The 57671-nt window shown below is 36.8% G+C and carries 46 protein-coding genes (2 of these 46 only partly in view); 34 read left to right on the forward strand and 12 right to left on the reverse strand.

The features are described 5' to 3' along the window. Positions 1 to 430, reverse strand: the 5' portion of a protein-coding gene (locus AC6R0T_RS02065) for a GIY-YIG nuclease family protein (RefSeq protein ID WP_303753768.1). Its footprint begins 461 nt before the window's first position; 430 of the gene's 891 nt are visible here — the first part of the coding sequence; it begins with the start codon at positions 428 to 430; the stop codon falls past the left edge of the window. Positions 431 to 551: 121 nt separating this feature from the next. On the opposite strand from AC6R0T_RS02065, the gene AC6R0T_RS02070 reads away from it, so the two are divergent. From AC6R0T_RS02070 to AC6R0T_RS02110, 9 genes are all read left to right on the forward strand, one after another. Then, positions 552 to 1055 carry a methylated-DNA--[protein]-cysteine S-methyltransferase gene (locus AC6R0T_RS02070; RefSeq protein WP_303753769.1) on the forward strand — a complete coding sequence of 168 codons (504 nt, stop codon included), beginning with the start codon at positions 552 to 554 and terminating at the stop codon, positions 1053 to 1055. A 105-nt stretch (positions 1056 to 1160) separates the two neighbouring features. After that, positions 1161 to 2816, forward strand: coding sequence for a phosphoenolpyruvate carboxykinase (ATP) (locus AC6R0T_RS02075; RefSeq protein WP_206902222.1), 1656 nt, complete (start codon positions 1161 to 1163; stop codon positions 2814 to 2816). A 275-nt stretch (positions 2817 to 3091) separates the two neighbouring features. Beyond that, positions 3092 to 4486, forward strand: coding sequence for a glutamate decarboxylase (gene gad, locus AC6R0T_RS02080; RefSeq protein WP_303753770.1), 1395 nt, complete (start codon positions 3092 to 3094; stop codon positions 4484 to 4486). A gap of 113 nt (positions 4487 to 4599) precedes the next feature. Continuing rightward, a complete protein-coding gene (locus AC6R0T_RS02085; RefSeq protein ID WP_303753771.1) occupies positions 4600 to 6105 on the forward strand; it encodes a phosphohexomutase domain-containing protein in 1506 nt (501 codons plus the stop codon). Positions 6106 to 6189: 84 nt separating this feature from the next. Beyond that, the gene (locus AC6R0T_RS02090; protein WP_206902225.1) at positions 6190 to 6393 is read left to right on the forward strand and encodes a hypothetical protein; all 204 of its coding nucleotides are present in this window, start codon (positions 6190 to 6192) and stop codon (positions 6391 to 6393) included. 219 nt (positions 6394 to 6612) lie between these two features. Beyond that, a complete protein-coding gene (gene sapR, locus AC6R0T_RS02095; RefSeq protein ID WP_206902226.1) occupies positions 6613 to 7287 on the forward strand; it encodes a two-component system response regulator SapR in 675 nt (224 codons plus the stop codon). A gap of 51 nt (positions 7288 to 7338) precedes the next feature. After that, positions 7339 to 8364 carry a two-component system sensor histidine kinase SapS gene (gene sapS, locus AC6R0T_RS02100; RefSeq protein ID WP_303753772.1) on the forward strand — a complete coding sequence of 342 codons (1026 nt, stop codon included), beginning with the start codon at positions 7339 to 7341 and terminating at the stop codon, positions 8362 to 8364. 99 nt (positions 8365 to 8463) lie between these two features. Continuing rightward, positions 8464 to 9339, forward strand: coding sequence for a GRP family sugar transporter (locus AC6R0T_RS02105; RefSeq protein ID WP_303753773.1), 876 nt, complete (start codon positions 8464 to 8466; stop codon positions 9337 to 9339). 44 nt (positions 9340 to 9383) lie between these two features. Further along, positions 9384 to 10757: an amino acid permease gene (locus AC6R0T_RS02110; RefSeq protein ID WP_206902229.1), complete on the forward strand. Its 1374-nt coding sequence runs from the start codon at positions 9384 to 9386 to the stop codon at positions 10755 to 10757. A gap of 73 nt (positions 10758 to 10830) precedes the next feature. Here AC6R0T_RS02110 and AC6R0T_RS02115 read toward each other — a convergent pair whose 3' ends face one another. From AC6R0T_RS02115 to AC6R0T_RS02125, 3 genes are all read right to left on the reverse strand, one after another. Then, a complete protein-coding gene (locus AC6R0T_RS02115) occupies positions 10831 to 11613 on the reverse strand; it encodes an ABC transporter ATP-binding protein (RefSeq protein ID WP_303753774.1) in 783 nt (260 codons plus the stop codon). Between the two features lie 234 nt (positions 11614 to 11847). Next, a complete protein-coding gene (locus tag AC6R0T_RS02120) occupies positions 11848 to 13044 on the reverse strand; it encodes a toxic anion resistance protein (RefSeq protein WP_206902231.1) in 1197 nt (398 codons plus the stop codon). Positions 13045 to 13133: 89 nt separating this feature from the next. Further along, entirely contained in the window at positions 13134 to 13790 is a 657-nt protein-coding gene (locus tag AC6R0T_RS02125; RefSeq protein WP_303753775.1) for a 5-bromo-4-chloroindolyl phosphate hydrolysis family protein, read from the reverse strand. 290 nt (positions 13791 to 14080) lie between these two features. Between AC6R0T_RS02125 and AC6R0T_RS02130 the strand changes: the two genes are divergently transcribed. The 5 genes from AC6R0T_RS02130 to AC6R0T_RS02150 all read left to right on the forward strand — a co-directional run bounded on the left by AC6R0T_RS02130 (position 14081) and on the right by AC6R0T_RS02150 (position 17100). Continuing rightward, entirely contained in the window at positions 14081 to 14638 is a 558-nt protein-coding gene (locus AC6R0T_RS02130; RefSeq protein ID WP_303753776.1) for an NUDIX hydrolase, read from the forward strand. 9 nt (positions 14639 to 14647) lie between these two features. Continuing rightward, positions 14648 to 14953, forward strand: coding sequence for a cell wall synthase accessory phosphoprotein MacP (gene macP, locus AC6R0T_RS02135; RefSeq protein WP_206902234.1), 306 nt, complete (start codon positions 14648 to 14650; stop codon positions 14951 to 14953). Between the two features lie 544 nt (positions 14954 to 15497). Then, positions 15498 to 16193, forward strand: coding sequence for a 5'-methylthioadenosine/adenosylhomocysteine nucleosidase (locus AC6R0T_RS02140; RefSeq protein ID WP_230710311.1), 696 nt, complete (start codon positions 15498 to 15500; stop codon positions 16191 to 16193). Positions 16194 to 16229: 36 nt separating this feature from the next. Further along, positions 16230 to 16778: a cysteine hydrolase family protein gene (locus AC6R0T_RS02145; RefSeq protein ID WP_303753777.1), complete on the forward strand. Its 549-nt coding sequence runs from the start codon at positions 16230 to 16232 to the stop codon at positions 16776 to 16778. Between the two features lie 19 nt (positions 16779 to 16797). Next, positions 16798 to 17100: a hypothetical protein gene (locus AC6R0T_RS02150; RefSeq protein ID WP_303753778.1), complete on the forward strand. Its 303-nt coding sequence runs from the start codon at positions 16798 to 16800 to the stop codon at positions 17098 to 17100. A gap of 250 nt (positions 17101 to 17350) precedes the next feature. Here AC6R0T_RS02150 and AC6R0T_RS02155 read toward each other — a convergent pair whose 3' ends face one another. Beyond that, entirely contained in the window at positions 17351 to 18508 is a 1158-nt protein-coding gene (locus AC6R0T_RS02155) for an alanyl-tRNA editing protein (RefSeq protein WP_303753779.1), read from the reverse strand. Between the two features lie 86 nt (positions 18509 to 18594). Further along, on the reverse strand, positions 18595 to 20499 hold the full coding sequence (locus tag AC6R0T_RS02160) for a M13 family metallopeptidase (RefSeq protein WP_303753780.1): 1905 nt from the start codon (positions 20497 to 20499) through the stop codon (positions 18595 to 18597). Positions 20500 to 20701: 202 nt separating this feature from the next. Here AC6R0T_RS02160 and AC6R0T_RS02165 point away from each other — a divergent pair, with 202 nt between their 5' ends. The 13 genes from AC6R0T_RS02165 to AC6R0T_RS02225 all read left to right on the forward strand — a co-directional run bounded on the left by AC6R0T_RS02165 (position 20702) and on the right by AC6R0T_RS02225 (position 41835). Next, positions 20702 to 21244, forward strand: coding sequence for a C39 family peptidase (locus AC6R0T_RS02165; RefSeq protein WP_303753781.1), 543 nt, complete (start codon positions 20702 to 20704; stop codon positions 21242 to 21244). Positions 21245 to 21366: 122 nt separating this feature from the next. Next, positions 21367 to 22338 (forward strand): ribose-phosphate diphosphokinase, encoded by a 972-nt coding sequence (locus AC6R0T_RS02170; RefSeq protein ID WP_206902241.1) that lies wholly within the window; start codon positions 21367 to 21369, stop codon positions 22336 to 22338. Positions 22339 to 22480: 142 nt separating this feature from the next. Continuing rightward, positions 22481 to 23614 carry a cysteine desulfurase family protein gene (locus tag AC6R0T_RS02175; RefSeq protein ID WP_303753782.1) on the forward strand — a complete coding sequence of 378 codons (1134 nt, stop codon included), beginning with the start codon at positions 22481 to 22483 and terminating at the stop codon, positions 23612 to 23614. Positions 23615 to 23784: 170 nt separating this feature from the next. Next, positions 23785 to 24129 (forward strand): DUF1831 domain-containing protein, encoded by a 345-nt coding sequence (locus AC6R0T_RS02180; protein ID WP_206902243.1) that lies wholly within the window; start codon positions 23785 to 23787, stop codon positions 24127 to 24129. A 269-nt stretch (positions 24130 to 24398) separates the two neighbouring features. Then, complete coding sequence (locus AC6R0T_RS02185; RefSeq protein WP_303753783.1) at positions 24399 to 25250, forward strand: aldo/keto reductase; 852 nt, start codon at positions 24399 to 24401, stop codon at positions 25248 to 25250. Between the two features lie 9 nt (positions 25251 to 25259). Further along, on the forward strand, positions 25260 to 25865 hold the full coding sequence (locus AC6R0T_RS02190; protein WP_303753784.1) for a metallophosphoesterase family protein: 606 nt from the start codon (positions 25260 to 25262) through the stop codon (positions 25863 to 25865). Between the two features lie 332 nt (positions 25866 to 26197). Continuing rightward, on the forward strand, positions 26198 to 30694 hold the full coding sequence (locus AC6R0T_RS02195; protein WP_303753785.1) for a SpaA isopeptide-forming pilin-related protein: 4497 nt from the start codon (positions 26198 to 26200) through the stop codon (positions 30692 to 30694). Between the two features lie 233 nt (positions 30695 to 30927). Beyond that, complete coding sequence (gene mnmA / locus AC6R0T_RS02200) at positions 30928 to 32049, forward strand: tRNA 2-thiouridine(34) synthase MnmA (RefSeq protein ID WP_230710294.1); 1122 nt, start codon at positions 30928 to 30930, stop codon at positions 32047 to 32049. A 160-nt stretch (positions 32050 to 32209) separates the two neighbouring features. Further along, complete coding sequence (gene pbp4, locus AC6R0T_RS02205; protein WP_303753786.1) at positions 32210 to 34252, forward strand: penicillin-binding protein PBP4(5); 2043 nt, start codon at positions 32210 to 32212, stop codon at positions 34250 to 34252. Between the two features lie 461 nt (positions 34253 to 34713). Next, positions 34714 to 35082, forward strand: coding sequence for a DUF1033 family protein (locus AC6R0T_RS02210; RefSeq protein WP_303753787.1), 369 nt, complete (start codon positions 34714 to 34716; stop codon positions 35080 to 35082). Positions 35083 to 35340: 258 nt separating this feature from the next. Then, positions 35341 to 37422, forward strand: a complete 2082-nt coding sequence (locus AC6R0T_RS02215) for a DNA topoisomerase 3 (protein WP_303753788.1) — start codon at positions 35341 to 35343, stop codon at positions 37420 to 37422. Between the two features lie 600 nt (positions 37423 to 38022). Further along, on the forward strand, positions 38023 to 40269 hold the full coding sequence (locus AC6R0T_RS02220; protein WP_303753789.1) for a glycosyltransferase family 2 protein: 2247 nt from the start codon (positions 38023 to 38025) through the stop codon (positions 40267 to 40269). A gap of 3 nt (positions 40270 to 40272) precedes the next feature. Beyond that, positions 40273 to 41835, forward strand: a complete 1563-nt coding sequence (locus AC6R0T_RS02225; RefSeq protein ID WP_282461655.1) for a chitinase — start codon at positions 40273 to 40275, stop codon at positions 41833 to 41835. A 194-nt stretch (positions 41836 to 42029) separates the two neighbouring features. Here AC6R0T_RS02225 and AC6R0T_RS02230 read toward each other — a convergent pair whose 3' ends face one another. Continuing rightward, positions 42030 to 43304, reverse strand: a complete 1275-nt coding sequence (locus AC6R0T_RS02230; protein WP_206902253.1) for a solute carrier family 23 protein — start codon at positions 43302 to 43304, stop codon at positions 42030 to 42032. A gap of 342 nt (positions 43305 to 43646) precedes the next feature. Beyond that, the gene (locus tag AC6R0T_RS02235) at positions 43647 to 44405 is read right to left on the reverse strand and encodes a MurR/RpiR family transcriptional regulator (protein ID WP_230710281.1); all 759 of its coding nucleotides are present in this window, start codon (positions 44403 to 44405) and stop codon (positions 43647 to 43649) included. Between the two features lie 153 nt (positions 44406 to 44558). Between AC6R0T_RS02235 and AC6R0T_RS02240 the strand changes: the two genes are divergently transcribed. The 3 genes from AC6R0T_RS02240 to AC6R0T_RS02250 are packed head-to-tail and all read left to right on the forward strand — an operon-like array spanning position 44559 to position 48400. Then, the gene (locus AC6R0T_RS02240) at positions 44559 to 45893 is read left to right on the forward strand and encodes a family 4 glycosyl hydrolase (protein WP_500559746.1); all 1335 of its coding nucleotides are present in this window, start codon (positions 44559 to 44561) and stop codon (positions 45891 to 45893) included. A gap of 19 nt (positions 45894 to 45912) precedes the next feature. Beyond that, entirely contained in the window at positions 45913 to 47475 is a 1563-nt protein-coding gene (locus tag AC6R0T_RS02245; RefSeq protein ID WP_173102229.1) for an alpha-glucoside-specific PTS transporter subunit IIBC, read from the forward strand. A 55-nt stretch (positions 47476 to 47530) separates the two neighbouring features. Further along, positions 47531 to 48400, forward strand: coding sequence for a GRP family sugar transporter (locus AC6R0T_RS02250; RefSeq protein ID WP_303753790.1), 870 nt, complete (start codon positions 47531 to 47533; stop codon positions 48398 to 48400). A gap of 44 nt (positions 48401 to 48444) precedes the next feature. Here AC6R0T_RS02250 and AC6R0T_RS02255 read toward each other — a convergent pair whose 3' ends face one another. Then, positions 48445 to 49278, reverse strand: coding sequence for a helix-turn-helix domain-containing protein (locus tag AC6R0T_RS02255; protein WP_206902254.1), 834 nt, complete (start codon positions 49276 to 49278; stop codon positions 48445 to 48447). A gap of 223 nt (positions 49279 to 49501) precedes the next feature. On the opposite strand from AC6R0T_RS02255, the gene AC6R0T_RS02260 reads away from it, so the two are divergent. Then, entirely contained in the window at positions 49502 to 51250 is a 1749-nt protein-coding gene (locus AC6R0T_RS02260) for an ABC transporter ATP-binding protein (RefSeq protein WP_282461652.1), read from the forward strand. After that, on the forward strand, positions 51240 to 53021 hold the full coding sequence (locus AC6R0T_RS02265) for an ABC transporter ATP-binding protein (RefSeq protein ID WP_206902256.1): 1782 nt from the start codon (positions 51240 to 51242) through the stop codon (positions 53019 to 53021). Before AC6R0T_RS02260 ends, AC6R0T_RS02265 begins: the two co-directional genes overlap by 11 nt. Positions 53022 to 53073: 52 nt before the next feature. Here the strand turns inward: AC6R0T_RS02265 and AC6R0T_RS02270 are convergent, their stop codons facing one another. Then, positions 53074 to 55065 carry a KUP/HAK/KT family potassium transporter gene (locus tag AC6R0T_RS02270; RefSeq protein WP_303753791.1) on the reverse strand — a complete coding sequence of 664 codons (1992 nt, stop codon included), beginning with the start codon at positions 55063 to 55065 and terminating at the stop codon, positions 53074 to 53076. A 276-nt stretch (positions 55066 to 55341) separates the two neighbouring features. Here AC6R0T_RS02270 and AC6R0T_RS02275 point away from each other — a divergent pair, with 276 nt between their 5' ends. Both AC6R0T_RS02275 and AC6R0T_RS02280 read left to right on the forward strand, forming a co-directional pair. Next, a complete protein-coding gene (locus AC6R0T_RS02275) occupies positions 55342 to 55791 on the forward strand; it encodes a DUF3290 domain-containing protein (RefSeq protein WP_206902258.1) in 450 nt (149 codons plus the stop codon). Positions 55792 to 55802: 11 nt separating this feature from the next. Continuing rightward, a complete protein-coding gene (locus AC6R0T_RS02280; protein ID WP_206902259.1) occupies positions 55803 to 56441 on the forward strand; it encodes a DUF421 domain-containing protein in 639 nt (212 codons plus the stop codon). A 790-nt stretch (positions 56442 to 57231) separates the two neighbouring features. Here AC6R0T_RS02280 and AC6R0T_RS02285 read toward each other — a convergent pair. Both AC6R0T_RS02285 and AC6R0T_RS02290 read right to left on the reverse strand, forming a co-directional pair. Further along, the gene (locus tag AC6R0T_RS02285; RefSeq protein WP_206902260.1) at positions 57232 to 57402 is read right to left on the reverse strand and encodes a hypothetical protein; all 171 of its coding nucleotides are present in this window, start codon (positions 57400 to 57402) and stop codon (positions 57232 to 57234) included. A 26-nt stretch (positions 57403 to 57428) separates the two neighbouring features. Beyond that, on the reverse strand, positions 57429 to 57671 hold the 3' portion of the coding sequence (locus AC6R0T_RS02290; protein WP_303753792.1) for a prolyl-tRNA synthetase associated domain-containing protein. Its footprint extends 240 nt past the window's final position; the window shows 243 of its 483 coding nt (coding positions 241–483); its start codon lies beyond the right edge, outside the window; its stop codon occupies positions 57429 to 57431.

A 57671-nucleotide genomic window follows, 5' to 3' on the forward strand; every position in this document is an offset into this window, starting at 1 on the left:
TTGGCAGCAGATAGGTTTCCGTTAATAGTGCTAAAATTTGAGGCAGTTTTTTATATTGACGAAAAGGGCCCAAGCTGGTTTTAGTGGGAATATCAGTTAAGATAGGCCCCGTTTTAGTAAAGTCAACGTAACAATAATTTTGATAATAGTTCATAATGCGATTGTAATGAGGATGAATTTCTTGGATTAGGCGACATTCCAATAATAGTGCATCTAATTCTGTATCAACTGGACGAATTTCTAAATCAGCAATATTGAAAATCATACGTTGGACTTTTTTGGTATGTTGCTGATTTTTTTGAAAATAAGAGCGAACGCGTCGCTTTAAATTTTTCGCTTTACCGACATAAATAATAGCGCCATGGGTATCTTTCATTAAGTATATTCCGGGTGTTGCTGGTAAATTTTTTAGTTTATCTTGTAAAGTCATTATTTCGTCTCTTTTTCTTATTTTTAGTGGGTTTAGTATAACGTAAAAATGAAATTTAGCCAAAAACATAAGAAGAGTAATTCTTCAACATTCAAGGTACAATAACAATGAGGTGAAAAAGATGGAAACTATTGTGATGGATCGTTTTACTTGTAGCGGCCATGATTTTGTCGTTGGTCGCATTAAAGCCGGCGTTTGTTATATTGGTACGGCAGCGGTGGCAAAAAAAGAGTTGACGAAGTTTTTTAAAGGCTGGCCGATAACAGAAGATATTGGGAGCAGTCAGGACGTAAAAGAACAATTAACAGCATATTTTAATGGTCAATTAGAAGAATTTAATTTTCCTTTGGCTTTTGTGGGAACCAATTTTCAAAAGCAAGTGTGGCAAAAATTAGTAACGGTCCCTTATGGTAAGACCATTGCCTACAGTGAATTAGCGCAACAAGTCGGTAATGAAAAAGGCGTGCGGGCAGTAGCCAATGCCGTCGGTCGTAATCCGATTATGATTGTTGTACCTTGTCACCGCATTATTGGAAAGAACGGGCGCTTAACGGGCTATCGTGGCGGAATAGAGATGAAAGTTGCGCTATTGCGGCAAGAAGGAATATCTGAATTTGCATATTAAAATTTTTTTAAGGAAATGAAAAGACAAGAAACCAACGTTGTATTATAATTAATTTATTATCATGTAAACACTTTAATTTTAATATAGACGATGGGAGGAGAACAAATGGCAACTGTTGGCACTTATTCACATCAGGCTATTAACCCTGATAATCATTTATTCTCAAGCTTTAAAACAATGGTGGAGTCTGTTTTTTATGGAAACAATGTTACGCTGGTAAAAGATTTAGCCACCGCTTATGACTTAGCAAAAAATGTTCCTGGCGCAGTCATCACGGATATGCCAGTCATTCACACTAAAGAGTTAGGATTACCACAAGATGCAAAGGTGATTGTTTTTAATGACGGCAAAATCACTGGGCGTACCGCTGCTGCAAGACGTGTGATTGGGCAACCTGGAATTGATCGCACTTTTTATGAAGGCGTTTTGCGTCAAGCCTTGTATGACGGGCAACATCACAACTTTTACCGCGGTGAAGTTTCAGTTGGCTTAGATCCGGAGTTTATGGTCAAGGGACATTTGTTATTGCCTGAAGGCTATGAAACCAACTTTTATTCTTATCTACTAAATTTTCAAATTTTAACCAATGAATTTCAAGAGTTGTACGCAACTTCAATTGAGTATCCGGAAAATGATATTTATTTGTACGCAGATCCTACATGGACACATCCGGATTTCCCACATGGATTAGCGTTATTTGATCCAGAACATAACGTCGCTGCTGTTTTGGGTTTGAATTATTTCGGAGAACTAAAAAAAGCTACGTTAACGCTGGCTTGGGCAACAGCACACCGCAATGGTTTTGTCGCATGTCACGGTGGTATGAAACAATATCATAAAGATGACAGCAAGTTTACAATGGCTGCTTTTGGTCTTTCTGGTTCAGGTAAATCAACAATCACTCTAGCCAAACACGGGGATAAATATCAGGTGGATGTCTTACATGATGATGCTTTTGTCATCAACAAAGAACACGGGTCGACAACGGCATTAGAGCCGGCTTATTTCGACAAAACGCAAGACTATCCACTGGAAGATGAGGCAGTAAAATATTTTCTGACTTGCCAAAATGTAGGGGTAACATTAGACGATGAAGAAAAGAAAGTAATTGTTACACAAGATATTCGCAATGGTAACGGCCGTACGGTTAAGTCGCGTTATGTCACACCAAATCGCGTCGATCATTTAAAAGAAGCAGTCGATGCAATTTTTTGGATTATGAAAGACGATAGTTTACCACCGATTGTTAAAATCGATGATCCAACATTAGCGGCAGTTTTTGGCTTAACGCTTGCAACAAAGCGGACGACAGCAGAAAATGTCGTTGGCAATGTTGATTTGGACAAATTGGTAATTGAACCTTTTGCCAATCCGTTCCGCTGCTATCCATTAGGTCAAGATTATGCTGATTTTCGAGAAATTTTTGCAAACGAAAAGACAGACACTGCTTGTTATATTTTAAATACCGGATTTTATAAAGGCAAAAAAGTTAAACCTCAAGATACATTAGGGGCGATTGAAAAAATTGTAGAGGCAACTGCCGATTTTATACCATTTGGTCCTTTGGAAAATATGAGCTATTTGCCAATTGAAGGCTTTGAGGTGGACTTTACAGATCCAACCTATCTCACACAATTGAAAGTGCGGATGCAAGGACGCCTTGATTTTATCTTGGCGCAAACTAAAGAAAATGAAGGTTATAATGCTTTACCAGAGGAAGTTGCAAAAGTTATGGAGAAATTAATGGAGCAAATAGTCTAAGTAAAAATGAAAATCCGCTAAAGATCGTTTTCTTTGCGGATTTTTTTTGCGGTTGCATTATCAAGAGGTTACAGATTTTTACCGATAAAAATTCATTTTACCAATGTCAGTGTAAAGGAACTTTTTTGGATAAATTTGCAAATTGGCTTTTGGTAAAGAGTACCAGTAGAGAGATTACTAAGATTTAGTCAAAGGATTAAATTAGGCTTACCGTCTTTTACTCGTCAATAGATAGCTATTTTTACAATCATTATAAGGGAAATGGAGTGAAAAAAATGCTTTATGAAAAAAAGAATCGCCGTGAAGCGGAATATTTAGAACCAATCTTTGGAACTAGAGATGAAGATGAAATGTTACCTTCTTATAAACTAGGAGAACAATCAGTGGAACCGCGGGTGGCCTACCAAATGATTAAAGATGATTTGTTAGATGAAGGGAAATCACGCTTAAATTTAGCCACTTTTTGCCAAACCTATATGGAGCCAGAAGCGGTCAAATTAATGAGTGAGACGCTAGATCGTAATGCCATTGACAAGTCCGAATATCCTCGGACTGCCGAAATTGAAAATCGCTGTGTCAATATAATTGCAGATTTATGGCATGGACAAGAAGATTTTATCGGGACTTCTACGATCGGTTCTTCCGAGGCGTGTATGTTAGCGGGGATGGCGATGAAGTTTTCATGGCGTAAACGGGCTGCAAAACTAGGCGTGGCGCTTGAAAAAAGAAAACCCAATTTAATTATTTCGTCAGGTTATCAAGTTTGTTGGGAGAAATTTTGTGTCTATTGGGACATTGAGCTTCGGGAAATACCATTGACAGCTGATTGTCTTTCTTTAGATATTGAAAAAGCAATGGCTGAAATTGATGAATATACCATTGGCGTCGTGGGAATTTTAGGCATCACCTACACAGGTCAATACGATGATATAGAAAAACTCGATGCAAAATTAACAGAATATAACAAACAGACAGAACACAAGGTTTATATCCACGTAGATGCAGCTTCAGGGGGATTGTATGCACCTTTTGTAGAACCAGATTTAAAATGGGACTTTCAATTAGAAAATGTTATCTCAATTAATGCATCAGGTCATAAGTATGGATTAGTTTATCCTGGTGTTGGTTGGGTGGTATGGAAGAATAAGTCATTTTTACCAGAAGAATTAATTTTTAAGGTGAGCTACTTAGGTGGTGAGTTGCCAACAATGGCAATCAATTTTTCCCATAGCGCTGCACAGTTGATTGGACAATACTATAATTTTGTACGCTTTGGCTTTAACGGCTATCAAAGTATTCACAAGCGCACCCATGATGTTGCCATGTATCTAGCAGAAAAATTAAAAGAGTCGCATCAATTTGAATTGATTAATGACGGTAAGCAATTACCGCTTGTGTGTTATCAGTTACATCCCGACGAAAAACGGCAGTGGACACTTTATGATTTGTCTGATCGCCTATTAATGAAAGGCTGGCAAGTTCCTACCTATCCTTTGCCGAAGTCTTTAGATAATCAAGTAATTCAGCGGATTGTAGTTCGGAGTGATTTTGGGATGAATATGGCGCATGATTTTATTGAAGATTTAAAGGCGGCCATCACAGAGTTAGAGCAGAGTCATTTGGTTTTTCACGAAAAAACTGAACGGAAAAATTATGGCTTTACTCATTAAAGATGCGCAAATTTATTTGAAAAGCATAAAAGTATTTTTTACCAAAAAAGTAATGCGAGTTAAAAAAGAATCTGTTATACTAAGGAAAAGCGTTTTCAGAAAGGGTGCTTATTTTGGCAAAGAAATTACCATTGGCATTAAGTTCAGATATTCGTGGAATTGCAGTAGCAACAACAAATTTTATAGCAAATTTGACACCAGTAGAAATGGAAGAAATTGCAGCAGGGCTGATTCAATTTTTGCAAAATAAAGGCTTAGCGCAAAAATATAAGAGCGGAAAATTACGGGTAGGAATTGGACGAGATAGCCGGATTAGTGGTCCAGAATTGAAAAAAGCTTTTGTTGCCGCTTTACAAAAGCAAGGTGTAAATGTGATTGATTTTGATCTTGCAACGACCCCAGCAATGTTTATGAGTACGCAATTTGCACAATTTAACTGTGATGCGGGCATTATGCTGACTGCAAGTCACTTACCTTATTATTATAATGGTGTAAAAATCTTTACCAAAGCCGGCGGTGTAGAAGAAGAGGATATTCGCTACATCATGGCCCATCCTGAAATTCATGAAAATAATTTTGAAGGAACCTATCAAACTGCGGACTTGATTTCTATATATAGTGCTGATTTGGTTGCAAAAATAAAAGCTGCAACCAAAGACTTTGGTGAAAAACCATTAACAGGCTGGCATATTGTTGTAGATGCCGGCAATGGGGCGGGTGGCTTTTTTGCAGAAAAAGTCTTGCAAGTTCTAGGTGCCGATACAAGTGGTTCGCAATTTTTAAACCCTGATGGGAATTTTCCCAACCATATCCCAAACCCGGATAATAAGGAAGCAATGGCTAGCATCAAAGCTGCTGTTTTAACACAAAAAGCTGATTTAGGAGTAATTTTTGATACGGATGTAGATCGAGCGGCTTTAGTAGGGTCAAATGGCGCTGTCTTAAATCGGAATAATCTAATTGCGGTATTAAGTAAAATTATTTTGACCCAACATCCTGGAGCGACAATTGTGACGAATTCTCCGACGAGTGACCACCTAAAAGATTTCATCGTTTTACAAGGAGGGCAACAGGTTCGCTACATTTCGGGATATAAAAATGTGATTAATAAAATGATTGCTTTAAATGCAGAGGGGATTGATACACAGTTAGCTATTGAAACGAGTGGACATGCCGCCTTTAAAGAAAACTACAATTTAGATGACGGTGCGTATGTTGTTGCTAAAATTTTGATGATGTTACCTCAATTAAAAGCACAAGGTCAAACAATCACCGATTTGATTGACCAGTTAAACCAACCAGCGGAAACTTTAGAAATTCGGCTAAAAATTAATGAAAGCAATTTTAAAGTTTATGGTCAAGAAGTGATTGACGCGTTAAGAGCAGCCGATTTTGTCGGATTTAAAGAAGATGAGGAAAACGAAGAAGGGGTGCGCTTGACCCTGAGTGAACCTTATGGTGCAGGCTGGCTTTTATTACGACTAAGTTTGCATGAACCATTGTTGGTTTTACAAGTAGAAAACGATGAAGTGGGCATGATTGAAAAAGTTTTGCCGGTTTTACGCGAGTTTTTTGCTACATTTACTGAATTGGACTTGGCACCTTTTGACAAAAAATAACTTCTGTCTGGATAACGCTTGCAAAATTTGACAAACTTGGGTAAAACTAAAGATGAAAAGGTTTTAGTCAAAGGGGTAAGAAAAATGATAGGTTGGGTTTTAGTTGGTGCAACAGTAATCACGTATGGGAGTAATTTTTTAGCATATCGTTATTTGAAAAATCGGCCCAGTGATTGGTTTGAAAAAATAGCGTTATACTTTGGCGTTAATATGAGTGTCTTATTTGCTGATGGAATATTTTTATTTATAGCCAAATTAGTGGAAGAGGGCATTTTATTAATTGAATAAATTATAATAGACATAATAAATGACTGTGCCAATATTTTTGGCACAGTCATTTATTTTAGCTAGACGGCGTTTTATAAGTAACTTCAATCGTGACCTTGTATCAGTCTAAATTAGCTAAGTTATTTTTAAATCAGCAGTCAGAACTTGCGACAAAAACTAAAATGCGCTAACGTGATACTAGCGAGTAATTTAAACGAATGTGTCTGATAGGAGGATATCATGGCAAAAATTATGGTAGTAGAAGACGAAGGAGTCATTCGTCAGTTAATTATGGAAGAGTTAAAAAAGTGGCAATTTGATGTCTTTGGCACCACCAATTTTGAAAATGTTTTTAGTGATTTTAGTGAAGAAGAACCACAATTGGTTTTATTAGATATTAATTTGCCAGTTTTTGATGGCTATTACTGGTGTCAAAAAATTCGTGAAGTTTCCAAGGTGCCGATTATTTTTATTTCGAGTCGCAATACGAATATGGATATGATTATGGCCATGAACATGGGGGCAGATGACTTTGTCACAAAACCTTTTGAATTGGATGTCTTGGTCGCAAAAATTAATGCTTTGTTACGCCGTTCCTACAATTATTCCGAAGCAAATGCTGAAACGTTGGTCCACAATGGTTTAACGTTGAATGTGGACAACAGTACCATGATGATTCACGATGAAGTAATTGACTTGAGTAAAAATGAATACCGGTTGTTGTACATCTTAATGAAGAATAATGGCAAAATTTTATCCCGTGAAAAATTGCTGCGGGCGTTGTGGGATGATGAACGTTATGTTGATGATAATACGTTAACCGTGAATATTAATCGCCTGCGTCGAAAAATTGAACAGGCTGGTGTGAAAGACTACATTGAAACTAAAGTAGGACAAGGTTATATTGTTCCGTAAGTTATTTTTTCACCGGTACAACAGGTCAGAATTTCAAATTTAGGAGCGAACATGAATTTTTTTAAATATTTAAAAGATCAATGGTTATTAGTTTTTGGTTGGGTCGGTTTTGTCTTTTTAACAGCATTTGTGATGTGGTTAACACCAGGATTTCAGATGAGTTGGCGCAATGTTGGCTATTTGGCCTTAATCGAAGGGGTATTTTTTGCGGTAATTCTAATTTATCATTATTATTATAAGCGTCGCTGGTGGCAAAAATTACAGTCTGCTGAAGAAGAAAGTCCCATTCAAAATTATTTAACTGGGGCAAGAACTTATGAAGAACAAGTACAACAAGACTTCATTAACCAAATTATTCGGGAACATCAAGTCCATATGCAAAAAATAATAGCGGCCCAAGAAGAGCAAAAAGACTATATCGACTCTTGGGTTCATGAAATTAAAGTCCCATTAGCAGCTAGTCGTCTTTTGCTGCATGCAGTAGAATTTGATATTTCTGATGAAAAATATATGCAATTAGAAAATGAATTAGGCAAAATTGATGGCTATGTTGAACAAGTTTTATACGTTGCTCGCTTGGATAATTTTTCAAAAGATTATTTAATTGAGGAAACGAAGTTAAAGAGTGTGATACAGCCAATTATGCGGAGCAATGCCAACTATTTTATTCAAAAGAAATTGCGGTATCAAGTTATTGGTGAAAATCACAGTGTGCTAACTGATGCGAAGTGGATTGGTTTTATTTTTCAACAGCTGTTAAGTAACGCGATTAAATATACGCCGGAAAATGGTGAAATTTTCATTTTACTCGATAAATCTGATAAAGGGGTAACTTTGACAGTAAAAGACAGTGGAATTGGGATTCCCAAAGAAGATTTACGCCGTATTTTTGATAAAGGTTTTACTGGCCAAAACGGTCGCTTTTCTGAAATGCATGCAACAGGCTTGGGGCTTTATTTAGCGCAAAATTTGGCAAATCAGTTGGGCGTAGAATTAACAGCGGAATCAACCGTAGGAGTTGGCACAGCCATGACATTGTTCTTTCCGTATGTCTCTTATTATCAAGAACAGCGCTAAACTCGTAGGAAACTGCGAGTTTTTTCTTGTTTGCAAAACGTTTTCACTGCTACACTGATTGGGTGTCTTTTTAGATTATATAGATTGAGGAGAATGTCAATGGCTTTATTAGTAGCTTTAGTACCAATGTTTGCTTGGGGCAGCATTGGATTAGTAAGTGGAAAATTAGGTGGCGATGCCAATCAACAAACCCTTGGAATGACGATGGGAGCGTTTATTTTTTCACTGGGAATCTTTTTTGTTATGCGACCAAGCATTGATATGTTAACAATTATGATTGGTTTTATTTCAGGCTTGTTTTGGTTTGTGGGACAAAATGGCCAGTTTCATGCCATGAAGGCCATGGGCGTTTCAGTTGGCTTACCACTTTCAACAGGGATGCAATTGATGCTAAATACAATTGCTGGGGCTATTTTCTTTCATGAATGGCGTCATGGGCGAGATTTTATTTTAGGATTTTTAGCTTTGGCATTATTAGTAGCGGGAGCTTACTTAACTTCCCGTAAAGATCCCAATGGTAAAAGTAAACCAGAAGTCGGTATGAAAATGTATGATTTTGGCAAGGGGTTTCGTTTCTTGTTTATTTCGACAATTGGCTATGGTCTTTATACGATTATCATTACTTGGGCTGGACTTGATCCTTTAGCAATTATTTTACCTCAAAGTATTGGGATGTTAACTGGTGCGTTATGTTTTTCAGCGCGAAAAGTTGCCTTTGATAAATATGTCTGGCGCAATATTACTTCGGGCCTTTTGTGGGGGATCGGAAATATTTGTATGCTGTTATCCATTCAAACCGTTGGCCTGGCGGTCGGATTTTCGTTATCACAAATGGGTATTATCATTTCGACTTTGGGTGGAATTTTCTTATTAGGTGAACACAAGACGAAAAAAGAAATGTTTTATGTCATTATCGGTTGCCTTCTTGTTATTTTTGGTGGTATTCTTTTAGGATATATGAAGGCTTTATCTTAAAAGTAGACTAAAAGAAATATCGTTAAATTATGAGGGGGAGCCCAATGAATTTTCGCAAAAAAGAGATTGAAACAGGTTATGCTAATGACCTAAAGCGTAATCTGCAGCTAAAAGATTTAATTATGCTGGGAATTGGCGCTATTATCGGAACGGGAATTTTTGTGATTACGGGGGTGCCAGACGCCAATCATGCTGGTCCGGCATTAACGTTATCTTTTGTTTTAGCAGCGGTAGTAGTGGGTTTATCAGGACTTTGTTTTGCTGAATTTTCAGCGCGTATTCCTGTTATCGGCGGACCATATGCCTACATGTATGTTGTCTTTGGTGAATTTGCCGCTTGGTTTACAGGCTGGTTTTTAATTTGTGAGTTTTTATTAGCTGTTTCATCAGTCGCTTCTGGTTGGTCAGGTTATATGCAGGGATTTTTGGGTAGCTGGGGTATTCATTTACCCAAGGGGCTAACAGCTGGATATAATGCTGCAAATGGCACATATATCGACTTGATTGCTGCATTGGTGATTGTTTTTATTACTTTTTGGGTGAGCCAAGAAGCCAAAAAAGCATTACGCTTAAACAATGCGATGGTGTGGGTGAAATTTTTCATTATTATTTTATTTATTGCGGTTGGAATCTTTTATATTAAACCCAATAACTGGACACCGTTTATGCCGAATGGTGCCAGTAGTGTTTTTCGCGGATCATCTTTAGTTTTCTTTGCCTTTTTAGGGTTTGATTCAGTGGCAATGGCAGCAGAAGAAGTGAAAAATCCACAAAAGGATGTACCAAAAGGAATTATCGGCTCTATTGGTATTGCAACTATTTTATATATTATTGTAACGTTGATTTCGACCGGGGTTGTACCATTTGCTAAGTTACAAGTATCTGATCCAATGGCGTTTGTGATGCGTTATGCCGGACACGGCTTTTTAGGTTCTGTAATTTCTGTGGGGGCCATTTTAACACTACTAACGGTAACAATTTCAATGATGTATTCTTTAGCGCGTTTATTGTATGCCATAAGCAAAGATGGTCTTTTACCAAAGCAAATGCAAAAAATTGATCAAAAAACGCGTACACCAAAAAATGCGACTTTTGTCGCGGGAGCCTTTGCATTATTCTTTGCCGCTGCTTTTCCGTTGCAGATTTTGGCGGAGTTAACGAATATTGCCGCCTTGGTTTACTTAATGATGGTTTCTGGTGGTATTTTGAAATTACGGAAAGAATTTGGTAAACCAGAAAAAGGCCAATTTGCAGTGCCCTTTGTACCCTTGTTGCCAATTTTATCGGTGCTGGCTTGTATCTTTTTAATTGCACAGTTTAGCGTGACCACGTATCTTGTTTTTGCTGTAACGTTAGTATTAGGTTTAGCAATTTACTTTTTCTATGGGTATCGCAACAGTAAGATGAACAACGAATAAATTGAAAAGGTGTCAAAAACTTCCAAATTAAGTAGGGAGTTTTTGACATCTTTTTTCATTTTAGCTAGAAAATTTATGATTTTGGATAAACGAGCAGGCGGTCTTGATTTAAGGTCGTAATTTGAATCGGCCGTTCATAAAAGTCATTTAAAACAGGCGCGGTGATTAAATCAGCGGGTGTTCCTTTGGCATAAATTTGACCATTGCGAATCATCAGGACTTGTGAAATAAATGGTAAAATTTCTTCGGTGTGGTGGGTGACAAATAAAATCGTTGGGGCATTTTTTTGCTGTTTTAGTTTGGTAATCTTTGCTAATAAGTCTTCCCTTGCAAATAGATCCAGACCATTACAAGGCTCATCTAAAATTAAAAGCTCGGGGTCAGCCATGAGGGCGCGGGCAATTAAAACAACTTGTTTTTCTCCTTGGGATAAAATTTGATAAGTTTTTTGCAGCAGTTGGCCGCCTCCTAATGTGGTTAATAGGGCAGCTGCTTTTTCTTCATCTGCCAGATTGTGTTCTTGCCATAAGCCAATACTGGCAAATTTACCAGAGATGACGATGGAAAGTGCAGTGTCACTTTGATACAATTTTGCCTCTACGACATTGCTGACCCAGCCAATCCGTTTTGTTAAATTAGGTATATTTGCTTTCCCAAATTCAGATTCCAAAACAGTTAGTTTACCATTTGACGGCCAAATATTTCCGGCAATCATTTGCAATAATAATGTCTTACCAGCGCCATTTAAGCCTAAAATAGCCCAATCTTCACCATTTTCAATTCTCCAATTGATATTATTCAATAAAACTTTTTGTTTACGAATTAAATTGACTGCTTCAAAACTTAAAATTGTCATGGTAAGCCCACCTTTTAATTAACAGAATTTTCCTACAATTTAATGATAGCAGAGGTAGCAACGTTTAGCTATCCTAAAAAAATTTGCACAAGTAAAAGAAAATATTGCAGTGCAGCTGTAGCGATGCAGCTGTAGTTTGCAGAGTGTTTTAAGCTGTTATGTGAAATAAAAAAGTACTAAAGAAGAAAGTCCAATTGACTTTTTTTCTTTAGCACTCAGGTAGCTTATCAAAAATTATTTTTCGCTTTGGGTTAATTCCAAGAGGCGTTGTTTTAAATCAGCCTCCATATGGCCCAATTCCACTTCAGCGGCGCGGCGTTTTTCTTTACCTTCTCGTTGAATTTGTAAGGTTTGTTGGATAGTTTCGACTAAGTCGTTTTGAGTTTTTTGCAAGGTCTCAATATCCACAATGCCACGTTCGTTTTCCTTAGCTGTTTCAATTGCAGAAACTTTTAACATTTCAGAGTTTTTCTTCAACAATTCATTGGTTGTTTCAGAAACTTGACGTTGTGCTGTTACAGCATCTTTTTGACGTAATAGGGTCAAGGCAATCACAACTTGGTTTTTCCACAATGGAATAGCTGTATTAACAGACGCTTGGATCTTTTCTGCTAATGCTTGGTTGGTATTTTGAATTAAACGAATTTGTGGTGCTTGTTGGATCGTGATTTGACGCGCTAAACGCAAATCATGGGTTCGTTTATCCAAACGGTCTAAAAATTGATTGTAGTCATTGACGATTTGGACATCCATTTGATCACCGGATGCTTGTGCTTTGGCTACTGCTTCGGGGATAATTTTGGTTTGTAATTCCTCCATCTTTAATTCACCAGCGGCAATGTAAAGATTTAAGGCATCAAAATAATCTTTGTTTTTATGGTAAAGTTGCTCCAACATTAAGTTATCTTTTAATAAGCCATCTTTTTCTTTGTCCAATTTAACGGCAATTTTATCAATTTGGGCCCCGATTTTTTGATACTTGGCCGTAATTTCATAAATTGATTGTTTTACTTTGCCAAACATTCGTTTAAAAACATTGCCCTCCCCAGCTCTTAAATCGTCAGGATTGGCTTCGTTTAAACGATACATTAAATCTGTCAACGAATCGCCAACAGGACCAATATCCGCTGCTTGCACGTGATTTAACATGGATTGAGAAAACTCGCTTAATTTTTGTTGTGCTACTGCGCCGTAAGTAATAACGCCTTGTTGATCGCTAACATCGATTTTTGCAGCGAGCTCTTGTGCTTGTACTTTACGATCTTCTGGGAGTTTATCGACAAGCCGCTCTGCTTTTTGTTGGTCTTTCAAAACGTTAATTTCATTTTGCTGTGTCTGTGTTAAAGAACCTACTGGTGTAGTAAAAGGATTGTTTAATAAATCGTCTAGTGTTTGATCGACGTTTTGTTGTGTTTCGGGTGTATCCGCCATGTTCATTCCTCCAATATTAAGTCATTGACCTAAATAAGTGTTTAATAAAAAATCTAGCTTGCGCTAGATTTTTTTCTGTAAGCGCCTGCTTACAAACTATTATCTCTTTTTAAGCTTTGTTTGGCAATGGAAAGCTCTACATCTAAATCCTCTAAATCATCAGCGACAAATTGTTGATAATCTTTTGCAATTAACGCCGCCATTTGATCGATAATTTGGGAGCTTTCTTCAATTTTTTCATATGTTTCTTTTGTTTTAATTTCATGACCATTGATTTCAATAAATTTGTCCGTTAAATCAACCATGTTTGGCAAATGGGTGTATAAAAAGTGATTAGCAAAATGCAATTTTTGTGGATCTTTCACCAACTCTTTAAACAACGCTTTTGATGCCCGTAAAGTATCATGCCGCAGGTCAATGGCTTTTAACTTGGCATTTTTATTAATATTTGTCTGTAATTGTAAAACTTGTTTTTTTGTTTGGTTCATTGTTTCTCGGAAAAATTCAATTTCTTTTTCTGTCATGCCACTTTCTAAGTAATGTGCTTCTTTTTCTTTGGTCATAATTGGCAATGCAGAAGGACTATTACTGCGACGCCGATTTTTCACGCCGTAAATAATCAAAGATGCCCCACCTACGACAAGTACAAATGGGATAAGTTCATCTGAATTGCCGGATTTTAGTAAACCAAATAGTAGTAAACAAGCGATAATTACCAGTAAGAGCGTGCTGGTTTTCTTCTTCATTTTTTTACCCTCCTATAATTTGGGTGATTTATCTTTTAAAGGTCTTCCCTTAACTTCACGAGTTCATTTTACCACGGGGGAAGGTGGAAAAAAATCAGACCAAGGGTGGATTTTTGCGATTTAGAAAATTCATAAGATTTATTATCGCAATCTTAAGTTTCCCGTTCGTGAAATTGTGTATAATAGTATTTAGTTTTGATAAACAACAAGTTCTTTTTTTGACTTGGTTTGTGTGTTGCTTTGCTTAAGCAAAGAGTAAATAAATATTACGGATAGAAAGTAGGGATAAGATGCTTTCCTTTGCAGATTTTGAAGAAAAAACAATTCAACGAAAAGAATTATTTCACGGCAAAATCATTGATGTCTTTTTAGACGATGTTGCTTTACCTAATGGCGGCAGAGCCAAACGGGAATTAGTGTTTCATCCTGGCGGTGTGGGGATTATTGCCATTACGCCAGAAAATAAGTTGCTTTTGGTGAAACAATTTAGAAAACCTTTGGAAAAAGTTATTTTGGAAATTCCTGCCGGTAAAATTGATCCCGGTGAAGGAAGTCACCCGGAAATTACGGGTGCGCGGGAATTGGAAGAAGAAACTGGTTTTACTGCTAAAGAAATGAAGCATGTTGGTTCCATGTATTTGTCACCGGGCTTTTCAAATGAAATGCTACATTTGTATCATGCAGTAGATTTAATTAAAGTAGAAAATCCACGAGCACAAGATGAAGATGAGGTGCTGGAACTATATACCTTGACCCTTTCAGAAGCAAAAGATGCAGTGAAAAAAGGTTTAATTTGTGATGCCAAAACGATGTATGCTATTACCTATTGGGAATTATTACAGAAATGAGGAGCGTAAGTGAGTAAAGGTCCATTAATTACCCGCAGTGAATTGCGCCGTCAAAAGGAAAAGGCTGGTATTGTAGAAGAATTTGATGCACCGGTGCGGGAAAAAAACACGATGAAGTTACAAAAAGAATACGACCGTAAAGATGAAAAAATTAAAAACTTCTATCGTAAAGAGGCGAAAAGACAAAAAGAACTAACAAAAACGAGAAGTGGCGAGTCCCGCAAATCCCGTGAACTAAACAGTTTTTTAGTGGGGGCGATTATTGTCGTCTCATTATTAATCGGCGTTGTCTTATTAGCAACCTTCTTTTTATAGTTAGCACAAAGTAATAAGTTGAAATCATGGAATGCCGTTTAGGCTACTTGGTTTCAACTTTTTTTAGGATAAGTTGACCGAGTACATAAAGCTTTTCAAAGTGTCTAGTTTTACAAACTAGCTTTCTCGGCCTTAAGTCAAAATTTCAAGAAATTTGAAAAGCAATTTATTGAAATCCTGTCTTAATGCGCAAAAGCTAAACGAGTTTGTAAAGCTTTTCTAGGTGTCTAGCTTTATGAACTAACTCGCAGCGACAATAAGTCAAAATCTTGAAAAATTTGAGGAACAATTTATCAAGACTTTCGTCTTATTGCTAGCGAGTTGATCGAGTAGATAAAGCTTTTCTAAGTGTCTAGCTTTATGAACTAACTCGCAGCGACAATAAGTCAAAATCTTGAAAAATTTGAGGAACAATTTATCAAAACTTTCGTCTTATTGCTAGCGAGTTGACCGAGTAGATAAAGCTTTTCTTATCGAGTGATATTTTTTTTAGAAACTGGTACTATTAGGCTAAATAATAGAAGTAAAAGCTGGAGGAATTTGTGTGAAAATTGGAATTATCGGTGCTATGGAAGAAGAAATTAAAATTTTGCGAAGCGCCATTGACAGTCCACTGTCTTGGGAGAGGGCGGATGCTTTGTTTATCTCTGGCCGCATTGGCAATCATGAAGTTATTGTTGTACGGTCTGGTATTGGCAAAGTGGCAGCCTCTGTCACAACGAGTCTATTGATTCAGCAATATGGGGTAAATATGGTTGTTAATACTGGTTCGGCTGGCGGAATCGGAGCCGATCTTAGTGTCGGCGATTTAGTAATTTCCGAAAAATTAGCTTACTTTGATGTCGACGTTACCGGTTTTGGTTACAAGAAAGGCCAATTACCGGGGGGATTTCCCCTTTATTATGATGCTAGTGCTTATTTGCAACAAGTCATGACTGAAGCAGCAGAAAAAACAGCGCATCGAATCAAAAAGGGCTTGATTGTAACCGGAGACAGTTTTATCGACAGTCCGACTAAGGTGGATGCTATTTTAAATGATTTTCCAACAGCCTTAGCTTGTGAAATGGAAGGCGCGGCAATTGCTCAAACGGCCAGTCAGTTTGCTATTCCGTTTCTTGTAGTGCGGGCTATTAGCGATACTGCTGATCACAGCGCTACAATTAGCTTTGATGAGTTTATCGAAGAAGCAGGCAAACGTTCGGCAGAACTTGTTTTAGAATTTATTCGCATTTTAAAATAGGTAGGAATATTGCGTCAAAAAGACTGGAGGCATAAGATGAAAAAAGCGTTAATTTCAATTGACTACACCAATGATTTTGTCGCAACAGATGGCAAATTGACCACGGGTGCAGCTGGGCAAGCAATTGAACAAAAGTTGGTAGAATTTACCAAAGATTTTATTGAAGCGGGCAACTATACTGTATTTGCCATTGATGCCCATGATCCAAATGATGCGTATCATCCAGAGAATAAGTTGTTTTTGCCCCATAATGTAATTGGAACGACTGGGCGAAATCTTTATGGCAGCTTGAATTCCTTATACGAAAAAAATAAAGATGCTGCAACGGTTTATTGGATCGATAAAAGACATTACTCGGCTTTTAGTGGTACCGACTTGGATATACGTTTGCGAGAAAGAGGAATTACTGATTTGTACTTAACAGGTGTTTGTACAGACATTTGTGTTTTGCACACCGCAGTAGATGCGTATAATCTGGGCTATCAGTTACACATTGTAAAAGATGCAGTGGCAAGCTTTGATGAAGTGGGACATAACTGGGCGTTAACACACTTTCAAAATACGCTAGGAGCAGAGCTTTTATAGCTAAGTGAAGGAGAAAAAGATGAGTATTTTTGATCGTTTGAAAGACGGCTTTGATTTAGCCGATATCAGCGGCATTATTGGTGACTTGCAAAAAGAGGGCAATTTGAACTTTGATAAAATTCTAAGCAACGATTTTATTAAACAATTTACGGACTTTAACAATAAAGATGAATTGTTAGATAAGTTGGGGATTCATGATTTAAGTCAACTAAGTAATTTGCTACAAAATCCTGCTGCAAAAGAAAAAATTGACGGTGTTATTAACCATAACTCACAGTTTGCAAATTTAGAAGAACTATTAAAAAAAGCCTTAAAACGTTAAGTTATCTCAAAAAAACTCAGTGGAAAGTCAGCTAAAACTAGCTGTTACGATCACTGAGTTTTTCACGTATAAGAAAGCATAAGTTTTTTTTAGCAGTAAAACATTAAAGGGATAGTTCTGACGATAGCCATTCTTTCAAAGGAACTCACTGTGACAATCAGGCAAAACTTCAAGAAATTTGGGAAATAATTTATTGAAATTCCCCTTATTGCAGGTGTGTTCCATGCGTTTGAGGAGCTTTTCTGAATTTTTATTGTTGTAAAAACCGTAGTAAAGCATCCTTTTGCAAATAAGGTATAGTACCATCGCCTTTTGTAGGTGAACCACCACCGCGTCCGGCAAATTTTTGGTTGGCAGTCCGAATTACTTGGCCAATTGGACGTTTTGGATCAGCTGTTTTTAAGTATAAATGATAGCGTAAACTATCCTCATCACTTGTGGCGGTACAAATCAGCTTATCAGGATAAATTTCGGCTATTTTTTTTGACGCTGTTTGTAATTCTTTTGCTTCGGTGTCAGTTATTTCACTGTAAATGAAATGTGGTGTCAGTTCTTTGGCATTTGCCACCAACTCATTTACTTGATAAAGCGCAACTTGCCCTTGATAAAACTTGATTGTTTGTTGTTGTTCTTGGAAAGCTAAAGCTAGCCCATCAACAGGAACGTTAGCTTGTAGTGTCAATGCCGTCAATTGTTTTTGATTTGTTTCAAATTGTTGCAACAAACGATTACCACAAGCAAAATGCAAGGTAGTTGTTTTTTTGTGCTCTTTTACTTGCGTTAAAGCAATAGCTTGCACTTCGGCAGTATTTTTCACATGAGTACCACCACAACCAATAATATCAAAATCGGCAATTTTTATTAGTCGGAGATCTTTAAAGTATTTTGGTGGCGCGGTAAAGAGCGTTTCTTTTGCCAATTCTTCTTCAGTGGGAAATAGAATACTGACTTGTTTTTGTGCCCGAATAATTTCGTTGCTCCGTTTTAAAGCCGTTTGCAATTGTGTTTTATCAAGTTTCACATCAATTTCAAAAAATGAATCTTTTAATGTCATTTGTTCTTTTGTGATTCTTGCTTGAAATAGATCTTCGCAAACTCGGGCTAAAATGTGTTGGCCGGTATGTTGCTGCATGAAGTCAAAGCGTTGCTCCCAATTTATTTTGACAAGAACTTTTTCAGGCAATGTCTCAACGTCAATGTCGAGATAATAAAATACACTGTCTGCTGTTTTTTGTATTTTTAAAATAGGATTGCCCGCAATCCAAGCACAATCAGCCGGTTGACCGCCACCACCAGGATAGACGACAGTTTCCTTTAAGCAGACAAAATTGCCAATTTCATCTTTTCCGCGTTCTGTAATAGTTGTTTCAATTTCAGTTAAATAACTATTTTGTGCATATTTTTCCAAAGTAAATCACCTCTTTTAAAGTTGTTAAAAAGAGCAATAAGTTAAACGTATTTATTTCTACGTAAGCTTACTGCTCTAATTTTTAATTACCAGATATGCACGCGTTTTTCCGGCGCTTTATACATACCATCGCCTTCTTTAATTCCGTAAGTTTCAAAGAATTCAGGGACATTTTGTAACTGAATATTCGCCCGTAATTTTGCTGGCGCATGGACATCAATAGCTAGTAACAATTGTTGGTATTGTTCCCGTGCTTTTGTACGCCAAATTTTTGCCCAGTTGACAAAGAAGTCTTCAAAAGCGACATCTGCTTCTTTTTTAGCTGCAGCTAGAGCACAACTAACACCACCGGCATCGGCAATATTTTCTGAAACGGTTAAGGTACCGTTAACCGTGCCACCGGCAAAGGCAATACCGTCAAATTCTGCAATCATTTGAGCAGATAATGTTTCAAAATGCGCTAAATCAGTATCCGTCCACCAATTATTCATGTTGCCATACTCATCAAATTTCGCCCCGTTATTGTCAAAAGCATGGGAAATCTCGTGGGCAATAACGGCACCAATACCACCATAGTTGGCGCTAGTCGATTGTTCTAAACTATAAAATGGCGCTTGTAAAATCGCAGCAGGAAAAACGATAATATTTTTGAAGGGATGGTAATAGGCATTCACAGTCGCAGCGCTCATTTCCCATTCGTTGCGGTCAGCACTTTTTCCATAACGACTAAAATTATCTTCTCTGACAATTCGACTAAATTTACGACTATTTTCCACCAGCGTGCCACCGGCGTTTTTTGGCGTAGTATCAAATTTTTCATAAAAAGCAGGAATTGTTTCAGGATAACCCACTTGAACGCCTAATTTATTTAATTTTGTAATTGCTTTGGCACTGGTTTCTTTTGATAACCAGTCGTTTTTTTCCAAGCGGTCTTGGTAGATGCCAATCATAGTGTGAACCATGTGTTCAACATCTTGCTTTGCCTTTTCACCAAAGTATTTGGTTCCATAAAAGCGACCGACTACTTGACTAAAACGACCATTCGCTAAGTAAAAAGCTGCTTTTTCTTGTGGCATGGCACTAGGCGCACCAGACAATTGACGGGAATAAGTGCCGCCTAATTGCCGCAATTCTTCACTTAATAAATTGGTGTATCCCAATGCAGTTTGAATATACAGCCAATTTTGTAATAAGGAGAAGTTCTCTTCTGTCAGCAGTGTATTTAATGCGTCAAAATAATCGGGTTCAGTTACAATAATTGTCTCAGGTGTGGTCTTAATTAAATTTTCTACTAGCTCTTTTAAATCTAAGACAGGTGCATAGGCACAAAATTCAGTAAAGCTGCGGGGATTATAGTTTTTGCTATAGTCGGCATTTTCTTCTGAACTTCTTACGTGAGGGACAATTAGGCGATCAAAAGCCAGCGCATCTTCAGTAATTTCTTGGGCTTCTTTCTGGTTATGGCCCATTTTTTCTAAGACAGCAATTGTCATAGCTGCAAAAACTTCCAATAATTTTGCCCCTTGAGGATGTTCTTTTGCATAATATGTTTTATCTGGCAAAATTGTATCAGCCGGATAAGCAAATAAAACATTTTGTTGGGTATTTTTCATATCTTGATCCACGTTTAAGCTAAAAGGTAGCGGGAGACCTTCTAAAACCCAATTCGTTAATTGTTGATTTAGATCTTCGTAATCTTTTAGACCACGAATTCTACTTAACAACGGTTGGATCGGTTCAGCGCCAAGTTCATCTCGCGTTTTATAATCTTTAGCTAATTCGTAATAGGCAATGACGTCTTTCATTTTTCCTTGGGGAATTTTACTTTCATCAGCTAGCATATCCTTAAATTCTGTTTGCAATAATTTATCAATGCCATCGACTAAATCTTGAAACCCACCTGTGGCTGGTTTATCAGCTGGAATGACAGCGGTTTTCATCCAATCACCATTGACGTATTCATAAAAATCATCTTTTAGTAAGTTGTTCATAAGACCACATCCTCCTATTTCTAATATCTCAATTCTCCGTAAAATTAAGATAATTTTGGGACAATCTGCCCATTTTTTCGTATCATTACCTATTATCATACACAGAAAGCTTTTTCACAAAGAAAACGTTCAGAATTTTTTGACGTTAGCTCAGAAAATCTCAACTAACAAACTTATGCTATACTTATCGCGAGGTGAGAAGATGACAATTACAAATGAATGGCTAGGGATTTCAGAATCAGAATTTTATCCTTATCGCAATATCACCACCAAATCAGGTTATCTATGTGGCACAAGCGCGGCAACAGTTTTTTTGTGTTACTACCAAGATCATCTTGTAAAAACAATTGTGCCTGAACACATTCGTCAAAATGGCAGTGAAAATACCAAAGCATTGCAAGATTTGCTACGGGTAATCATTCAACCTTTTGATTTTCCAACTATTTCTTTACAAGTTTCCCACGGTCTTTCCCGCTATTTTCGTTTGTTTAAATTACCATTTAGAGCTCGTCAAACTCCTGTTGGTGGCTTAGAACGGGTAAAAAAACGTCTGCTACATGGTAAACCAGTAATTGTCGGTTTAATGAAACTTAAAGGAAGCACCTATGGGAATCACTGGGTAGTAGCGTATGGTTATAAAAAAGATGAAACAGGGAAAGAATGGCTTAAAGTTCATGATAACTGGGGAAACTATCATAAAGTTATCCCTGCTAGCTGGATTAATGGGACCATTTCGTTACCTTAAAATAGATAAGAGGGAAACCAGCTGTTACAGTTCAAAAAAGAGTAAAAAGATGTTAGAATGAAAAAGAATTTGTCATAAAAAATGACTAGCGCAAAGAACTGCCAATAACTAAGGAGGCTATCATGGGGGAACAATACCAGGATCAATCGTTGAAAATTTTTAGCTTGAATGGAAATGAACCGTTAGCAGAAAAAATTGCTGCTGTCTTTGGCACAAAATTAGGCCAATGTGCGATTAAGCAATTTAGCGACGGTGAAATTTCAATTAGTATCGAAGAAAGTGTGCGAGGTGCGCACGTGTATCTGATTCAAGCAACAAATCAACCTGTTAATGATTATTATATGGAATTGTTGATTATGATCGATGCAATGAAACGAGCAAGTGCGAAGACAATTAATGTTGTCTTACCCTATTATGGTTATGCTCGTCAAGACAGAACAGCTAGACCTCATGAACCAATTACAGCTAAGCTTGTGGCGAATATGTTACAAGAAGCTGGTGCAACCCGAATTTTGACGTTGGATTTACATACCGTTCAAGTTCAAGGTTTCTTTGATATTCCAGTGGACAATTTATTTACGATGCCGCTTTTTGCCAAATATTATCGGGAAAAGAAAATGTTTGGAGACGACTTTGTGGTTGTTTCACCGAAGAACTCCGGGGTCAACAGAACCCGCAGCTTAGCAGAGTATCTAAATACAACATTGGCGATTGTCGACCAAGAGGAAAGTGATGAAAACGGCGGTTATGTAATCGGCGATGTCACAGGAAAAACTTGTATTATGGTGGACGACATTTTAAATACTGGGAATACATTTAAAGTTGCAGCGCGCTTGTTAAAAGAAGCAGGTGCCAAAGAAGTTTATGCTTGTGCTTCCCATGCACTATTATCACCGCCAGCAAAAGAAAACTTGGAAAGTGCAGATATTACAGATATTTGTGTGACAGATTCTTGTTTTACAGATGAAAGTCGCCATCCTAATAATTTGACGTATATCACTTGTGGTCAATTAATGGGAGAAGCTGTGAAACGAATTCACGAAAATACACCAATGAGCCCTCTATTCCGTTTGGAAGAAAAAGATTTTGCTTAAGCTAATACAATTACGATTTGGACTGTATCAAACTTTTGGTACAGTCTTTTTATTTGGCGAAAAAGGAAAAATGGTAATCAATTAATAAAAAATTCTTTTTATGCTAGAATGACCCTAGTATGCACAAGAAAAGGTGAAGAGAGTGAAAGAAATTTATTTGGATCATGCGGCAACAACACCGCTACACCCAGAAGTAATAAAAGCGATGACAGAAGCGATGCCAATTTTTGGGAATCCTTCTAGCGTACATGGCTTTGGTCGCAAAGCCCACGAAAAATTAGAAGCGAGTCGGCAATTGATTGCCAAAAGTTTAGGGGTGAAAGCCCATGAAATTATTTTTAACAGTGGCGGTACAGAAGGAGATAACACCGCGATTATCGGCACCGCTCTTGCTCGTCAAGAATTAGGGCGACATGTGATTACCACTGCAATCGAACATCCGGCTGTTTTAGAATCGATGCACTATTTGGAAAAACAGGGCTTTGAAGTTACCTATTTACCCGTCGATGAAAAAGGCCAATTAGCAATAGAAACGCTAAAAGATGCCTTGCGTCCGGAGACAATCTTAGTATCTGTGATGGCAGCCAATAATGAAACAGGTAATTTATTACCCATCAAAGCCATCGGTGAATTGTTAAAAGATCATCCTGCTATTTTTCATACGGATGCAGTTCAAGCTTTTGGAAAAACTGCTTTAGATCCTTACGAAAATAATATTGATTTATTCAGTATTTCAGCGCATAAAATTAACGGACCCAAAGGCGTAGGCTTCTTGTTTAAAAAAGATGGCGTAAACTTACCAAGTTATCTTCATGGTGGAGAACAAGAAGAAAAGCGACGTGCCGGGACAGAAAATTTAGTGGGAATTATTGGCATGGCAAAAGCGGTAGAAATTCTAACCCCAGAAAAGCAATTGGAAAATAAAGCTCATTACGCAAAATTGGCAGAATTACTGCTAAAAAAATTAGACGAAGCAAAAATTGCTTATCATATGAATGGTGATGTGACGCATAAATTGCCTCATGTTTTAAATTTACAATTGAATGATGTGGATAACAATTTATTGTTAATGAAATTAGATTTACAAGGCCAAGCGATTTCAACAGGCTCTGCTTGTACGGCCGGCAACATTGAACCTTCTCACGTTCTGACAGCCATGTATGGCAAAGACAGTGATGCAATCCACGAATCCATTCGCGTCAGCTTTGGTTTTGGTAATACGGCAGAAGATGTCGCATATTTTGCTGAAAAACTAATTGCGGCTTGCCAAAAATAACGAAAGAGCAGTAGTCAAACACTCAGAAAACTTTTATAATTAAAGAGACAATCAGATTGTAGCGGTAATAAAGTCAGTAGTAAAAATAAGAGATGGCAAAAGTTAAGGCTAATTTTTTATGAAAGCGGCAAGTTTTATTACCAGCAATTAAAAAGCAGGGGGGAAAATAGATGGCATTTCAAAAAAAGGCAACGGTGTTAGGTGCAAACGTTATGTACCAATTAGACCCAGAGGCAAAGAAATACACATTGCGCGATAATGGTTTTAAAGAAACAAATGGGGGGAATTTTCAATTAATTCAACCACTTGAAGCAACACCTCAAAGTAAGGAAGGCTTCAAATTGAAAATCACCGTTGATGGGGAAATAGAAACTTTAAAAATGTCAATTACGACAGCAAATGGTTTAAAAGCAGTAAATATTTTTAAAGACCCACAACATAAAATGTTACAAGATAAATTTTACTTTTTAATGGATGGCTTTATTAGTCGTGGCCTCTTTGAAAAAGTTGCTTAAAAATTTGCCGCCGCCAGCTTTTGCTGGTGGTTTTTTTTGTAACCAATCATAAGTTTTGTACGAAAAAATTTGTCATGTTGCTAACGTTAGCGAACAGACCGCGTGCAGCCAGCTTTTTTAGGTGGCTAGCTTTATGCACGAACTCGCAGCGACAATAAGTCAAAATCTTGAGAAATTTGGGAAATTTATATTTGCTAATAGTAATTTTTTTACCCAATCATAAAGCTGGTTTATACTTGAAGTAAGAAAAGCGAGATGGAGGTAGACACATGGAAATTGCTGGCGAAAAGATTTACCCGATTGGTTTAGGAACGTGGCATATGGGAGACGACTTAGTAAAAAGAACAGCAGAATTAGCAGCTTTGCAAACGGGTCTCAAACAAGCAAGTTCGACGGTAAAAATCGCAATTGATACAGCCGAAATGTATGGAGATGGCAATTCAGAAGAGTTAGTAGGAAAAGCGCTACAGTCTGTCTCGCGGGAAAACGTTTATCTAATTTCAAAAGTTTACCCTTGGAATGCTACAAAAGAAAAATTGCCTCAAAGTTTAGCTGCTAGTTTGAAGCGATTAAAGACGGATTATCTTGACTTGTATTTACTACATTGGCCAGGAGAAGTGCCCTTAGCTGAAACAGTCACTGCATTAGAGGATGCTAAAAAAAGTGGTTTGATTAAAAATTGGGGCGTTTCAAATTTTGATCTATCCGATATGCAAGAACTGTGGCAACTACCAGCTGGCAAAAACTGTGCTGCCAATGAAGTCTTATATAATTTAGGTAGCCGCGGCATTGAATTTGATCTACTTCCTTGGCTGAATAAGCAACAAGTGCCATTAATTGCGTATTCTCCGATTGCACAAGGGGATAGTTTAGGTAATCAATTTTTGCAAGATGGTGGACTACAAGAAATTGCTGCTCGTCATGGGGTTTCTATTTTTCAATTGCTTTTAGCTTGGGCAATTCGGGATGAAAAGACATTGGCAATTCCGCAATCGAGCAACAAAGATCATGTCCTAGCAAACTTAGCTGCAGCAAAAATCCAGTTAACCAAAAAAGAGTGGCAAAAAATTGCAGCACGTTATCTTGCTCCAACCAAAAAGCAGCCATTGGCAGTATTGTAGGTGAGCGAAATGAAATTTTTTACATCCGATACCCATTATTTCCATCAAGATTTACTAGGGGACAATGATTTTGCACCGCGCCCATTTGAAGATCTGCAAACAATGCATGAATTAATGATAAAAAACTGGAATGCTGTTGTAAAAGAGGGCGATACTGTATACCATTTAGGGGATGTCGCAATGCATCCTGCTTATGAGGCAGGCTACCCGGAGATTTTAGCTTTATTGATGCGTTTGAATGGGCAGATAATTTTTATTAAAGGAAATCACGATCATCGCACGTTTTTCAAATTTTTAGAAAAAAATAATAGAATCTTATCAAATGGTCAGCCAAAATTTCAGTTTGCAGATGTGGGGATCATTATCAAATTTAATCACCATCAGTATTATTTGACGCATTATCCCATGTTGTTGGGGGTCACCAAAAACATTCGTAATTTGCATGGACATGTGCATCATTATAGTGTACCGATTAAAGAAAATATCAATGTCGGCGTCGATGCACCAGAAATTGATTTCTTACCAGAAAAATTGCCCTTTGGAACTCCCATCTCAGAAAATCAAATTGATCTGATTGCAGCCAAGAAAGAAGCAGAATTGGCTAAACTTCGTTAATAAAATAACCTTAAAATATTTTTTTAAAAAGTTGGATCTTCAAAAAGAAACAAAAGGAATTTTCCTTTTGTTTCTTTTTTTTATTCTGAAAATTATTTCTTAAATAAATTTTTTTATTTCTAATTTGAAATTTTGTGAGAATAGCAAGCGTTTACCGTCTTTTTGTCTTGCCGTTAAAAATTGCGCCGGAAAGCATAATTGTTATATAATTATAAAAAGATTAGAAAACAAAAAGAATTGTGAGGTTAAATATGAAGATAAAAAATAAGAAAATAATTTTTATGGTGTGCATCTGTCTACTTTTTCCTTTTTTAGAAGCTATGAGCGGGAGTATGTTTACGTGGCGTCCCAAAGCAAGCAGTGATAAAAATTATTTGGTCAATAACGATTTTTTGAAGATCGACCACAAAGTAGAAATACAAGGTAACGATCATTTATTATGGACATTTCATTATGTTAAAAACACCGGTGTAACCGCAACACAGCTTGCGATAAAAATTAGTGATGACAAAATTGTTCAGCCGCTTTCTGGAAATGGCTTTTTTACAGAAACAAATTGGCTAAAGGAAAAAAGTGAGTCAGACAAGACTAGTGGCACAACAAAAAGTGAAGGGCAATTTACATTTACCACAACAAAAGACGTCCGTCCGACGATTCATTTTGACTTGTTGCAAGAAGAACCAACACCCAATTATGTTTTATCAGCAACAGAGAAAACGCATACATTGACTAACCCCCATCAAAAAGAAAATGATGAAGATAAAAAACACGCCGTTGATCAGACAGCAACTGAAAAAACACCACCCGTTGTAAAGCAAAAAGTAGTGACACCAATTACGATTAAAATGCCAACAGATCTATCAGGGTGGCCGATTGATAAGGTTAGCTTTGAAACAAAGCAAGGTAATGGCGACTGGCAAAGTGTAGATGAAACACAGCCACCATTTATTTTTTCAGACACATCGATTCGCCTGCAGTATCACTTCAATTTGGATCAGTTTTTTCAGACACCAGCAGGAGCAAAAGTCAAAGCAGAAATTGATGCAGATGAAAATAGAGAACGAAATTTTGAGTTTAGTTTTGAAATTTCTGGGGATATCCATTTGGAGAGTGATATAAAAGAAATGCTGACAATTAATGGTGAAAAAAGAGGAGAATTCACCATTAAAAAAAATGGGGGCAAAGACGGTAAAAATCATTTATGGACGGTTACATTTAATAATGAAAATTGGAGTAAAGAGAATGTTCAAGGTGAAATGAACTTAACTTCTACAGTGATCATAGAAGAAGTGACAGAAAGCATTGATGTAATGCTTGATAAAGATGCTGAAATTAAAGAAACGATTCAAATTCAACCGGTAAAAAATGAGTACAGCTTGCAAAAAGGTGTAAGTAAAGCGCCCACTAAGGTTACTTTAGCTAAAGAAGATTATCATCTCTTGGAGTGGGAAATCACCGTTACACCTGGTCGGGATAAAAAAGATCCAAGTAAATTTGTTCCAATTAAAGACTTGCGCATTGCCGATGAAGATATCACAACACTTTATCCAGAGAGTGGCGCCAAGGCCGGGTTTTACTTGCCGCCGACAGATTTAGCAGCAAAGATTAGCGAATTGGCAGATTTCCAATTGTTTAAAATTACAATGGAAGTTGACGGCAAGGACAAAGAATTACTAGCAGGAAAAGATTATAAAATTACGTATGACAAAAATAATGATAGTAAATTTTCCTTGCTGTTTTACCATTGGAATGACGGAATTGATACCCAGATAACCGGGCCGGTCAAAATTCAATACACCACGATTTTAAAAGACAATCATCCCAGTGAGATTAGCAACAGGGTTCAAAGTAACATCGCCGGCAGTAGTAAGTTAGAGGCAATAGCCAAAACGGAATACTACTATGATCATTTGCAAAAGTCAGCTGTCAGTAAGGGCAACGGTATTATTGAATGGACAGTCATTTATCATCGGGACAAAAATGAGAAAATTGACTTTATTGATGAATTAAACGATGGTCAAATCGATTTTAAGACACTTAAAGTTTTTGCCGAATTAAAAAAAGGGCAACAAGTATTTCCTAATATCGCCACCACACCAGAACAATACCACGATTTAATTACGCTTAAAGACACAAAAGAAAGTCAGTTTACATTATCCTTCAGTGAAAAAATACCAAGGGGGCGCTATATCGTCACCTATCAAAGTAAGCATGAGGATACTAAAGGCCAGACTTTAGTGGAAAATAAAATCAGCGGCGGCGACTTAACGGCAGCTTCTAGTACGTTTACTTCGTTAGCTGTTGAAAAACAAGTAATCAGACAAACGCTCTTTGACGAAAGTGTTGATAGTAACTTTAGCGATAAAACGATTTTATGGTCAGCTTCGGTTGTGACAATACCAGGTGCAGGTGAGATTTTAATTAACGATGCCGCATTACGGTTAAAAGAAGGCGTCTTTTATAAAAATGGTCTCGCTTATTATTGGAATAAAGATAGCACGCTGGCAAAAGAGGCAGTCCTTGTAACTGGAAAAAAATTTAATGAAGGAATTAATCAACCCTATTTAAAGGAAAAAGGCATAATTGTCGCTTATCAAGACGAAAATGGAGAATTTCGTGAAATTCCCACAGTAGATATCATGCTTACGATTGATAACGGCAAGTTAACTACAACAGCAGGGACAATAATAGCCGATCCTGATGCTGGAATTGCATTGCAATCTGATACATTGAAAACAGGGGAGAAAGCAGCTGGATTTCAGTTGAAGATTAATGAAAAACATGCTGGTAAAAAAATCTGGTTAGCAATGGCGACAAAATATGGCAATACACCAGAACTTGTACCGCAAGTGCCGATTAGTAATTATTTGTTTAATACAATCGAAGCACTACAAGGCACGTATCAAGGCCATGCCCAGGCGAATACGGGGTGGACGAACAATGTCCAAGTTGCTGATGCATTGAAAAAAAGAGGAACGCTTGATATAAAAAATTCTTCTGTCACCTGGGAAATATTAGCAAACACAAGAGGATATGCCATCAAAGCTGGAGATGAAATTGTCGACCATATGAATGTTTGGAAATTTGATGATAACACCACGAGCTTCATTCAGCGTATGACATTACAAGATTTGCAAGAAATCGTTGTTTATCAGTTGGAAACAAAAGATGATAAAGAAAAAAATTCGACTACAGATTGGTATCACGACTACAAAAAAGTGGAATTAAAAGTCAATGCAGATTATGAAATAATCCCGCTAAAAAATGACGGCAAGCAGTGGTCTGAAATACCAGTTTTAGAACAAACAAAAGATACCTTGGCACAGGGCTTTACCATCCGGTTTAAAAAAGATATGGGGTATGCCGCTTTTAAAGTCAGTTTTGCAACGCAACTTGATAAAGCGATTATGGCCGCTGAAAAAGGCAATAAAAATCAAATCTTAAATACAACCGCGCTGGTAACGAATAGTGGCACGACAAAAAGTGCCGCTAGTGTATCGTATACAAAAGTGGCAAGTGGGGTTTATAAAACAGCTTCAGATTTTGATGTAAAGACCATGGAAATCCCTTGGACAGCTATCGTTAATCCTGAAGGTGCTCGGTTGCATAACTTAGTGATTGAAGATACTTCATCAGACCAAGATATAATTCCGGGTAAAATTAAATTGTATTATGCCAATTTAGAAACAATAAAAGAAGGAACGAATACTTGGAAACCACAAATAGGCAAAGACGGTGAAGTAGAAACTGAGGCTTATCAACTTGAGTGGGAAAATGGCGGTTTCAAAATTTCCTTTGCCAAAGATTTCGTGGTGAGTACACCTTTAATTATTGAGTACAGCGGTAAACCGAAAAAAGCCGAGCAAAGTTATATTGAAAATCACATCAAAATTAAGTGGGGTGAAAAATCGACAAACACGCATACTGAAAAAATTGAGATCAGAAATGTCAGTGCTTCTGGTACCATTAGTGGAAATGCTAGAATGTTGACAATAAAAAAACATTCCAAAGATGAAGAGGCCTTGGCGGGTGCGAAATTCATTTTAGAAAAAAAGAACGGAGACACCTGGCAAGAAATTAACGTCAAGCAAGCTGAAGCGTCAACTTCCAACAGTGGACTACTATCTTTTACCGGACTCAGATCAGGTGATTATCGCATTAAAGAAGTCCAAGCACCAAAAGGGTACCAACTATTTTCACAATATGCTTATTTCACCTTAGACAAAGAGCAGCCAGTTATTACCGATGAAGCCGGGGATATAACAGCTACATTGAAGGAGCATTATCATTTTGCTGCTTCAGCGGATAATTTGAACTTGACTTTAAATGTAGCCAACGATGAACGTCCGCCCTTTGATTTTGAAGCTAAAAAAATACTTCAAGGTGCAACAGGAAAAGCGACTTTTGATTTTAACATTGAAACAGTAGCAGATGCTACGATTGTAGCCTATGGTTGTGGGGAAATTGAAGCAGGAAAGAGAAAAGGTGAGATAAAATTTTACACCACCGCTAAAAAAGAAGCATTAATAAAAGATTGGCGCCAATATTTAACAACAGGTGTAAAATATCGTTTAGTCGAGGTCAATAAACCAAAAGAATTTTCGGTTAAATATTACAATGAAACCAATCAAACAGAGTCCAATGAATTTGTAATTGATGAGAAAACGCAGGTGATAGCATTTACGGTCACAAATTCACGCCCAGAAGGTTTTATGCCTGCAACAGGGGGAAGGGGCACGCAGATCTTTTTAATTATGGCGGCTGCTCTAAGTAGTATTGCAGGGCTAACAGGTCTTTATTACTGGTGGCGCAATCGCAAAATGAACTAAAAATAATGCCAAATATGAAGCTGTTTTTAACGGATAAGTTTTCTTTTTAAACATAAAAGTTCATATTTGGCATTTTTTTTGCTATATTAATTAACCTGCCTTTAAAGAAAATCCTAATTTAAAAACAAGTACATGAAATTATTAGCCATCTGTTGTATAATGACAAATACTGAAAAGTTGCGACCTTCAAATCGTTAAATTTTCGGAATTAACAATGAAATGATGGTGATTACATGACAGACAACAGCAACACACGCGTTGTCGTGGGCATGAGTGGCGGAGTGGACTCTTCTGTAACCGCACTTTTGCTAAAAGAACAAGGATACGATGTCGTAGGTATCTTCATGAAAAATTGGGATGATACAGATGAAAACGGCGTCTGTACTGCAACTGAAGATTATAAAGATGTTGCGCAAGTAGCCGCTCAAATCGGGATTCCTTATTATTCAGTCAATTTTGAAAAGGAATACTGGGACCGCGTTTTTGAATATTTCTTAGCAGAATATCGTGCTGGCCGTACGCCAAATCCTGATGTTATGTGTAACAAGGAAATTAAATTCAAAGCCTTTTTAGACTATGCATTAGAATTAGGTGCCGATTATGTGGCCACTGGACACTATGCGCGCGTTACAAAAGATGAAAATGGCGTCGTTCACATGTTACGGGGTGTGGATAATAATAAAGATCAAACTTATTTCTTAAGTCAATTATCTCAAGAACAATTGGCTAAAACACTGTTTCCACTAGGTGGCATGGAAAAATCAGAAGTTCGTGCCATTGCTGAGCGGGCAGGTTTAGCAACTGCGAAGAAGAAAGATTCTACAGGGGTTTGTTTTATTGGCGAAAAGAATTTCAAGCAGTTTTTAAGTAACTATTTGCCTGCGAAAAAAGGAAAGATGGTCACTCTTGATGGACAAGTGAAAGGTGAGCACGATGGGTTAATGTATTATACAATCGGTCAACGCCAAGGATTAGGGATTGGCGGCGGCAGTGGTTCAAATGATCCGTGGTTTGTGGTCGGAAAAGATTTGGCGACCAATACGCTTTATGTTGGACAAGGCTTCCATCATGAAGCATTGTATGCAGATCGTTTGGATGCAAGTACAATTCATTTCACCACCAATGAAAAGATGCCACAAGAATTCAAATGTACGGCTAAATTCCGTTATCGTCAGGCTGATGTTCCTGTGACTGTCCGCTTGTTAGCTAATGACCAAGCCGAAGTCATTTTTGATGCACCTGTACGGGCAATTACACCCGGACAAGCAGTAGTTTTTTATGATGGGGATAAATGTCTTGGCGGCGGATTAATTGACCGTGCTTATAAAGAAGAAAAAGTTTTACAATATGTCTAAAAATTGAGATGTGCCTTCGGGTGCATCTTTTTATTATGTTTAAAATAAGACAAATATAGTTCTAGAAATTCGTTAACTTTTATTAAAAATGCGTGCATTAAATTAATATACGCCAGGATATAAGGTAAAATAAAATAATTATTTTATTAGGAGCATAAAAATGAGAGAACATTTAAGAAGTCAAAAGAATCAAAAAAAGAAGGCGTTTAAGCCGATTTTTATTATCGTTCCAATTATTTTATTGCTAGTAGCAGGAGCGGGATTTTTTGTTCATGTTACAGCAGAAAAAAAACAGCAACAAAGAATAGCTCTCGTGGAAGATTTCACCCGCTATTTGGCGCAAGGAAAATACAAAAGTCTGCCTAAAACATTGTTAGCAGATACTGCGCAAAGAAATGGCTACAGCAACAAAGAAATTATCGAAAAATATCAAAATATTTTTACTGCAATCGATGCAAAAAATATCAAAATGACTAATTTGAAAATAACAGAACAAAAAGATAACAAATATCAAGTGACCTATGAATTGTCGCTTGCAACAGCTATGGGTCAGTTGAAAAATTTAAAGTACCAAACGTATTTGGCTTATGAAAAAGAGCAGCCTAAATTGGAATGGGGTCCAAATCTGATTTTTCCTCAAATGAGTGGCAAAGATAAAGTAAGTCTAACAGTAGATGAACCTGTGCGCGGGGAAATTTTAGATCGAAACAATCAGCCTCTAGCAGAAAATGGACAACTGCAACAATTAGGTGTAGTACCGCAAAAACTAGGTGAAGGCACTGAAAAAGAAAAGAATATTAAGAAAATCGCCACAGATTACAATTTAACTGAAAAACAAATTACGCAAGCTTTAGAACAAAGCTGGGTAAAGCCAGATTATTTTGTACCATTAAAAATTGTGGATGAAGCAAAAGGTTTGCCCACAGGTGCAAGTATTAAAGAAATTACGGGGCGAAAATATCCTTTAGGAGCAGCGGCAGCACATTTAGTGGGATACTTAGGTAAAATTACGGCTGAAGATTTGAAAAAACATCCGGAATTAACGAGTGAAGGACAAATTGGGCGCGCGGGCTTAGAAGCAGCTTATGATGAAACGCTGCGGGGAAAAGCAGGAGGAAAATTAGCGATTACTGATGAAAAAGGGAACGAAAAAACTGTTTTACTAGAAAATACCAAGCAAGATGGCAAAACAGTGCAGTTAACTATCGACAGTACGCTACAGGAATTAGCTTATCACGCATTGGCTGAAAAATCTGGTGCGACTGTTGTCAGTGCACCAAAAACTGGCGATTTACTAGCTTTAGTTAGCAGCCCAAGCTATGACCCTAATAAGATGACGAATGGGATTTCCCAAAAAGATTATGATGCTTATGAAAAAGATGAAAAGAAACCATTCTTAAATCGTTTGGTAACAGGTTATGCACCAGGTTCAACCTTTAAAACAATTACAGCAGCGATTGGATTAGATAATGGTAGTCTAAATCCTAACGAAAAATTAGCGATTAATGGTTTGAAGTGGCAACAAGATTCCTCTTGGGGAGATTACTATGTCACGCGGGTAGCTGATGTAGCCAGCGTGGACTTAAAAGACGCGTTGGTTTATTCCGATAATATTTACATGGCGCAAGAAACATTGAAAATGGGTGAAAAAGCTTTTCGAAGTGGCTTAGACAAATTTATTTTTGGTGAAAAAATGGATCTGCCACTGGCGATGAATCCCGCTCAAATTAGCAACGAAAAAAGTTTTGATTCCAAAATTTTGTTAGCCGATACCGGTTATGGGCAAGGGCAACTGCTAATTAATCCCATCCAACAAGCTACCATGTATTCTGTTTTTGCTAACGAAGGGACGCTGGTTTATCCCAAGCTTGTAACAGATGCGAAAGTAAAAGAAAAAAACGCAGTTGTAAAATCTTCCAGTGTAGAGAAAGTCAATGAAGACTTAAAGGCTGTTGTAAGTGATCCCAATGGTACGGCTCATAGTTTAAGCAGTCTAGGCTTTACACTTTTTGCTAAAACAGGTACCGCCGAAATTAAAGAAAAACAAGATGAACGGGGCCAAGAAAATAGCTTTTTACTTGCCTATGAAGGAAAAAATAGTGGCTATCTCTTTATCAGTATGTTAGAAAATCGTCAAGATAATGAATCGGCCACCCAATTAGCACCGAATGTTTTACAATATTTACATGATCATTATGAATAAAATTTTGAAATATCTGAAATAAATGGCGTCTTCTGATACCTGTGGATCAGAAGATGCCTGATATTCAGGTATTTTTTTGTTTTTAACTCTCTTTTTTATCTATTGAAAAAAATAATGAGAAATATAAAAAAAGTGTTTTGTTTCACGAAAACTATTCTATACTTAATTTAAAACAGAGCAGTAATAAAAAAATACAGATTTTATAACTTTAAAAATAAATTAGGCAACTAAGCATCCGCTTGAAAAACAATCGTCTAGGATGCTTAAAAAAATAAGCATCCTAAGCAAAAACTTTTGCCTATTTTTGTCAAAATTTTTTTCTTAAAAAGAATAAAATTCACAAACTTAATCAAATTAAATAAAAATAATTATAGTTATTTAAGTTTGGTGCGAATTTCTTGTCATCCACACGTTTCGTGAGTATGATTAATGCAAATGGGGAATAAAAGGAGCAATAAACTATGTACCAGGTTGTTATAATGTATGGGGATAATGAGCCGTGGTGGTTTTTTGAAGATTGGCAAGCTGATGTAACAGAAGAGTATACCTTTAACGATTTAACAGCGGCAGAACAATTTTACGAAAATAAGTGGCTTGAGTTGAGCCCGCATTTTTCAAATTTGAAATCACATCCGAATTACCAAGCTGCTTTTTGGAATGAAAGCGATGAGCGTTGGTGTGAAGAATGTGATGATTACTTGCAGCAGTATACCGGCTTAGCTTTATTGAAAGACTACAACGCTGTAGTTGAAAAAAGTTCCAATCGTTTGTGTCAAACCATCAACGGTGAAGGTAAATTACGAGTTTGTAAACGTAAAGTTGCCAACTAATCATTATTTGTAAGCTTGAACTGGCTGTGGTGGCTGGTTTAAGCTTTTTTATTGTCGAAAGTCTCATAATCGAAAAAACTAAAGACTAGCTTAAATAGAGTTTGTAAGATTGTTTAATAGCAGTTTAGCTTTTTTAAGGGAGCTGTTATAATGAAAGGCACGTAATTTATCAAAATTGCGTTTGAAAAATTGAATTATTTTACATCATAAACAAGATGTTTAAAAAAGATTGCAATTAATTTTCTTAAAGGAGCCAGTATGGGGAAAAAATTAGTACTAACTGAAAAACCAAGTGTGGCCAAAGACTTTGCTAAAGTATTAGGAGCCAAGCCACAGGGAAAAGATTATTTTGAAAATGAACAATACGTCATCACTTGGGCCTATGGTCATTTATTAACATTAAAATTACCAGAAGATATTAAACAAGAGTGGAAAACTTGGAATATGGAAACCTTGCCTATGATTCCAAAACACATCGGCATTAAGCCACTTCCTAAAACAAATCGTCAATTAAAATTAATCGCAAATTTAGCCAAACGAAAAGATATTATCGGTGGGATTATCGCCACAGATGGTGGACGTGAAGGTGAAGCTGTGGGGCGTTATATTTTTGAATGGATTCGTTTTACTAAACCATTAGAACGCCTATGGATTTCTTCTCAGACAACCAAAGCTGTTAAAACGGGTTTTAACCAATTAAAACCGGCAAAACAATACGATAATTTATACCAATCTGCTGTTGCCAGAGGAAAAGCTGACTGGCTGGTAGGCTTAAATGTTACCCGTGCTTTAACTGTCAAATATCACGACAGTCTAAGTGCCGGAAGAGTGCAGACGCCGACACTTGCACTAGTGGCAAGAGCGCAAGAAAAATCCGAAAAATTTATCCCACAAACTTATTACACGGTGGATCTGCTTTATGGCAATGAAAAAGGGCGCCTGCAATTGAAAAATCCACAACAATTTCAAAACCGGAATGAAGCAGAAGCTGTTGTGGCGAATTGGCAAAACCAAATTGGTAAAGTAACAGATGTCACGACTAAAGAAAAAAGACAGTCTGCTCCATTGCCTTATGATTTAACGGAATTACAACGAGTAGCAAATAGCCTGTATCAATACTCAGCGAAAAAGACATTATCATTAGTCCAAAGCTTGTATGAAACCCATAAAGTAGTCAGCTATCCTCGGACGGATTCGAAATATTTACCACAAGATGTGGCGGCAACATTAAAAGAAAGACTTCAAGCACTAGCAAATGTGGATGCGCGGGCAAAAGAATATTTAAAAAATGGTGCCCAAGTAAAACAAAAAGCTGTTTTCAATGATAGCAAAGTAACAGACCACTATGCTTTAATTCCGACTGAAGAACGGCCCCGCTTTGAAAAGATGTCTACAGACGAAAGCCGGATTTATCATCTTATTATAGAACGCTTCTTAGGCTTATTTGCAGAACAATATGTTACCGTTAATGTAAAGGCAGTTGTCCAATTTCCTGAGGGTGAATTTATTTTCCGACAAGAAAAAGTTTTACAAAGTGGTTGGCAAAAAGCTAATGAAAAAGTAGCTGAAAAAATTGACTGGCAACAGGTTAAAAGTGTCAAAGGGCAATTTGCGATTAATAAAGAACTGACGACACCGCCCAAACTTGCAACTGAGGGCAGTTTATTACAACAAATGGAAAAATATGCGTTAGGAACACCAGCTACTCGAGCAGAGATTATTGAAAAATTATTAAAATCAGAACTAATGGAACGACGTGGCAATGCTTTAGCTGTTACACCAAAAGGGCGCCAACTGTTGAGCCTAGTCAATACTTCCTTGGTTAGTCCAGAGTTAACGGCAAAATGGGAGAAAAGCTTAGAAAATATTGCACAAGGACGAGAATCTGCGACCGCCTTTTTAAAAGGGATTGAAACAGATACGGCCCGTTTGGTTAGTGAAATTAAAAATTCCAAGGAGACCTATAAAGATTATTCCTTAACAACGAAAATTTGCCCAGAATGTGGCTCTCAGTTAAAGGAACGAAATACCAAAGATGGAAAAATTTATCTTTGTTCCAATAGCGAGTGTAGCTATCGTCGGCGAAAAGAACCCAAAATTTCCAATCATCGTTGTCCGCAATGCCATAAAAAAATGGAAATTTTGGAAGGCAAAAATGGTGCCTTCTTTAAATGTAAATATTGTGGGATCACAGAAAAAATTCCTGATAAAAAAGCCCGCAATAAAAAGATGACCAAACACGAAGAACGAAAATTAGTGAAGAAATACAGTCAACAAGAAGAAGCTGCAGAAAGTCCATTGGCTTTAGCCTTGAAGGCAGCACTAAAACAAGAAGACTGATCCTTTTAAAATTTTGAACCAACAACAGTAAAATAAAGTCCTTTAAAGAGCACAGCCAACTAGGTGTGCTCTTTTTTTAGTAAAATGGTTGCATCTTCACGCTGTAATAAAATCAATGTAAAATTTTATTTGTCATAATAAGTCATATTTAATATATTTTATTTGTTATTTTGATTTTCTAATTTTTCCGGCTGGTATATGAAAAAAATCTTCTTTTTTTATGCTGATAACAAAACCAAATGAGCTAATATTCGTAAAAATACATACGTTATCGAACTTATCACGAGTATTTTTTTATAATAAGACAACGAAAAACTGCGCCAATTTATTTTGTCAGCAAAAAAAGAATCGTGATAAATACGCGTTTTTTCTAAAGTGTTTAGCAAGTAAAGTTGAGATAATCTTAGAGATAAAATTCATTTTTCACAATTATTTCGCCATTTTATTATAACTGTTATGTAAAAAAGCTTTGTGTTAAACTGCACAAGTGACTTTATGCTCGCAATTTTCTGACAATTACAAAGTTAGATAATGACGAGTGTAGTAGCATCGCATTGGGATTTTAAGGGGAATAATTATAGGGGAGATGAAAACAAGAAGATGAAGCGCCAATTTAACACAGAAAAAAATATGCAACCATTACCACAGCAGCACGAGAAAGCTTCCGTTGTCAAAGTGACATTAAATCGAATCTACATTATTTTGACAATGGTGTTTTGGGCAGTGTACGTAGCATCGACAATTTATTATCAAATTACCAAGGGTAATGGCAGTTTTCAAAAAGCGGTGGAAGCGGCACTTTATATTATTATCGTAACCACGCTTTGCTTTTCGGCAATGATTTATTTATTTTCGCGCCAAGGGGCGTTATTACGCTTTAAAGCGCATAAACGCATTCCCCGTGAAATGTTGGACAGCTACTTTGCCAAAAATCAATCAGATATTACCGTTTTGGTTCCTTCTTATGATGAAGAAGTTACCGTCATTCGACAAACGCTATTATCCGCTGCTTTGCAAGAGTACCCTAAAGTATTGGTTCGACTATTAATCGATGATAAACCAAATCCGAGTACACCAGAAGCGGCAGCAAAACTACAACAGACAAAGCAATTGGCACGCGACATTAATCAGCTGTTGGCAAAACCGCATCAACGTTTTAAAAAGGCTCTGGAGCAATTTAAAGCTGGACAACAGCCCAATTTTATTAAAAATCAGGAACTGTTAAAAGTCGTTGCCGAATATCATTTTGCTGTCAAATGGTTACAAAATTTTGCTGCCAGCGAACCGCATGAAGATCACGTGGATGATTTTTTTGTGAATCATGTCATTTTAGACTTAGCAGAAGAATTAGCAATTACTGCAAAGGCAGTTGAAAAAGTTGTAGAAGAAAAGAGTCAGTTACCTGTTGAACGGGTTGAACAATTATACTGCCGCTTAACTTGGATTTTTGGTGCAGAGGTGGACTACTTCCAACGTAAAGAATATATTTCTTTATCCCACGAGGCCAATAAGGCAATGAATTTGAATTCTTATATCGACTTAATGGGTAAAAATTATCAAGTCAAAAAGACTGAAGTCGGAAAAGTCTTATTGCCAGTGGCACCAGCACAAAAAGCCGATTTTGTAGTACCAGATAGTGAGTTTTTACTAACCTTAGATGCAGACTCACTTTTATTAAGAGAATATTGTCTGCGCCTAGTTTATTTATTGAATCAACCTGGAAACGAAAAAATCGCGGTAACGCAAACACCTTATTCTTCTTTTCGCGGTTGTCCTTCACGAATTGAACGAATTGCCGGTGCGACGACAGACATTCAACATATTTTGCACCAAGGAACAACCCATTATGGGGCGACTTTTTGGGTAGGGTCGAATGCAGTTATCCGCAAGTGTGCCTTAGAAGATATTGCCGAAACAGAAATCGTGCAAGGATTTCCAGTCCGACGATTTATTCAAGATAGAACCGTTATTGAAGATACAGAGTCTAGTGTTGACTTAGAAAAACATGGCTGGGAATTGTATAACTATCCGGAGCGTTTAAGTTATAGTGCTACGCCGCCGGATTTTGGTTCTTTAATTATTCAACGGCGACGCTGGGCGAATGGTGGTTTATTAATTTTACCCAAATTATTTGCCACAATAAAAGAGCGGCGCCAACAAGGAAATCCACTTAAAATGATGGAAATTTTCATGCGCTTAAATTATATGGCTTCAATTGCTTGGGCAAGTTTTGGCCTAATCTTCCTTTTAGCCTATCCCTTTGATGATAATTTATTAAGTGTTTATATTATTTGTGCAGCAGCGCCGTATTTTATCGCAATGGCGAGTGATTTGCATTACTGTCGGTATAAACGGTTGGATATTTTACGAATTTATGGTTTTAATTTAATTTTGTTAGCTGTTAATTTAGCTGGCGTAGTGAAATCCATTCAACAATATCTAACCGGCGAAAAAATTCCTTTTGCACGAACGCCAAAAGTAAATGACCGCACAGCTTCGCCAACGCTTTATTTATTAGCGCCGCTTGTAATTATTACTTTTTCAGCTTTCATTTGCTGGCGTTCTTATACGGCCGGAAATTTTCCAAACGCAATCTTTGCCGGTTTCAATGCCTTTACGGCAAGTTGGGCAGCCTTAGCTTATATTGGAATTAAAAATACCATTGTGGATTTTGTTTGCAATTTTATCAACTGGCTTTTTGTTGATGTCAAAACAAAAGATGCAGGTGAGGATCGCAAAAAAGAAGAATTAAATTGGCGCTCTGTTTTATATTATGGCGATGATTCAGAACAAGTACCATTATCTGTTGCCCTAGGCCAAAGTGTGACCCCACAGGAGGAAAAATAAGTGATGAGCAATGATAAGAAAAATAAAAGCCGACGCCTTTCGCTTTTTCGGTGTCTCGTTGTGTTAGTAATTATCGGTGGGGCGGTCACTTTATTTTTGAATGGCGACAAATTAGTAGCGACAGGAACAAAGAAAAAAGAAGTAAAACAGCAAACTACTGCACCTTGGTTTGCGTCTTATGTAGATACGACGTTAACGCCGCAATACGCATTTGAACAATACGCTGATAATGTGGTCTTATCTTTTGTAGTGGCCCAAAAAAATGGACAAAAACCAAGTTGGGGGGCAGCATATTCTTTAGATGAAGCCAGTAATGATTTAGATTTGGATCGTAGAATTGCACGTCTCCGTCAAAAAGGCAGCGAGATCATTGTCTCGTTTGGTGGCTTATTAAATGATGAATTAGCATTGGCCTACCAAAAGCCAGCAGAACTTGCGAAAGCCTATAAAAGTGTCATCGACCGTTATGAATTAAATACCATTGATTTAGATTTAGAAAACAAAGGACTTACGGATAAAGAAGCAGGAAAACGCCGAGGAGAGGCGTTAGCGCAGTTGCAAGCCGAACAAAAGAAGGAAAATAAAAAATTAGCGATTTGGCTGACCTTACCAGCAACACCAAAAGGGTTAACCAAAGATGGAACAGATGCAGTGGCGACATTATTAACAGCTGGTGTTGACTTAGCGGGTGTCAATATTATGACTATGAATTATGGGGATAGTCGCGATAAAAAATTGTCCATGGCAGAAAATTCAATTAATGCGTTAAAACAAACGCATCGTCAATTAAAAATCTTGTATCAAGAACAAGATATTAATTTGACCAATGAAACATTATGGACCAAGCTAGGTGCAACACCAATGATTGGGCAAAATGATGTTCTTTCTGAAGTTTTCACTTTGCAAGACGCGCGCAAGTTAAATACATTTGCCAAAAAGAAAAATTTAGGTCGCGTTTCGATGTGGTCAGCCAATCGTGACCGCAAATCGCGAGAAAGTAATATTAACACGCAAGTAGTTTCCAATCACGCCACTGGAGTAAAACAAGAAGAAGGCGAATTTGCCAACCTACTAAAAGAAGGATTGACTGGAAGTATCAAAGCAGATGCAAAACGAGAAACGGTATCTGAATTAAGTGAAGAAGAGTTGCAAAAAGCCGATGATCCAGCAACTTCACCTTATGAAATTTGGCAAGAAGCAGGGGTATATTTGGCAGGAACTAAAGTTGTTTGGAAACACAATGTCTATCGGGCAAAGTGGTGGACAAAAGGCGAGGCACCAGATAGTCCAGTTTTACAATCAAGTGAAATTCCATGGGAATTAGTCGGACCCGTTTTACCTGGGGAAAAACCATTACCCAAAGTCCAATTACCAGCCGATGCCTATCTCCAGTGGAATAGCGAAGTCGTTTATCATAGCGGTGATCGGGTTATGTTTGAAGGCGTTGGTTACGAAGCGAAATGGTGGAATCAAGGTGAAAATCCAGAAAAATCTGGGGCAAATTCTGACGAGGCACCATGGCAAGCGTTAACACAGGCTGAAATAAAAGAATTTTTGAAAAAATAAAAAAGAAAGCGTAACAGAAACGTTTTGTTTCAAAAAAACGCAGTCTTATTTTGAGGAAAAGTCGTATATAAAAAAAGTACCGTGGCAAGATTTTTGCCATGGTACTTTTTTATATTGCTTAAAAGCTAAGGGTGTCCACGAAGCTTTTTATCTTATTACTAAAGAGCTGATTAAGTTCATGGCGCCTTTCTTATTTAACGGTCTGGCAAAACTAGATTTAAGAAAATCCCGATTAACGTCGATAACGCCATAGCCGATAATGTGAAGGTACCAGCTTCAAAAACTAGACCACCAATCCCAATTACAAGAATACTTGAAGTAATCAATAAGTTTTTCTTTTTATCAAAGTTGGTATTATTCTCAACTAAAATTTTTAGTCCGCTAGCTGCGATAACTCCGAATAAAACAAAGCTGATACCAGAAATAACTGGGCCAGGAATACTTAAAATTAATGCACTTAATTTTCCTACGAAGCCTAAAACGATAGCTAAAACAGCGGCACCGCCAATTACAAAAACGCTGTGAACACGAGTAATAGCAAGTACACCGATGTTTTCGCCATAACTTGTTACCGGTGGTCCACCTACAAATCCGGCTACGATTTGTGCCAAACCATCTCCCATTAGTGTACGATCCATCCCGGGGTTTTTAAAGAAATTACGTTTGGTTAATTTGTTTAAAACCATCAAATGTCCGATATGTTCAGTCATTGTTACAAAGGCAATTGGAGCCATAGTTGTGATGGCATTTAGATAAAGTTTAGGTTGATATTGTACAAACATGACTTCAAAGGCTGGTAATTGGAACCAAGGAGCGTCAATAACAGGTTGGAAGTCAACGATACCAGCAACCAATGCAATTAAGTAGCCAGAAATAATACCTAATAAAATCGGAATCAAACCTAGAAATCCCGTTAAAAACATATTGAAGACGATCGTTACGGCAAGCGTCAACAATGCAACTGCAACATATTTGAAATCATATGCTCCACTGGCGTTGTACATGGCGTTGTTGGCGGCGTTGCTAGCTAGGCCAAGACCTATAACCATAATGACTGGTCCGACAACAATTGGTGGTAAAACTTTATCTAACCAATTGGTACCGATTTTTTTGATGATAAATGAAACGATGAGATAAACCATACCTGTAGTCAATGCACCTTGAGCAATAGCAGGATAGCCGTCTGTTTTCATTAACATTTGCATTGCCGCAATAAAAGCAAAGCTACTGCCGAGATAGGCTGGAATTTTTCCTTTCGTAACAGTCAAGTAGACAAGTGTGCCAAGTCCTGAACTCACTAAAGCGATACTTGGATTAATCCCAACTAATATAGGTACTAAAACTGTTGCGCCAAACATAGTAAATAAGTGCTGCAAACTTAGGCCAAACCAATGTAATGGCGCTGGTCGATCGTGGATGTCTAAGACGACATCATCATTGTGAAAGTGAATATCATTTTTTTCTTCCATGAGAATCCTCCTAAAAAATTGGTACAAAAAAATCCTACCCTTTTAGGCAGGAGGATCGTCAATGGCTACAATGGAGATAAAATTCCCCAATTGATTTGCAACGGACCCTTCTTAGCCTCTCTGGACTATGTTAAAGGATGACTTGAAAAAATTAACAGCCGCAGCTATTAAAATAATTTTTCAGAGGTGAATTTTTTTGCTGTTAAAAATATACACTACAAAAAGGCAGATAGCAAGGAGAATTCCTCAAAAACTGTTAAGTACATATTAGAATAAATTAAAAAATACTGCTAAATTTAGGAACAAAATAATTGTCATTTTTTTGAATAGTGAAAACAAGAATCAAGAGTGCAAAAAATTATCATAGTAATTTCTAAAAAGTGCATCTAATACTATATGCAGTGTTGTAAACATATTGTATTCAGCATTAGGATTGTTATTTAGTCTTGGAAGTTCAGAAGTCTGATAATAAAGGTTATTGACAGTTAGACTAGATAAATGATTTTTAGTTAGTGGTGTAATGGAAATTATTTCTGTTCCTTTTAATAGGATTAAACGTGAAATTTCAGTTACTTCGGTATTTTCACCACTAAAAGAGACAACTATAACGAGGTCGTTTGGTGTCACTTCTTCAGCAATCCAACGAAACTCAGTTATTGAAGGGACAGAAATTAGAAATACTCCTATAGTCATAAAATTTCTAACTAATAATTCAGTTGCATTTCTTTCACCCCAATCTGTGCCAAAAACAAATATCTTAGTTGCTTTTGCAATTAACTCGCTCATAGGTATCAAATTTGTTTCTGATATTAAGCTAATTGTCTTATTTACATCATTTTGTAGTAAATCCCAACTTTCCATACTGATTTTTTCTTGTCGTTCAAGCTCTGACTTTAGAAAAAACTTCAATTCGTTAAATCCAGAAAATCCCAATTTTTTTGATAATCTGGTCACGCTAGCTGGACTAGTAAAGGTTACTTCTGCTAAATCTGCAGTTTGCATGGAAATCACCTTACTTTTAGCGGATAGGATATATTCAATTAGACTGTATTCAGTATTCGAAAAAGTTTTAATTTTATTGATTCTTTCTTCTAATCTCATCTTTGACCTCATGATATTAATTGTGAAATGGATTTCGCATTATGAAATAGAAATCATAAAATGCAAACAAAACCGCTTTCATTGAAATGGGTATTTTTTCTTTTCTATTTAATTATAATGTGAGTATAACATAAAGAAAGTCGAGTGATAGTTATGAAAATGAATAATTTGAAAGTTGTAATCGCAGGTGGTGGGAGTACGTACACACCTGGAATTGTTCAAGCAATGATTAATAGTAGAGATAAATTTAATTTTACATCGATTACATTATACGATATTGATGAAATGCGTAATGATGATATGTATCAGATCATTGACTACATGTTAAAAAAAGAAGGCCTTGAAAAAGAAGTCACCTTATCTCAGACCACAGATCCTAAGTTAGCTTTTCTAAAATCTGACTTTATTTTTTCTCAAATACGTGTAGGCGGTATGGAAATGAGAGAAATCGACGAAAAAATTCCACTTAGCCATGGTTTGGTTGGGCAGGAAACGTGTGGACTCGGTGGTTTTTCCTATGGATTACGCTCGATTAAAGGATTGTTGGAAATTGTGTCCTATGTGGATCAATATGCTCCAGATGCTTGGTTATTGAACTATACAAATCCGGAAACATTAGTTTCAGAAGCAGTTCGTAGAGCATTTCCACATGTAAAAATGTTGAATGCGTGTGATATGACAATTTCGATTGAGGAAACAGTTGCAATTAATTATGGTTATGACCGTAAAAATTGGATTCCGACATATTATGGATTAAACCATTTTGGATGGTATACATCAATTTATGATAAATCTTTAGATCGTGACGTTATGCCAGAAATTATTGAAAAATTGAATGCAGATGGATTACAAGTTGCTGATTTTAATTCAGGTGATAAGACGTGGCAAGAAGCGTGGGATATGCTGTGTGTTATGACAAAAAATTTTCCGGACTTTCTACCAAATAATTACTTAGAGTATTATCTATATTCAAATGAAGTTGTAGAAAAATCCAATCCCCAATATACCCGTGCAAATATGGTTATGGAAGGTCGAGAAAAGCGTACCAAAGAAATGTCAAGAAAAATTAGAGAAAAAGTAGATGGAGATATTTTAGATTTTAATTTTGGTGAACATGGCCAATATATTGTTGATATGGCTGTATCAATATTGAATGATAAGCATGATCGATTTATGCTTATTGTTCCCAATATGGGGGCTATTCCCAATTTGCGTAGTGATGCAATGGTGGAAATTCCTGCTTATGTTGGTAGAACGGGTGCTGAACCAATCTCTTTAAGATTTGAGATTAATGACTTTCATAAAGGTTTAATGGAGGCACAAAATGCAGCTGAAAAACTATTAGTTGATGCGTATTTTGAAAACTCTTATCAAAAAGCTTTACAAGCTTTTACTTTGAATCAAACTGTACCATCTGCAAAAGTTGCAAAAGTTGTCTTAGATGAATTAATTGAAGCAAATGGAGATTTTTGGCCGGAGTTAAATTGAAAATAGGAGGATTTCTACTATGATGGCAAAAGTTCAGCGTTTTGGGGGCGCAATGTTTACACCAGTATTATTCTTTGTTTATTCAGGGATAGTTGTTGCAATTGCTTCTGTTGTTAATAATCCAGATATTGTTGGAACAATAGCATCTGATGGGACTATGTGGAATAAAATTTGGCAAATAATTGAATCAGGTGGCTGGACAGTTTTTAATAACATGGAAATTCTGTTTGCGATAGGGTTGCCGTTAGGGTTAGCAAATAAAGCTAAGTCAAGAGCTGCGTTAGAATCATTTGTTTTGTATATGAGTTTTAATGTCTTTGTCTCAAAAATTTTGGAACTATTTGGTTCAAACTTTGGTGTAGATTTTTCTCAAGAAGCAGGAAATGGATTGAAGATGATAGGTGGTGTCAAAACGCTCGATACAGGTGTATTAGGTGCGATTGTAATTGCTGCTATTGCAATTTATCTTCACAATAAATTTTTTGATACTAAATTACCTGAATTTTTGGGTATTTTTCAAGGATCAGCACTTGTTGCTATGATTGGTTTTTGGGTAATGTTAGCTGTGGGATTTTTATTTGCTTGGATTTGGCCTATGTTCCAACATGGTGTGCAGTCTTTACAAGGATTTATGGTAAGGTCAGGAAATTTTGGTGTATTTACTTATATTTTCTTGGAGAAAGCTTTATTACCAACTGGATTACATCACTTTATCTACGCGCCTTTTCAATATGGTCCGGCTGTTGTGGAGGGGGGAACAACTTTGTATTGGATGGAGCATATGAAAGAATTTGCTTCATCAACACAAAGCTTGAAGTCGTTATTTCCTGAAGGTGGTTTTAGTTTGCAAGGCCTATCTAATCTTTTCGGGATTCCAGGTATTGCATTAGCCTTTTATGTAACTGCTAAGAAAGAAAATAAGAAAAAGGTATTAGCTTTAATCGTTCCAGGTGTATTGACTGCGGTCTTATGTGGTATTACAGAACCATTTGATTATACATTTCTATTCGTAGCACCCGCTCTATTTTTTATTCATGCATTACTTGCTGCGATTTTGGCAACAACAGAGTATGCCTTTGGTGTAGTTGGTGATATGGGCGGTGGATTAATTGAATTGATAACAAAAAATTGGATTCCCATGTGGGCTAACCATTGGCAGACATACTTACTTCAAGTCGGTATCGGCTTAGTATTTATCATTATATATTTCTTTGTTTTTAGAACTTTGATTTTACGATTTGACTTTAAAACACCGGGTAGAACCAGTGATGAAGTAGAATTATTTACAAAAAAAGATTTCAAAGAAAAACAGTTAGGTGGAGAGTCTACGTTATATTCTGATCAGGCAATTGGTTTTTTAAACGCTTTTGGAGGAGCAGAGAATATTGACTCAGTTGCTAATTGTGCGACAAGATTGCGAATTTCGGTAGTAGATGAACGAAAAGTAAAAGATGACAATGCGTTTAAACAATTTGGAGCCCATGGAGTTGTTCGCAACAAAAATGCTTTTCAGGTTATTGTTGGATTATCAGTGCCACAAGTTAGAGAAGCTTTTGAAGCCTATATGAAGTCAAAAAGTTAACAAAACAGCTCACTTCTGAAAAGAAGTGAGCTGTTTTTAGGAAGGAATCAGGATTATGCAAATTTTTATGATGTTTCTTCCCGCATTGGGATGGGGAATAATGCCAATTTTAGCAAAAAAAATAGGTGGTAAACCAGAAGATCAATTATTAGGAACAACTTTAGCAGCTTTGGTATTCTCATTTATGTTTAGCAGCTGTTCTAATACAAATATTAACTTTAATTCATTGATATTTATAGTAGGCTTCTTGTCGGGGGCTTTTTGGTCAATTGGTCAGTTACTGCAATTTATTGCTCTAAAAGGAGAGTCTGTCTCTCAAGTAATGCCATTATCAAATGGTACACAGATAATTTTTGTAACACTGAGTGGTGGAATATTACTTAACGAGTGGCACTCATTAATAAGTTTTATAGTTAGTATTGTTGGAATTGTATCTATTTTAATAGGAATAAAATTATTTCCAGCAACAAGAGAAGGTCCAAATAAAACGGAAAATTCAAAAATAGCTCCTTTGAAAGTAATGATAATAATTCTGATTTCATCATTTTCTTTGTGTTTATATATCATTTTCCCGAAACTTTTCCAAATAAAAAATGAAAGTCTAATTTTACCTCAAGCTATTGGGATGTTTGTTACAACGCTGGTCATTAGTAATCTACGCAAGGTTAAGTACAATAAAAAGTTAGTTTCTAAAAACATTTTGACAGGAGTGGCTTGGTCAATTGCTAATTTTAGCCTCTTTCGTTTAAGCGAAAGTGTTTCGATATCATTTGCATTTTTATTATCTCAATTAGCGGTATTCATTTCTGTAATTCTAAATAGTATTATTGCATATACGAATGGAGAACGAAGCGATAATAAAAAGATAGTATTTGGAATGATATTTTTTCTTTTTGGAATTCTCTTTTTTTCAATCTCCAAATAAATTTATCGAGCTGAGAGATAATTTTACTCACTAAAGTTATAAAACTATGATGTCTTTTTTTCGCTTAAACCAGAAGGGGCAATCCCAAATTGTTTTTTAAAAGATTTACTGAAATGGTAAGCATCTTGATAACCTGTTGCTTGAGCAATTTGTTTGATCGTTAAAGGTGTCGTCTTTAATAAATGCTTTGCTTCTTTTAAACGCAATTTGATTAAGTAATTGATGGGACTTTCACCGACTATTTCTTTAAAAAGGCGCGATAAGTAGGCTGGGCTGACAAACTGCGCTTGTGCCAGCTGTTCTAATGTTATTTCTTCTTTAAAATGATTTTCCAAAAAGTAAATAGTATCGTTAACAATTTTTTGCTGCCGTTGTTGGCGACTGGAAAGAAAAGTCGGTTGCCGCTCGTTGGTATCATCTAAGCCGCGTAAAATATGCACCAGCATTTCACTAACAAGAATTTTGCGCAAAACAAGGGTTTCTGGTGCGTCTTGATACAGTTCTTCTAAGAGGCGCCAAGCGATTTGCAACACATTTTGCTGGTGACGACCCAAATTTAAAATGGGACTTTTATGGGGAAATGTATTTCTCGGCAAACCTTGTAAAGTAAAATTCTTAATACCGATATGCAATTGATGAGACGTTTGTTTTACATGGCGCTCCATATGGTGGTAGCCCGGGTTAAACAATAAAACTTGTCCTGCTCGAATAGTTGTTTGAGGTAAGTCTTCAAAAAAATACTCGGATTCGCCTTCTAGCACTAAAGAAATTTCTAAAAAATCGTGGGCGTGAAATTCACCGACCCAGTCTTCATCACAACAGGCATCAAAGAGATATAATATTTCGGGATTAAAAGTCTGGGCGTTAATTAAATGCATGATAGGCTCCTATATTTTGTATTTAACTAAAAATAGTCTAAGTAATAAAATAAAATACAATTGTTGCAATCGTTTTAAAAAAAATTGATTAAAAAAATAATGGAATAATAAATTTTGAAAATCGTCTTTGTTAATATTTTACATCATTTTAAAGAAGATATCCCATTTCTTTTCCAATTGATTGCTCTAAGATGTTTATAGACAAGAAGTTGGAGGTGAGTGGATGTCTAATATGCAATGGATTTGGCAGTATGTAAAAAAATCGCGTAATCATTTTGGCCTTATTTGCTTATTTATTATAATCAATGCTGTTTTAATTGTGGTGAATCCTTATGTTGGAGGGTTAATTGTCGATGATGTCATTAATCAAGGGAAAAAAACGTGGTTACTACCTTTGATTGCACTGATGATTGGTACAACTGTTTTTCGGACAATTGTCCGTTACCTGTATCAAATTTTGTGTGAAAGAATGAGTCAAAACGCAATTTATGCCTTGCGAGAGGATATGTATCACAAATTGCAAAGCTTAGATTTTGATTTTTTTAATCATACGCGGGTGGGCGATATCATGGCGCGCATGACAGGGGATGTGGATGCAATTCGGCATTTCGTCGCATGGGTAACTTACAATATCGTAGAGTGTGTCTTATGGTTTTTGGCAGCAGTCATCGTGATGGCTTTTATTAGTTGGCAGCTGACTTTGGCGTTGTTGATCGTTACGCCGATTATTTTTGTTTTAACTAATAAAATGGCCAAAGAGGCGCATCCTAAGTTTTTTGAAATACGGGAGAGTTTTTCACGATTAAATTCTATGGTAGAAGAAAATATCGGTGGTAACCGAGTGGTAAAGGCTTTTGCTAGAGAAGATTTTGAGTTAGATAAATTTAAGCAATACAACGAAGACTTTAAACAACGCAATATGGAATCGGCTAAAGTCTCGGCCCGCTTTTTACCATGGTTGGATGGCTTTGCTGGTACATTAGCAGTCATCACACTGGTTTTCGGGGGAATTTTGGTTATTGGCGGTAACATGACGTTAGGGCAATTAGTAGCTTTTAATGGTTATTTGTGGATGTTAAATAATCCTTTGCGGATGAGTGGTTGGTTGATCAATGATGTCCAGCGCTTTAACGCCGCATGTATTAAGATTCGTCAATTACTAGGGCAAAAATCAAGTATTCCAGTAGAAGAAGAGGAGACACTTAATCCGATTAAAGGAGAAGTTGTCTTTGAAAATGTTAGTTTTCATTTTTCAGATGATCCGGAACATAATGTTTTATCCAATATCAGTTTTAAAACCGGACCAGGTAAAACAGTCGGTATTTTAGGCGAAACCGGTTCTGGTAAAACGACGTTAGTAAATTTAGTTGGTCGCTTTTATGACCCGACAAAAGGACGCGTTTTGATTGATGGCAAAGATGCAAAAGAATATCCCGTGCGACAATTGCGAGAAAATATCTCCATGGTAATGCAGGATGTGTTTTTATTTTCAAATACTATTTCTGATAATATTGCTTTTGGTAATCCTTATGCTGATGAAAACTTTATCCGCCAAATGGCGACAGTTGCAGATGCCGATTCCTTTATTGCGCGGATGCCACAAGGGTATGAGACTGTCGTCGGAGAACGAGGCGTGGGCTTGTCTGGTGGGCAAAAACAGCGGATTTCCTTGGCTCGCGCTTTGGCAAAAAATCCTTCTATCTTAATTTTAGATGATACAACGTCAGCTGTGGATATGGAGACAGAATCGAAAATTCAGCACGAATTGGCAAAACTGACGACAGAAAAAACGACGTTTGTCATCGCCCATCGCATTTCTTCTGTCAAAGATGCGGACTTGATTCTTTTAATGGAAAAAGGTCATGTCGTAGAACAAGGAACCCACGAAGAATTAGTTACAAAGCGTGGAAAATATTATGAAGTGTATCGTAAGCAGCTTGGTTTGACAGGGGGGCAAGAAGATGGCGCGTAATCGTTTTGATGAAGATGAAGAGTTAGCCCAAGAGTTTCGCTGGGGCGATTTAAAACGGCTATTAAGCTATGTCGCACCTTATAAAAAAGCGATTTTTGTCGTGTTGGCTACCATCATTTTGGCCAATGGCCTGGGGATGTTAGGTCCTTATTTAACCAAAATTGCTATTGATACGGTTATTCCGCAACAAGACAGTAATCGTTTGTTGTTTTTAGGCGGGATTTTTCTTTTGTCTTTAGTGGTGATTGGGTGGTGTATGCACTATCGCATCATGCACATCACAGAAATTGGGCAAGATATGTTAAAAGATATGCGTTTTGATATTTTTGAACATTTACAACGATTGCCTTTTTCTTATTTTGATAATCGTCCCCATGGCAAAATTTTGATTCGGGTTGTAAATTACATTAATACCCTGAGCGATTTATTAAGTAATGGTTTAATTAATTTAATTTCAGATATTTTCAGTGTCGTCATTACTTTAGCTTTTATGTTTTTTATCGACGTCCGTTTAACGTTATACAGCTTGATCTTATTGCCAGTCCTTTTTGTCATGGTATTGATAATTCAAAATAAGCAGCGAAAAGCCTATCAAGTATTGAGTAACAAGCAATCTAATCTGAATGCTTATATTCATGAAAGTATTGCAGGGATTCGGATTACGCAATCTTTTGCCAGGGAAAAAGAAAACGCCCGCGTTTTTGATGAAGTTAGTGGGGAATATCGGACTTCTTGGATGAAGGCTGTCAAAATTCAATTTCTTTTATGGCCCGGTGTGCAAAATATTGCCGTTTTGACAACCTGTATTATTTATTATGTTGGTATCTCTTCTTTAGGGGTTAATGTCACGACGGGGACTTTGATTGCTTTTTTAAGCTATATCAATAATTTTTGGAATCCTGTTATTAATATTGGAAACTTTTATAATTCTTTAATTACGGCGAGTGCTTATTTGGAACGGATTTTTGAAACGTTAGATGAAATTCCCGATATTCAAGATGCACCAGATGCCAAAGTTTTACCGCCAATTAAAGGAAATGTTGATTTTGAAGATGTAATTTTCCGTTATGAAGAGGGCAAAAATATTTTAAATGGTGTTGATTTCCATGTGGAAGCCGGCCAAAGTATTGCATTAGTTGGGCCTACTGGAGCGGGTAAAACCACTGTAATTAATTTACTTAGTCGCTTTTACGATGTAAATTCCGGCAGTGTTAAAGTTGACGACATTGATGTACGCGCGGTGACATTACAGTCATTACGGAGTCAAATGGGGGTTATGCTGCAAGATACGTTTATTTTCTCTGGAACTATTATTGAAAATATTCGCTATGGTAAACTCGATGCTAGTAAAGACGAGATTATCGCCGCTGCTAAAGTTGTTCGAGCCCATGATTTTATTAAGGATTTAAAAGATGGTTATGAAACAGTGGTAGAAGAAAGAGGAAGTACGCTATCGGCAGGACAGCGGCAATTAATTTCCTTTGCCAGAGCATTATTGGCGGATCCTAAAATCTTAATTTTAGATGAAGCTACTTCAAGTATTGACACCAAAACAGAAGAACTATTGCAAGAAGGATTGCAACAGTTGCTAAAAGGAAGAACGTCCTTTATTATTGCACACCGTTTATCAACGATAAAAAATGCAGACCGTATTTTTTATGTAGCTGGGGGCGTCATTGCTGAAAGTGGCAATCACGAAGAGTTAATGAAACAACGGGGTTTGTATTATCACTTGTATCAATCCCAGTACGATTTATTACAGGCAATTTAACAACGTTTATTCTAAGAAAAAGAGCCAGGATAAAAATCCTAGCTCTTTTTCTTTATTTTGATCGTTCGATAAGACGCGTTTTTTTCATCTTGCCGATGATTAGTGGGACTGTTTCGTATAAGACATCGCTATACTCTAGTCCAAACCAATTTTCAGGAGACATGGTATGGCGTTTAATAAAGAGTTTTGCCTGCATAATTTGGCGTTCCCATCTATCCAATTCTGTATTGTTGGACAATTCTTCTTCAATTAATACAAATTGAAAATCACCAACAATGCGGCCAGGTGTTAAGGAATAACGTTGAGGTTGTTCTGGTAAACGGCCGTCTTTCATTAAATCGTGAATAATTTGACGGACATAAACATTGACCTCTTGGTTGACGCGAAAGCCCAAATACAGGCGAACAACTACAATAAAGTCAGTATCTAATGTATCAATTGAAAACTCTTTAGTATAAGGCTCGTCTGTTACGATGACGTTGACAAACCAATACGTTTGCGCCCGTTTTGGTCGTTTATCCAAAATAGAGTAAACAAATTGTTTGCCGATCTCATCATTTGTAACGTGGGGCACCATAAAGACGACGTTTGTTTGATACATCGGGACACTTTCGTCGCTACGCAATGCAGTTAATTGTGGTACATATTCTTTTAGATGTACAGTATCGCTGGCTTTTTCTTGGATAATATTGCCCCACTCCCAAATAATCATGACAGCTAAAATGAAAAGGGCCATAATGACTGCGACAAAACCTCCATGTAAAAATTTGGCGGCACTGGAAATGAAAAAGATAGTTTCAATTGCGGCAAAGAAAAGACTCACACAAGCTGCCAATAAACGATTGTGACGTTTTTGGGCCAAATAAAAATAAAGAAGCAAGGTGGTCATTAACATCGTAACGGTAATCGATAGTCCGTAAGCAGCCTCCATATGAGAAGAGGTTCTAAATGTTAAAACAATTAAAGAACAAGCTAGCCATAAAATAAAGTTTACCGCGGGAATATACATTTGCCCAATTGAAGAACCAGGGTACATAATTTTCATGCGCGGTAACAAGCGCAACTTAATCGCTTCTGAAACAAGGGTAAAAGAACCTGAAAGTAAAGCCTGTGAAGCAATGACAGCAGCGATCGTAGCAAAGACGACACCGAAGATCATCCAGCTTGCCGGTAAAATTTGGAAAAATGGATTTAACTGTTCAATTGCTTGTGTTTTAGGATCTTGGTAAACACTTAAAAGCCAAGCTGCTTGCCCAAGATAGTTTAGCAATAAACAAATTTTGACATAAGGCCAGCTGACCCGAATATTTTTCTTCCCTACATGTCCCATATCCGAGTAGAGAGCCTCTGCCCCGGTAGTCGCTAGAAAAATATTTCCTAAAATTAAAATTCCTAACTTATTATCTGGACTAAACAAAAGTTTAATGGCATACAGCGGGTTTAGAGCGCGAATAACCGATAGATCTTGGCCAAAATGGAAAAGTCCCATCCCACCTAAAAAAGTGAACCATAAAAACATTACCGGTCCAAATGCTTTACCGACAACATCTGTCCCAAAACGTTGCACCGTAAATAAAATCAATAAAATAATTAAGGTGATAATGACAATGATATTTTGATTCATCCCAAAGTGTTCATAAAAAGCAGGAATGCCGCGAAGCCCTTCGATGGCTGTTGTCACGGTTACAGCAGGCGTTAAGACGCCATCGGCTAGTAAAGCTGCACCGCCAATCATGGCTGGAATAATGAGATATTTACTTTTTTTACGGACCAAGGTATATAAAGAAAAAATCCCACCTTCACCGTGGTTATCGGCATTTAAAGCAATCACTACATATTTGATGGTCGTTAAAAAAGTTAACGCCCAAAAAATTAAAGAAACTGCGCCCAAAATAAAATCGGGATTTAAACTTTTTAGGCCACCGTTTTCTTCTACAATCGCCTTCATAACGTAAAGAGGGCTTGTCCCGATATCTCCGTAAACAACCCCCATGGCGACTAGCAGACCAGCTGCTGTTACTTTTGACATTTTTTGCTGACTCATTTTTTCCTCCTAAGTTTGCTTAAATTAACCAAAATTTTTTTATTAGCGAATTTTTGGTTTAACTTAGGTCTGGCAATTATGTTTTAGACCAGCGATTTACGCGAGTTGTTGATCTAAAACCATAGCTCATCTATGTGCTACTCCCCTAATTAAGCTACATTATCAAGACTTTTTAGGGCAATGTCAAACAATAGCTGTAAAAAAATCAAATATATCAAGAATAATTCGTCTTCATGCTAAAATAAGGATAAGTATATGAAGAAATGAGGAGTTAAAATGACTTTTTACGGCATAAGCTATTTGCAAAATAATGCTGGCGTAAACGACTATATCAAATATGGGCTGATTTTTGCCGCCTTGCTTTTTTTGATTTTTGTATTTAGCGCTTATTTACGGCACCGGTTAGATACCAAATATCGAGATTTAACGATTATTATGCTGTTGTTGCTGCTTTTTTTATTAGGGGTGCAATATTCTGATTACAAACAAGATCAAACCAATCATTCTCAATCATCTCAGATGGTGCATTTTGTTAAAAGAGTGGCACAAGATGAAGTTGTCACACCCGAAGAAGTATATGTAAACAGCACGACTTTGTCTGATCAAATGCTCGTGTTGATTGGTGATGATTGTTACCGGGTAACATTAAGTCAAGATGGTACGAATTTTAAATTGGATTCGGTTGCTTTGTTGACATCAAAAGACCAAATTGTGAAACAAAAATAGGGGGAAATAAAATGAGTTACTATTTACCAATTTTGGCTAAGTTTGCTTTAGGACTAATTTGTTTAATCTTACAAATTACGATTATGGGTAAAGGCAATTTGGCTCCGACTTCACCCATGGATCAAGTACAAAATTTCGTTTTAGGGGGCATTATTGGCGGTGTGATTTATAATGAAGCCATTACTGTCTTGCAGTTTGTATTGGTCTTAATTATTTGGACGCTGCTAGTTTTGGTTTTGAAATTTGCAAAAGAACACAATCGTTGGGTCAAACGCGTTATAGACGGCGCACCGGTCACGTTAATTCGCAATGGGGCTGTTAATGTGCAAGATTGCCTACGTATTGGTATTTCTGCAAATGATTTGATGTTTAAGCTGCGTTCTAATGGTATTTTTGAAGTGGAGAAAGTGAAGCTGGCTGTGATGGAACAAAATGGCCAGTTAAATGTGATTGAATATGGTGCAGAAATGATCCGCTATCCTATTATAGTAGATGGGCAAGCTAACTTTGATTTATTAGAAATCATTGAAAAAGACAGCGATTGGCTAGAAGCTGAGGTAAAAAAACAAGGCCATGAGCGGATTGGCGAAATCTATTTAGGTGAATATTTAAATGGTAACGTTATATTAACTGCCTATGATGCACAATAAAAAGACCGATGCTAATCAAATGCAAAAGATAGTATAACGATACAGTATGTTCTTATTCTGAGTAATCATCTGATAAAAAAATGAGAAAATAAAAAAGAAAATGTTGTTTCAAAGTTGTTTTACTGCGTGTAAAAGACTTTGAAACAACATTTTTTGTCGCGTGATTTATCGAGGAAAAATGAATTTTTAATACATAACATCGTTATTTATAAGTTTTTAGCTGTGTTTTTTAATAAATCTTTTTTTAGGTGGGAAGGATATAAAAAAAGTGGGTTAAAGCACTAAAATATCTCACATTTTTTCAAGAATTGGCTTCGTACATGCTAGTATAAATATACAAGTAGAACATTTTAAGGAGGGCTGTCAATGCGAAGTCGAGGTCGGTTTTTAGTTGGGTTGATATTATTTATGATTTTATCTGTTATTATATTGGCAGGTGTGTTGTTAGGTGTTTTGAAATATTTGGGATTGGATTTACTGGTATAGTACATATTTTTTCAAGCTTTAAAATTACATAAAAAAAGCGTCCTTTAGCTAATCAATCGAAAAGTTAACCCTTTACGATTGATACATGCTAAAAGACGTTTTTTCCATCTATGGAAGGAGTATAAATTTTTGGCAAAAAAACATTGCTTTGAATGTTTTAGCGCTGCCCATTTTTTTGAACTGCCTAGTTTCACGAATAAATCCTGCGATCAAAGTCGAAATTTGCTAAAAAGAAAAAGCCGTTTTCGTAAATCTTGGTCTTATAGCTCAACCCTGGACAATTTCCTGCCGCTTTTTTTATCGATTAAAACGCAATTAAGTGAAAAACCCCTAAACAGACTGCTTTTATTTTGCGAACTTTTTTGTTTTTGTCATCTAATTGTTCATAAACTTCGCGAATTGAATCTTTTGTTAATAAATAAAATAAATAGCCGGCACCACCGGCAATTAGGGTGAAGATAAATAAGAATAACATAAGAGCAAATACACCTCGTAATTTTATTAAATTGCTAAATAAAGCGGCTTGTAGCCAAGATGATCTAATAGTTTGGCAAAGTCAGCAAATTGCATGATTAACGTCGTTGAATTGATATTTGGGTGAAAACCAACGGTATCATTTTGATCAATGGCTTTGTCTATGACCACTGTGATTTTGTGATCATGATCATTTGGTAAAGCTAAAGGTGTGACTGAACCTGCAGGCACATCGAGTAATTCTAACAAATTTTTTTCAGAAACAAAAGA

The sequence above is a fragment of the Enterococcus sp. S86.2 genome (assembly GCF_059834485.2).

Bases quoted from the DNA above. Each gene is read 5' to 3' on its own strand.
- AC6R0T_RS02130 (WP_303753776.1), top strand. From the start codon at position 14,081: ATGCTTTCCTTTGCAGATTTTGAAGAAAAAACAATTCAACGAAAAGAA.
- AC6R0T_RS02180 (WP_206902243.1), top strand. From the start codon at position 23,785: ATGGCATTTCAAAAAAAGGCAACGGTGTTAGGTGCAAACGTTATGTAC.
- AC6R0T_RS02225 (WP_282461655.1), top strand. From the start codon at position 40,273: ATGAGCAATGATAAGAAAAATAAAAGCCGACGCCTTTCGCTTTTTCGG.
- AC6R0T_RS02120 (WP_206902231.1), bottom strand. From the start codon at position 13,044: ATGGCGGATACACCCGAAACACAACAAAACGTCGATCAAACACTAGAC.
- AC6R0T_RS02115 (WP_303753774.1), bottom strand. From the start codon at position 11,613: ATGACAATTTTAAGTTTTGAAGCAGTCAATTTAATTCGTAAACAAAAA.
- AC6R0T_RS02195 (WP_303753785.1), top strand. From the start codon at position 26,198: ATGTTTACGTGGCGTCCCAAAGCAAGCAGTGATAAAAATTATTTGGTC.
- AC6R0T_RS02235 (WP_230710281.1), bottom strand. From the start codon at position 44,405: ATGAGATTAGAAGAAAGAATCAATAAAATTAAAACTTTTTCGAATACT.
- AC6R0T_RS02110 (WP_206902229.1), top strand. From the start codon at position 9,384: ATGAATTTTCGCAAAAAAGAGATTGAAACAGGTTATGCTAATGACCTA.
- AC6R0T_RS02160 (WP_303753780.1), bottom strand. From the start codon at position 20,499: ATGAACAACTTACTAAAAGATGATTTTTATGAATACGTCAATGGTGAT.
- AC6R0T_RS02150 (WP_303753778.1), top strand. From the start codon at position 16,798: ATGAGTATTTTTGATCGTTTGAAAGACGGCTTTGATTTAGCCGATATC.
- AC6R0T_RS02280 (WP_206902259.1), top strand. From the start codon at position 55,803: ATGAGTTACTATTTACCAATTTTGGCTAAGTTTGCTTTAGGACTAATT.
- mnmA (WP_230710294.1), top strand. From the start codon at position 30,928: ATGACAGACAACAGCAACACACGCGTTGTCGTGGGCATGAGTGGCGGA.
- AC6R0T_RS02210 (WP_303753787.1), top strand. From the start codon at position 34,714: ATGTACCAGGTTGTTATAATGTATGGGGATAATGAGCCGTGGTGGTTT.
- AC6R0T_RS02215 (WP_303753788.1), top strand. From the start codon at position 35,341: ATGGGGAAAAAATTAGTACTAACTGAAAAACCAAGTGTGGCCAAAGAC.
- sapR (WP_206902226.1), top strand. From the start codon at position 6,613: ATGGCAAAAATTATGGTAGTAGAAGACGAAGGAGTCATTCGTCAGTTA.
- AC6R0T_RS02270 (WP_303753791.1), bottom strand. From the start codon at position 55,065: ATGAGTCAGCAAAAAATGTCAAAAGTAACAGCAGCTGGTCTGCTAGTC.
- AC6R0T_RS02165 (WP_303753781.1), top strand. From the start codon at position 20,702: ATGACAATTACAAATGAATGGCTAGGGATTTCAGAATCAGAATTTTAT.
- AC6R0T_RS02240 (WP_500559746.1), top strand. From the start codon at position 44,559: ATGAAAATGAATAATTTGAAAGTTGTAATCGCAGGTGGTGGGAGTACG.
- AC6R0T_RS02125 (WP_303753775.1), bottom strand. From the start codon at position 13,790: ATGAAGAAGAAAACCAGCACGCTCTTACTGGTAATTATCGCTTGTTTA.
- AC6R0T_RS02260 (WP_282461652.1), top strand. From the start codon at position 49,502: ATGTCTAATATGCAATGGATTTGGCAGTATGTAAAAAAATCGCGTAAT.
- AC6R0T_RS02185 (WP_303753783.1), top strand. From the start codon at position 24,399: ATGGAAATTGCTGGCGAAAAGATTTACCCGATTGGTTTAGGAACGTGG.
- AC6R0T_RS02145 (WP_303753777.1), top strand. From the start codon at position 16,230: ATGAAAAAAGCGTTAATTTCAATTGACTACACCAATGATTTTGTCGCA.
- sapS (WP_303753772.1), top strand. From the start codon at position 7,339: ATGAATTTTTTTAAATATTTAAAAGATCAATGGTTATTAGTTTTTGGT.
- AC6R0T_RS02170 (WP_206902241.1), top strand. From the start codon at position 21,367: ATGGGGGAACAATACCAGGATCAATCGTTGAAAATTTTTAGCTTGAAT.
- AC6R0T_RS02190 (WP_303753784.1), top strand. From the start codon at position 25,260: ATGAAATTTTTTACATCCGATACCCATTATTTCCATCAAGATTTACTA.
- AC6R0T_RS02105 (WP_303753773.1), top strand. From the start codon at position 8,464: ATGGCTTTATTAGTAGCTTTAGTACCAATGTTTGCTTGGGGCAGCATT.
- AC6R0T_RS02275 (WP_206902258.1), top strand. From the start codon at position 55,342: ATGACTTTTTACGGCATAAGCTATTTGCAAAATAATGCTGGCGTAAAC.
- AC6R0T_RS02090 (WP_206902225.1), top strand. From the start codon at position 6,190: ATGATAGGTTGGGTTTTAGTTGGTGCAACAGTAATCACGTATGGGAGT.
- AC6R0T_RS02230 (WP_206902253.1), bottom strand. From the start codon at position 43,304: ATGGAAGAAAAAAATGATATTCACTTTCACAATGATGATGTCGTCTTA.
- AC6R0T_RS02220 (WP_303753789.1), top strand. From the start codon at position 38,023: ATGAAGCGCCAATTTAACACAGAAAAAAATATGCAACCATTACCACAG.
- AC6R0T_RS02075 (WP_206902222.1), top strand. From the start codon at position 1,161: ATGGCAACTGTTGGCACTTATTCACATCAGGCTATTAACCCTGATAAT.
- AC6R0T_RS02245 (WP_173102229.1), top strand. From the start codon at position 45,913: ATGATGGCAAAAGTTCAGCGTTTTGGGGGCGCAATGTTTACACCAGTA.
- AC6R0T_RS02250 (WP_303753790.1), top strand. From the start codon at position 47,531: ATGCAAATTTTTATGATGTTTCTTCCCGCATTGGGATGGGGAATAATG.
- AC6R0T_RS02265 (WP_206902256.1), top strand. From the start codon at position 51,240: ATGGCGCGTAATCGTTTTGATGAAGATGAAGAGTTAGCCCAAGAGTTT.
- AC6R0T_RS02255 (WP_206902254.1), bottom strand. From the start codon at position 49,278: ATGCATTTAATTAACGCCCAGACTTTTAATCCCGAAATATTATATCTC.
- AC6R0T_RS02285 (WP_206902260.1), bottom strand. From the start codon at position 57,402: ATGTTATTCTTATTTATCTTCACCCTAATTGCCGGTGGTGCCGGCTAT.
- gad (WP_303753770.1), top strand. From the start codon at position 3,092: ATGCTTTATGAAAAAAAGAATCGCCGTGAAGCGGAATATTTAGAACCA.
- pbp4 (WP_303753786.1), top strand. From the start codon at position 32,210: ATGAGAGAACATTTAAGAAGTCAAAAGAATCAAAAAAAGAAGGCGTTT.
- AC6R0T_RS02070 (WP_303753769.1), top strand. From the start codon at position 552: ATGGAAACTATTGTGATGGATCGTTTTACTTGTAGCGGCCATGATTTT.